This window comes from Streptomyces sp. 2131.1 (assembly GCF_900105515.1).
Classification (GTDB): domain Bacteria; phylum Actinomycetota; class Actinomycetes; order Streptomycetales; family Streptomycetaceae; genus Streptomyces; species Streptomyces drozdowiczii.
Window position 1 is genome coordinate 2,568,217 of the sequence record NZ_FNSY01000001.1, and the last position, 55,310, is coordinate 2,623,526.

Below are 55,310 nucleotides of genomic sequence, written 5' to 3' on the forward strand. Positions count from 1 at the left end.
AACACACAAGCCGGGTCGAAAGGCCCCCACCTGTCAGCCCATCACCAGGTACCCCGCGTCGCGCAGCGCGGCCCTCACGTCGTCGCAGTGCTCGGGTCCCTTGGTCTCCAGCTGGAGTTCGACCTCCGCCTCGGTGAGGCCGAGCCTGGGGTCGGTACGGGCGTGGCTGATGTCCAGCACGTTGGCGTCGGCCACCGACAGCACCCCGAGCATCGTGGCCAGCGCGCCGGGCCGGTCCGTGAGGCGGAGCTTGAGGCTGAGGTAGCGGCCGGCCGCCGCCATGCCGTGGGTGAGGATGCGCTGCATCAGCAGCGGGTCCACGTTGCCGCCGGAGAGCAGGGCGACCACGGGCCCGTGGAACGACTTGGGGTCGCTGAGCAGTGCGGCGACCGGGCTCGCCCCGGCGGGTTCGACGACCATCTTGGCGCGTTCCAGGCAGAGCAGCAGGGCGCTGGACAGCTCGTCCTCGGAGACCGTGCGCACCTCGTCGACCAGCTCCCTGACCAGGGCGAACGGCACATCGCCCGGGCGTCCGACCTTGATGCCGTCCGCCATGGTCTGGAGGGTGCCGATGGAGACGGGGCGGTCGGCCGCGAGGGACGGCGGGTAGCAGGCGGCGCCGGCCGCCTGGACGCCGATGATCCGCACGTCGGGGCGGACCGCCTTGACCGCGACGGCGATACCGGCCGCGAGTCCGCCGCCGCCGACCCCGACGACGATGGTGCGGACCTCGGGGCACTGCTCCAGGATCTCCAGGCCGACGGTGCCCTGTCCGGCGATGATGTCGGCGTGGTCGAAGGGGTGGATGAAGACCGCGCCGGTCTCGCGGGCGTACTCCTGCGCGGCGGCCAGGGTCTCGTCGACGACGGTGCCGTGCAGCCGGACCCGGGCCCCGTACTCGCGGGTGGCGGCGACCTTCGGCAGCGGCGCCCCGACCGGCATGAAGACCGTGGAGCGTACGCCGAGGAGCGCAGACGCGAGGGCGACACCCTGCGCATGGTTTCCGGCACTCGCGGCCACGACGCCCGAGGCGCGTTCGACCGGGGTGAGTCCCGAGATGCGTACGTAGGCGCCCCGCAGTTTGAACGAGCCGGTCCGCTGGAGGTTCTCGCACTTGAACAGGACGGGCGCGCCCACCAGGCCGGAGAGATGGCGGCTGCCTTCCAGCGGGGTGACCCTGGAGACGCCGGAGAGCATCTTCTGCGCTCCCCGCACGTCGTCGAGGATCACGGAGGGAAAGCTGCCGGGCGACGGGAAGTTCATACCGTAAGTCTTGCAGCTCGCAGGGGCTCCGGCCGCCGCTTGCCGGGCCGTCCTGCGCCGATGTCCGCAGGTTTGTGCAGCACTGGTACGCGTTGCCCCGGGGCCGCGTACTCTGTCCCCCACCCATCCGACACCGCACGAAGAGAGCCCCCGGACATGCCCCCTCAGGACATGACGACCGCCTCGTCTCCTTCCGGGGGCGCAGCCCCGGAAATCCCGGGTCCCGACCACGTTCTCGACAGCCTCCAGCACCAGGTGGCCGTCTTCGCCCGCCGGGCCGAGCAGACCCGCCTCGGCGGGGTGGGCCAGGTGCGCAACTCGATGGACCGGGCGGCGTACCTGCTGCTGAACCGGCTGGACCGGGAAGGGCCGATGGGCGTCAAGGCGCTGGCCGCCGGGATGGGGATCGACTCGTCCACGGTGACCCGGCAGGTCGCGCCGCTGGTGGACACCGGCCTGGTCAAGCGCACCTCGCACCCGGAGGACGGGCGCGCGGTCGTGCTCCAGCTCTCCCCGCGCGGCCAGGCCCGGCTGGACGAGGTCCGGGGCTCGCGGCGGGAGTTGATGTCGCAGGTGACGGACGGGTGGAGCGAGGAGGAGCGTGACACGTTCTGCGCGCTGCTCACCCGGTTCAACGCGGCGCTGGCGGCCCGGCAGGCGGCGCACCAGACGACCCCGGCGGGCTGAACACCCTTGCGCGCCGCCGGAGGGTCGGTGAACGCGAGGGCTGCGGCATCCCGGACTACCCTGGAAAGGAATGGTCAGGAGGCTGCCATGACCAGGAAGATCGCCGACTGCCGCAAGTATCCGAGTGAGTCGAACTGCTCGCTGACGATCGCCGGCGAGGAGGAGGAAGTGGTGCGGGCCGCGAGCGAGCACGCCGTCTCCGTCCACCAGCACACCGACGGCCCCGAGCTGCGTGAACAGGTCAGGGCGACGCTGGAGGACGAACCGGCCTCCACCTGAACGGCTGCCGTACGCGGGCGGGACCGGCGATTCCGGTCCCGCCCTTTCACTTGCTCAGCCCAGCGCCTGCGTCAGGTCCGCGAGCAGGTCGTCCGCGTTCTCGATGCCGACGGAGAGGCGGACCAGGTCGGCCGGGACCTCCAGCGGGGAGCCCGCCGCCGAGGCGTGCGTCATCCGGCCCGGGTGCTCAAGGAGCGATTCGACGCCGCCCAGGGACTCGCCCAGGGTGAACAGCTTCGCCCGGTTGCAGACCTCGACCGCCGCCTCCTCGCCGCCCTCGACGCGGAAGGACACCATGCCGCCGAAGGCCCGCATCTGCTTGGCGGCGACCTCGTGGCCCCGGTGTTCGGGCAGGCCGGGGTAGAGGACCTGGGTGACCTTGGGGTGCCGGGTCAGCAGGTCGGCGACCTTGGTGGCGTTCTCGCTGTGGCGGTCCATGCGCACGGCGAGCGTCTTGATGCCGCGCAGCACCAGCCAGGCGTCGAACGGGCCGGCCACGCCGCCCATCGCGTTCTGGTGGTAGACCAACTCGTCGGCCAGATCCGGGTCGTTGACGATCAGCGCGCCGCCGACGACGTCCGAGTGGCCGCCCATGTACTTGGTGGTGGAGTGCACCACCACGTCCGCGCCCAGCGCCAGCGGCTGCTGGAGGTAGGGGCTGGCGAAGGTGTTGTCGACCACGAGGCGCGCCCCGGCGGTGCGGGCGACCTGGGCGACGGCGGCGATGTCGGTGATGCCGAGCAGCGGGTTGGACGGGGTCTCCACCCAGACCGCCTTGGTGCGCGGGGTGATCGCGGCGCGGACCGCCGCCACGTCCGAGGTGTCGGCGACGGAGAACTCCACGCCCCAGCGCGAGGCGACCTTCGCGAACAGCCGGAACGTGCCGCCGTAGGCGTCGTTCGGGATGACCACGTGGTCGCCGGGGGTCAGCAGCGTACGGAGCAGGCAGTCCTCGGCGGCGAGGCCGGAGGCGAAGGCGAGGCCGCGCCGGCCGCCCTCCAGGGCCGCGAGGTTCTCCTCCAGGGCGGTACGCGTCGGGTTGGCGCTGCGGCTGTACTCGTAACCGCCGCGCAGCCCGCCCACGCCGTCCTGCTTGTACGTGGACACCTGGTAGATGGGCGGGACCACGGCGCCGGTGAGGGGGTCGGCGGTGTTCCCCGCGTGGATCGCGCGGGTTTCGAAGCTGTGCTGGTCGCTCATGGGGCCGAGCGTAGTTCGTCGCGAGGGGGCTCACGGCCCACCTGGCCGTCCGGTGACAATGGGGGCATGGAGATTCTGTGGTTCCTGCTCGCGCTGTGCCTGCTGACCGCCGCGATCGGCCCGTACGTGCTGCGGCGGCGCGGCGGCGGTATCCGGCTGGCCGCGCCCGGCTCCCCCGACGCCGCCGACCCGCAGGACTACGGCTTCGTACGCCAGGAGGAGCTGGACGTCCGGACGCCCGGGCCCGACCAGGACCTGCTGGACGTGCTGGAGGTCGTGCAGCACACGCAGGAGTGGCGGGCCGCCTCCCAGCTGCTGGCCGGGACGCCGAAGGACGGTGAGCTGCGCTGGCAGCGGGTACAGGCGTTCGCCGGGGCGGCCTCGCTGGAGCTGCTGCGACAGCCGGGCGTCGGCGGTTCGTGGCTGCGCAAGTGGCGCGCGGAGGCGCCGAAGGACGCGGGCGCCGCGGCGGTGCACGCGGAGTTCCTGGTGCAGCAGGCGTGGCGCTCGTCCACGGCGGGCACGGACGACTTCCGGATCGTCCTGGAGGAGGCCCGCAAGGTGATCGGCGAGGCCGCCCTGCTGGCCCCGGGCGATCCGGTCCCGTACATCGTGGAGCTGGCGGTCGCGCGCGGACTGGGTTACTCCGGCGAGGAGTTCGACCAGTTGTGGGCGAAGATCATCGACCGGGCGCCGGCGCACATGGGCGCGCACATCGCGGCGCTGCACTTCTGGAGCGAGCGGTGGCACGGTTCGCGCGAGGAGGCCGACCGCTTCGCGACGGCCGCCGCCGCGCGTGCCCCGCAGGGCTCGCTGCTGGCCGGGCTGCCGCTGTTCGCGGTGTACGAGCACCTGCCCGAGGTCAATCTGGTGAGCGGCTTCTACCGGAGCCAGGTCGTGACCAGGGCCGTGGAGGGCGCGATGTTCGCGGTGCACGCGGCGCGCGCCGACGACCCGATGCTGCCGCACGTGCGCCATCTGCTGGTGCTGTTCCTGGTCCGGATGGAGCGCTGGTCGGAGGCGGTGCACCAGCTGGTCCGCGTCGACGGATTCGTGGGCGCGCTGCCGTGGACGGCGAGCGAGGACCCGGCCGCCGAGTACGCGGTGTACCGGGCGCTGGCGGTCGCGGGCTACGAGGCGAACGGCGGCAGCCCGGCGTCCCTGCCGCACTAGGGCCGTCCGGCGGGCGGGCGCTGAGCCCGCCAGGAATCCGCGGGGGCCCCGGAGCGTTGTACGGACAGCACGCCGACCCAGGAGGAGCCCCCGCATGTTCCTGCACCGCCGCACCCCCCAGCTCCCCACCCGGGAGGAGGCCCTGCGCGGCCGTCCCGTCCCCGAGTTCACCGTCCCGCCCCGCCACACCGTCCTGGGCAACCCGCTGCTGGGCCCGTACCCGGAGGGCCTGGCGGTCGCGGACTTCGGTCTCGGCTGTTTCTGGGGCGCCGAGCGCAAGTTCTGGCAGACGGACGGCGTCTGGACGACGCTCGTCGGCTACCAGGGCGGCTACACGGAGAACCCCGCGTACGAGGAGGTCTGCTCGGGCCTCACCGGCCACACGGAGGCCGTCCGCGTCGTGTACGACCCGTCCGTGGTCACGTACCCGGAGCTGCTGAAGCTGTTCTGGGAGTCCCACGACCCGACCCAGGGCTTCCGCCAGGGCAACGACGTGGGTACGCAGTACCGGTCCGCGGTCTACACCCACACCCCGGACCAGGCGGCGGCCGCCGCGGCCTCCCGCGAGGCGTACCAGAAGGTCCTGACGGCATCCGGCCACGGTGAGATCACCACGGAGATCCTCCCGGCCGACGGCCGCCCCTTCTACCCCGCCGAAGCGGCCCACCAGCAGTACCTGGACAAGAACCCGGCCGGCTACTGCGGCATCGGCGGCACGGGCGTCTCCTGCCCGGTGGGCGTGGCCCCGGCGGAGAGCTGAGAGAGACGGAAGCGGCCGGGAGACGTGTCTCCCGGCCGCTTCCGCGCGTCGTGGGCCCCGGTCAGATCAGGCCCTGCGCGAGCATCGCGTCCGCGACCAGTTCGAAGCCGGCGATGTTGGCGCCGACCACGTAGTTGCCGGGGCTGCCGTAGCGCTCGGCGGTGGTGTAGCAGGAGTCGTGGATGTGACGCATGATCTCCGCGAGGCGCTGCTCCGTGTGGGCGAAGGTCCAGGAGTCGCGCGAGGCGTTCTGCTGCATCTCCAGGGCGCTGGTGGCCACGCCGCCCGCGTTGGCCGCCTTGCCGGGGGCGAAGGCAACACCGGCGTCCTGGAAGACGCGGACGGCCTCGGGGGTGGTGGGCATGTTGGCGCCCTCGGCGACCGCCTTGACGCCGTTGCGGACGAGGGCGAGCGCGTCGGCCTCGTGCAGCTCGTTCTGGGTGGCGCAGGGCAGGGCCACGTCGACGGGGACGCTCCAGACGCCGGTGCCCTCGACGTACCTCACGTGGGCGCCGCGCCGCTCGGCGTACTCGGAGATGCGGCCGCGGCCGCGCTCCTTGATCTCCTTGAGGAGGTCGAGGTCGATGCCCTTGTCGTCGACGACGTAGCCGCCGGAGTCGGAGGCGGTGACGACGGTCGCGCCGAGCTGCTGGGCCTTCTCGATGGCGTAGATCGCGACGTTGCCGGAGCCGGAGACGGCGATGCGCTGGCCGTCCAGGGACTCGCCGCGGCTGCGCAGCATCTCGGCGGTGAACATGACGCAGCCGTAGCCGGTCGCCTCGGTGCGGACGAGGGCGCCGCCCCAGCCGAGGCCCTTGCCGGTGAGGACGCCGGACTCGTGGCGGTTGGTGATCCGCTTGTACTGGCCGAAGAGGTAGCCGATCTCGCGGCCGCCGACCCCGATGTCACCGGCGGGCACGTCGGTGTACTCGCCGACGTGGCGGTGGAGCTCGGTCATGAAGGACTGGCAGAACCGCATGATCTCGGCGTCCGAGCGGCCCTTCGGGTCGAAGTCCGCGCCGCCCTTGCCGCCGCCGATGGGCATGCCGGTGAGGGCGTTCTTGAAGATCTGTTCGAAGCCGAGGAACTTCACGATGCCGAGGTTGACCGAGGGGTGGAAGCGCAGTCCGCCCTTGTACGGGCCGAGCAGGCTGGAGAACTCGACGCGGAAGCCGCGGTTGACGTGGATGTCGCCCGAGTCGTCCGACCACGGCACGCGGAAGATCAGCTGGCGCTCCGGCTCGCATATGCGCTCGATGACGCGGGCGTCCACGAACTCCGGCCGCTGGGCCAGCACGGGACCGAGAGTCTCCAGGACCTCCCGGACCGCCTGGTGGAACTCCTTCTCGCCCTGGTTGCGGCGGAGGACCTCGGCGTACAACGGCTCGATGATGCGGTTCTCGGCGGCGTGCGAGGTGGCGGAGTGAGAGGTGACCGGCATCTGATCAAGACCTTCCATGGGTCGGCTCATACGCGGGAGCGCCCCCGTCCCGAGGGGCGCCAGGTCCCCCTCCCCATTGAGGGCGTCGCCGGAACGTCGCGCGTACCGCGCTCGCGACTGCGGCGTACAGGACCGTCGTGGCGTACCGATTCTCCCAGTGGGCCCGCTCCCCGGCCCGTGGCATCCACATCGTGATCGGGCGTCCGTGCGCCACGGACCTGGCCAACGGCCTTGTGCGCGGCCGGTTCCGGGCGTGAATGGCCGAGTTGCGGCCGCGTCGGCCACACCGCCGAAGTGGTGAAACTCACAGTCGCTCGGGGTCGACGGTGAGCCTTCGGAAATCCAGCCGTTACGCCATCGGGGTGACGTGGCGGCCCCGCCGGCCCCGACAGGTAATACGAAACGCCCCGGGACCTGATGACGGTTCATCAGACATGATTCGGTCATGACATCCTTACGGGGGAGCCGAGATCTCAGTCCTCGTGGGCCCGCCGGGGCCGGACCGCCCGCCCTGTCCGGGTACAGCGGCCACGCCGGGCCCTCGCGGCCCGGACCGCGCACGCCCCCGCGCGCCGGCGAGATGCGCCGCTGCCTCGCCGTGGGCCTGGACTGCTATCTGTGCGTGCTCACGGCCGGGCTGCTGGCCAGGCCGTATGTGGACACCGCGTCCCTGCCCGAGGCCGCCGCCCTGCTGGCCGTCCCGGTGCTGGTGCTGTCGTTCGTCAACCAGGTCGTGCTCACCGCGTTCCTCGGTGCGGGCGCGGGCAAGCTGATCATGGGCATCCGGGTCGTGAGCCTGCCGGACGTCCGGCGCCCCGGCCCCGGCCCGCTGGTGCGGCGCTGGCTCTACGGACTGGCCTGGCTGCCGCTGCGCCCCTGGTACGGGCTGCGCACCAGCGGGCAGCGGGACGAGGCCGGCTGCCCGCTGGTGCGGACGTGCGAGGAGGGCGTCTCGTACGCGGACCCGCTCGGGCTGCGCCAGGTGCGCCGGGGCGACCTCGTGGCGTACCGCAGGGCCCTCACGGAAGGCCGGGCGGCGGCGGCCCGGGGCCTGTACTGAGCCCGGGCCGGGCACCGCCGCCGGGGGCGCGGGGCCCGCCGGCGGCGGTCGGGGACGGGTGCGGGGCGGGCACCGCCGCCGGGGGCGCGGGGCCCGCCGGCGGCGGTCGGGGACGGGTGCGGGGCGGGTCAGGCCGCGGCGTTCTCCGTGATGGTGACCTCGCCCTTGCGGATGGTGGCCAGACGCGGGGCGCGGCGGGCGATGGAGCTGTCGTGGGTGACCATGATGAAGGTGAGCCCGTGCTCCTTCCACAGGGCCTCCAGGACCTCCATGATCTCGTCGCGCATGGACTCGTCGAGGTTGCCGGTGGGCTCGTCGGCGAGGAGCACCTTGGGCTGCTTGACCAGGGCCCGGGCGATGGCGACGCGCTGCTGCTGGCCGCCGGACATCTCGCCGGGGACATGGCCGAGGCGCTCGCCGAGCCCGACGGAGTCCAGCGCCTCGGCGGCTCTTCTGCGCCGCTCGGCCGCCTTGACGCCGAGGGGGACGAGCGCGGTCTCCACGTTCTCCTGCGCGGTGAGCGTCGGGATGAGGTTGAAGCTCTGGAAGACGAAGCCGATGTTCTGGGCGCGCACCTTGGTGAGCTTGGCCTCGCTGAGCCTGGCCAGGTCCATCCCGTCGAGCTCGATGCTGCCCGCCGTGGGGCGGTCCAGGCCGCCGAGCATCTGGAGCAGGGTGGACTTGCCGCCGCCGGTGGGGCCCTGGATGACCAGGCGGCCGCCGTCCTCGATGGTGAGGTCGACGCCGGCGAGGGCGTGCACGGTGGACTTGCCGCGCCTGTACTGCTTGGTGACGCCTTGAAGCGTGTACATGGGGGTTCTCCTGACGGGGTGTGGGGTGCGGGCTACTCGACGCGGCGCAGCGCGTCCGCCGGGCGCAGCCGGGACGCGCGCCAGCCGCCGAAGGCGCCCGCGATCAGCCCGCCCGCCACGGCCAGGGCGACGGCGATCAGGATGATGGAGAGGGAGACGGGCGCGGTCAGCGCGATGTCGAGGGCCTTGGAGGCGCTCTGCCGGCCGAAGCCGGGCCCGCCGCCGCCCATCATGCCGCCGCGCATCCCGCCACCGCCGCCGGAGGAGCCGAGCTCCGCGGTGAGGGTGGGGCTGACGGCGGTGACCGCGTAGGCGCCGGCCAGGCCGATCCCGATGCCGAGGACACCGCCGATCAGGCCGTTGACCAAGGCCTCCCCGATGACCTGGCGGGTGACCCGGCCGCTCTTCCAGCCGAGGGCCTTGAGCGTGCCGAACTCGCGCACCCGGCGGCTGACGGCGGAGGAGGTGAGGAGCCCGGCGACGAGGAACGCGGCGACCAGGACGGCGATGGAGAGCCACTTGCCGACGCCGGCGGCCAGGTCGGACGCGGTGGACAGAGAGCCGGAGACGGTGTCCGCGAGATCGGCCGAGGTGGTGACCGTGGTGCCCGAGATGTTCTTCTGGATGGCCGACTTGACGCTGTCGATCTTCTGCGAGTCCGCGGCCTTCACGTAGACCGTGGTGACCTTGTTCTTCGAGTCGGAGAGGGTCTGCGCCTGCTGGAGCGGGATGTAGAGGTTGGCGGCCGCGTCGCCGCTGTCGGCCGTCGAGACGCCGACGATCGTGAACTCGGTGCCGTGGATGGTCACCGTCTTACCGGTGGAGAGGGTCTTCTCCTTGGCGTAGGCGGAGTCGACGACGGCCACCTTCGCGTTGGTCTCGGTCGTCTTGAACGTACGGCCGGAGGTGATCTTCGACGAGGTGAGCGGGCCGAGGTCCTGCTGGGTGACGTCGGTGCCGTACACCGTGTAGGAGTTGACGTCGAAGGAGGCGCCGCCGCCCCTGACCTCGCCCTGCGGCTGGCCGCTCCCGCCGCCGGGTCCGCGTCCGCCGCCCTGGCTCGTGCCGCCCTCCTGCTGGAACTCGCCGCGCTTGAACTGCCCGTCCACCTTCATGACGGACAGGCTCAGCCCGCCCACCGCACCGGCGACGCCGTCCTGCTTGCCGACCTTGCCGACGGTGGAGGAGGCCAGGGTCTGGAAGCCCTGGACCATGACCCGGTCGGTGCTCTGGGTCGCGTCGTCGTCGCTGTCCTTGGCGTCGAACTCGAACTTGGGGCGGCCGGTGGAACCGGACTTGGGCGCCGTGGCCGCCTTGGTGACGGTCATGTCCGTGCCGAGCCCGTACAGCGATTCCAGGACCTTGTCCTGGGCCTTGCTCATGCCCGAGGAGACCGAGCTGACGATGATGACCAGCGCAATACCGAGGGCGAGCCCGGAGGCGACGACGAGCGCCGCCTTTCTGCGGCGGCGCAGCTCGCGCCGGAGGTAGGTGAAGAACATGGCGCGAGGCTAGGAACGCCTCGTGATGGTGGGTTAAGGCCACCATGAGAGCGGGATGAGAACAGTGTGTACGCCGAAGGCGGCGGCACCGGGCCCGGTTGGGGTCGTGGTGCCGCCGCCTTCGGCGTACGGGGTGGGGATGCGGCCGGGGATGGGCCGGTCAGGCGTTGGAGCCCGCCGTCCACTCGGCCCAGCTCAGGTTCCAGCCGTTGAGGCCGTTGGAGGGCTGGATGGTCTTGTCGGGGGAGTTCTTCACGATGACGACGTCACCGATCATGGAGTTGTTGTAGAACCACGCGGCGGGCTGGTTGGCGTCACCGGCGCCCTTGACGTCCTGGAGGCCGACGCAGCCGTGGCTGGTGTTGACGCTGCCGAAGATGCCCTTGCCCCAGTAGTTGCCGTGGATGAAGGTGCCCGACGTGGACAGCCGCATGGCGTGCGGCACGTCCTTGATGTCGTACTCGCCCTTGCCGTCGTCGTCCGTGAAGCCGACGGTCGAACCGTCCATCCGGGTCTCCTTGTACTTCTCGGAGATCACCATCTGGCCGTTGTACGTCGGGTTGTCGGGCGAACCGGCGGAGATCGGGATGGTCTTGATCGTCTTGCCGTCCCGGGTGACGGTCATCGTGTGGGTCTTGGCGTCCACCGTGGAGACCTGGTTGCGGCCGACCTTGAAGGTGACCGTCTTCTGCTGCACGCCGTAGACACCGTCCGCGCCCTCGACGCCGTCGAGGGACAGCTTCAGGGTGACGGTCGAGCCGGCCTGCCAGTAGTTCTCGGGGCGCAGGTCGAGGCGCTGGTTGTTGAACCAGTGGCCGACGACTTCCTGGCCGCTGCTGGACGTCACCTTGATGCCGTCCTGGACGGCTTTGGTGTCGGTGATCGGCTTGTTGAAGTTGATCGAGACGGGCATGCCGACGCCGACGGTGGAGCCGTCCTCGGGGGTGAAGTTCCCGATGAAGCTCTTGTCGGGCGAGACGGTGGTGAAGGAGGAGTTCTCGTGGGCCTCGCGGCCCTTGGAGTCCTGCGCCGTCGCGCTGACCTTGTAGGTGGTCGAGCGCTCCAGCTGGGCGTCCGGCTTCCAGCTCGTGCCGTCGGCGGAGAGGGTGCCCTTGACGCTCTTGCCGTCCGCGCTGGTCATCGTGACGGCGGTCAGCTTGCCCTTGGTGACGGTGACCTTGGCGGCGTTGTTGATGCTCGCGTTGGCCGCGCCGTTCTTGGGCGAGATCGCTATCTGGGCCTCGGAAGTCTCCTGGGCCGCCGCCTTGTCGACGTCGGCCGCCTGGGACTTGGAGCTCTCGGGGCTGGGACCGCCCTTGTCGCCGCCGTCGTCACAGGCGGAAAGCACCAGTACGCCGCCGAGCAGTGCGGACGCGGCCATCAGGCCCTTGCGCCGCTTGCTGTCCGTCATCACACGCTTCTCCATCGTTGCCGAATCCCCAAAAACCCCGAGCAAGGCCGCCTACCGGCGAAACCCCGTCAATGTTCCAAGAACCCCTTGTACGGGATTCCCGTTCCACGTCCGTCGAATGTGTGGGGAACACCACTCATCGACGCCGTGCCGGGGGCGGTGGTTCCCGCTTCCGCGGCACGGACCGGCCCCGGTCCGCCACGAGCGGGCCGGGGCCGTGTTCCCACAGGTCAGACCCGCCGCTCGGTGCCGCCGTTGCCGTCGGCCTCACTTCCATTGTGCGGGACGCCCGGGGCGCCCCCGCCGATCACGTCCTGTCCGAAGCCCTCCTCGTACCCCTCGTCGCCGTCCTCGTCCCCGCCCTCGTCGAGGTCCCATCCGTCCGGGTCGTCGGGGTCGTAGTCGATGCTCTCGCTGCTCCAGGAGGCCTGGGCCAGCTCGACCCCGGGCACCTCCCCCACCAGGTCGAACGGGTCGATCAGCGAGGCGAGGGCCTCCGCTCCGTCTTCCCGTACCGCAGCCTCGGCATGCGTGCGTTCCTCGGCGTCCTCGCCGCCGGGTTCGCCGTACTCCGCCGCGAGGCTCTCCAGGGCCGTCCCGGCGAGGGCGTCGGGGTCGGTGATCTCCACCACCATGTCCACCCTCAGCCGGACGAAACGCGATGATCCAGATGTCTCGGAAGTGCTCATGGGGCGGAGCGTAAGTCCCGGCCGTCACGCCTTCCCCGCGACCCGCTGCGTTCACTAGCATCGGAACGAGCCGGACTCCCGGCCGTCGCAAAAGGGGACCGTTTTCCGTGGCCATCACCCGTCGCCCGCTTCTGACCGCCACCGCCGCCGGGACACTGCTGTGCGCCCTGTGGTTCGTCCCGTCGGCCAATGCCACGGACGATACGGGCAGCGCGCCCGGCAGCAGCACGACGAGGGCGGGCGGGGACGCGGACGCGGCGACGCTCGCCGAGACCGGCACGGGCACCACGCCGTATCTGCTCGGCGGGGTGGCCTTCCTGGGCATCGGCGCGGGCTTCGTGACGTACTCGTCCCGCCGCACGGGCCCGAGGCCCGCTCTCTGACACGCGGATACGGGGAGGCGGCCACCGGACCGGTCCGGTGGCCGCCTCCCCGTTTCGGGCCGTGCGAACCCTAGGCCAGCGGTCCTGTGACCGGCTCCACGGCCGAGACCACTCCGCCCGCCCGCACGAAGGCGTCGGCGGCGGCCAGGTCCGGCGACAGGAAGCGGTCCGGCCCCGGGCCCTCGACACCGGCCGCCCGCAGCGCCTCGATGACGGCGAGCGTGGCCGGGGCCGGGGTCAGGCCCTGCTGGGCGCGCAGCTCGACCGCACGGGTCGCCGCGTACAGCTCGACGGCGACGATCCGGGCGAGGTTGCCGACGGCGGTACGCAGCTTGCGCGCGGCCGACCAGCCCATGGAGACGTGGTCCTCCTGCATCGCGGAGGACGGGATGGAGTCGGCGGAGGCCGGGACGGCGAGCCGCTTCATCTCGCTGACCAGGGCGGCCTGGGTGTACTGGGCGATCATCAGCCCCGAGTCGACACCCGCGTCGTCCGCCAGGAACGGCGGCAGCCCGTGCGAGCGGTTCTTGTCGAGCAGCCGGTCGGTCCGGCGCTCGGTGATCGAGCCCAGGTCCGCGGCGGCGATGGCCAGGAAGTCCAGTACGTAGGCGACGGGCGCGCCGTGGAAGTTGCCGTTCGACTCCACCCTGCCATCGGGAAGGACCACCGGATTGTCCACGGCGGAGGCCAGCTCGCGGTCGGCGACGGTCGCGGCGTACGCGAGGGTGTCCCGGCCGGCCCCGTTGACCTGCGGCGCGCACCGCACCGAGTAGGCGTCCTGGACGCGCGGCGCGTCGTCCTGATGGTGACCTGTGAGGCCGGAGCCCGCGAGGACCCGCAGCATGTTGTCCGCGCTGGCGCCCTGGCCGGGGTGCGGGCGGATGGCGTGCAGCTCGGGGGCGAGGACCTTGTCCGTGCCGAGCAGGGCCTCCAGGGAGAGGGCCGCGGTGACGTCGGCCGAGGTGTAGAGCGTCCGCAGGTCGGCGAGGGCCATGACCAGCATGCCGAGCATGCCGTCGGTGCCGTTGAGGAGGGCCAGGCCCTCCTTCTCGCGCAGCTCGACCGGGGTGATGCCGTGCGCGGCGAGCAGCTCGCCGGCCGGGCGGACGGTGCCGTCGGGGCCCTCCGCGTCGCCCTCGCCCATCAGGGCCAGCGCGCAGTGCGACAGGGGCGCGAGGTCGCCGGAGCAGCCGAGCGAGCCGTACTCGTGGACGACGGGCGTGATCCCGGCGTTCAGCACGTCGGCCATGGTCTGCGCGACCTCGGGGCGTACGCCGGTGTGGCCGGAGGCGACCGTCTTCAGCCGGAGGAACATCAGCGCCCTGACGACCTCCCGCTCGACGCGCGGGCCCATGCCGGCGGCGTGCGAGCGCACGATGTTGCGCTGGAGCTGAGCGCGCAGCTCCGGGCTGATGTGCCGACTGGCCAGGGCGCCGAAGCCGGTCGAGACGCCGTAGACCGGCTCGGGCTTGGCTGCGAGCGCGTCCACGATCTCGCGCGCGGCGGCCAGCGCGGCCACCGCGTCGGCGGAGAGCTCGACACGGGCGTTGCCGCGGGCCACGGCGATGACGTCCTGAGCAGTGGTACCGGACGTCCCCACCACGACTGTATGCATATCCATATTCAGCAGCGTACGGATTGAAACCCTTCATGTCACCAGTGGAAGGCGGGTTGACCCCTTACGCCGGGCGCGGGCGTACGGGTCACGGCTCGGGGTGGTTCCCGCGCAGCCGGCGGCGGTCGTGCGGGGACTTCGGCGGGGAGTCGGCCAGCCGGATGACCTCGCCGTCCCGCCCCGCCACCACCGGGCGCGCGGAGCGGGCCGCCTTCGCCCGGTACTGGGCCGCGTCCGCCAGCCGGAACAGCCGCCGGGCCGAGACCTCGGGCCCGATGGGGTCGCCGGTGGACGCGATCCCGCAGGCGACCCCGTTGCCGAGTTCGAGCCCGGCCGCGCGCTCGCACAGTTCGGCGGCGACGGCGACCACCTCGTCCGCCTCGGGGCCCACCGCAAGCAGGCAGAACTCGTCACCGCCCAGCCGGGCCGCCAGCGCCCCGGGCAGTATGGCCGCGGACCGCGAGAGCACCGAGCCGAAACGTTCCAGCAGCCGGTCGCCGACCGCGTGGCCATGGGTGTCGTTCACCCACTTCAGCCCGTTCAGGTCGCAGACCACCAGGCTGATCACCGCCCCGTCCGCCCGGTGACGCTCCACCGCCTCGTCCAGCCGCATGTCGACGGCCCTGCGGTTGGCGAGGCCGGTCAGCGGGTCGGTGAAGGCGAGCTTGCGGACCTCCTCCAGGCGCTCGGTCTGGGCGAGCCCGGCGGCCACCACGGCGGCCAGCACGGTGGCGAAGTCGGCGTCCGCCCGCCCGAACACCGGCTCCCCCGTCGGCCGCGCCACGTACAGCTCGCCCCAGGCCCGCCCGTGCAGCACGATCGGCGCGACCACGCAGCAGCCCCGCCCGCGACGGCGCAGGGCCGCCACGCGCTGGTGGCAGTAGCCGGGCCCGTATCCGTGCGCCCCGGCCGCCCCGGGGCCGGGCTCGCCCTCCACCGGCCCCTCGGCGGTCTCCACCCAGGCGTCCGGCTCGCCGCCCCCGGCCCACCGCTCGTGCAGGAACTCGGTGATCTCCGGGAACCGGTGGACGGGGTAGACCTCCTCATCGGGGAACTCCTCCTCGCCCTCGGCCCGCGCCCCCGCGTTGACCAGGACGCGCAGCTGCCCGCGGTCGCGCTCCCAGACCGAGAGCGCGGCGAAGCTGCCGCCCAGCGCCTCGCAGGCCCCCAGGGCGGCCGCTCGCCAGCACCCCCGGGGGTCGTGCGCGGCAGCCATCGTCTGCGCCAGCGAAACCACAGCCCGCAGCCGTGCGTCGTCACCACCCATTGCGTCAGTTTAGGGGCGATATGGGCTGCGCGATCACTCGACGACTCCGGAGCGTGACCAGTCGACCCGGAAATGGATACCCAGGGTCACTCGCCGGGCCAGTTCGGCTTCCGCTTCTCGTTGAACGCGGCCACGCCCTCCGCCCGGTCCCCGGAGAAGGCCACCGACCGCCACGCGGAGTCCTCTACCTCCAGGCCCGCCCGCAGGTCCAGCCCGTGCCCGAGCCGCAGGGCCCGCTTGGCCGCGCGCAGCCCGACCGGCGAGTTCGCGGCGATCCGGCCGGCCAGGGCCAGCGCCTCGGCCCGGTCCTCACCCTCCGCCACCAGCTCATCGACCAGGCCCAGCTCGCGCGCCTCGGCGCCGGGCACCCGGCGGGCGCTGAAGATCAGTTCGGCGGCGCGCGCGGCCCCGACCCGGCGGGGCAGCAGCTGGGTGCCGCCGCCGCCCGGGATGACGCCGACGGAGACCTCGGGCAGGCCCACCACGGCGGTCGGGTCGGCGACGATCAGGTCGCAGGACAGCGCCAGCTCGAAGCCGCCGCCCAGCGCGAAGCCGTGCACCGCGGCGATCGTCGGCATGGGCAGCTCAAGCACCCCGGTGTAGGCGGCGCGCGCGGTGGGCCGCTGGCGGACCAGCTCGGCGTCGGTGAGGGAGTTCCGCTCCTTGAGGTCCGCGCCCACGCAGAAGGCCCGCTCGTGGCTGGAGGTGAGGACGGTGACCCGTACGTCCCGGTCGGCGGCGAGCGCGTCACAGGCAGCACCGATGGAGCGGGCCATGTCCGTGGACACCGCGTTCATGGCCTTCGGCCGGTCGAGGACCAGCTCGGCGACGTGCTCCAGGCCCTCGTGGACCCGTACGGCGACGAACTCCCCGAACCGCTGCTCGGACGTGACGGTCATAGCTGCACCCCTGTCGGTTAACGAGCGTTACCCGAGGGATCCTAGGGCTCCGCCCCGAAGGGGTGTGCGGAACAGGTCAGGACCTGCCGGTTCAGGACGCGCCGCGGCGGGCCAGCAGCCAGGGCTCGACCACGCCGAGGCCGCGGACCGGGCGCTGCCACATCGGCTGGAGCCCGTAGCGGTACTTGGGCACGGGGGCGATCTCGGCGTCCGGGCCCTCCTTCTCGGCCCGCTCGGCCGCCGCAGCGGCCTCCTCGGCCGCCCGCGCCTCCGAGACCGGGGCCTCGCCCGTACGCGTCAGCTCCTCGGCGAACGCGCCGTCGACGAGCACCGCGTCCTTCGGTGCTATCGAGGTGAGCCGGCTGGCGAGGTTCACGGTCGTGCCGAAGACATCGCCCATCCGGGTGGTGACCGTGCCGAAGGCGATGCCCACCCGGAGCGCCGGCATGGTCTCGTCCGCGGTCATCGCCTCGACGAGCCGCAGCGCGATCTCGGCGGCGGTGCCCGCGTCGTCGGCGGCGAACAGAACCTCGTCGCCGAGGGTCTTGATGAGCCGCCCGCCGTGCGCCGCGACCAGGTCGGCGCAGGTGGTCTCGAAGGACTCGACGAGCTCGCCGAGCTCCTCCTCCTCCAGGCGGCGGGTCAGCCGGGTGAAGCCGACGAGGTCCGCGAAGCCGACGGCCAGGCGCCGGTCGACCATCTCCTCGTCGTCGGCCGCCTGCACGACCCGGCCGGTGGCGGCGGCGAGCTGGCGCCGCCACACGTACACCAGGAACTCCTCCAGCTCGGGCAGGAGCAGTTCGACCAGCGGGTACGTGACCTCGGTGCGGGTCATGCCCGGTTCGGGGGGCTCGGTCAGGCCCTCCAGGAAGGAGTCGATCTGCCATTCGGCCAGCCGGGCGGTGGTCTGCCCGGTGGACCGGGCGACCTGGATCGCCATCGGCTCGCTGAGCAGCCCCGCCTCGACGAGACCGGAGAGCCGCCGCAGGGCCAGCACGTCCGCCTCGGTGAGCGCCTTGGCCTGGCCGATGTCCGCGAAGCCCATGGCCCGCCAGAAGCGGGAGGCCAGGTCCATCGAGACGCCGGCGGTGCGGGCCGCCTGGAACGGGGTGTACCGCCGGTCGGCGCCCAGGATCAGCTGTTCAAGCCGGATCGCGAGGGGATCGTCGGTCGGCTCGGCCGTGTGGTCGACTTCGTGGTGCGGCGTGGCGTGCACCGAGGGGTCCGGTGACTGCTGCGCGCCATCGCCGGAGGTCGTGTCGTCGACGGTCACCAGCCGCCTCCTGCCCGTTCCCTGCGCACTGCCCTGCCGATCTGTCCGTCGGTGGATCACCTCAACGATACGGCAGGTGTGCCCTACCTCACGTCCTCAGGGCACGCGGACGGGGCCCCGGCGGTTCAGGTCAGGCCGCCCTCCGCGCCGCGCAGGTGCACGATGTCGCCCGCCGAGACCGGCTCGCGGAGCCCGTTGCCGGTGGCCAGGACGATCCGGCCGTCGCCGTCGACGGCCACCGCCTCGCCGGTGAGCGTGCGGTCGCCGGGCAGCTGCGCCCGTACGGTGCGGCCGAGGGTCGCGCAGCCCGCCGCGTACGCCTCCTGGAGCCCGCTCGCCGCCGCGTCGCCGTCCGCGTCGCGCCAGAGCCCGTACCAGTGCTCCAGGGACCGCAGGACGCCCCGCAGCAGCGTCTCGCGGTCGGTGGATACCGCGCCGGCCAGGGCGAGCGATGCGGCGGTGGGGGCGGGCAGCTCGTCGGCGCGCAGCGAGACGTTGAGTCCGATGCCGATGACGACGCCGTCACCGGCCCGCTCCGCGAGGATGCCCCCGGTCTTGCGCTCCTGGCCGGATGGGGTCTCCCCCGGACGGAGCTTGTCGGAGTCCTTGGGGATGGTGACGAGGAGGTCGTTGGGCCACTTCAGGGCCATGTCGACGCCCGCCGCGCGCGCCAGCCCGGTGGCCGCGGCGACGCCGGTGAGCAGCGGCAGCCAGCCCCAGCGCTCGGCGGGGACGTTCCCCGGGGTCAGGTACACCGAGAAGAACAGGCCGGAGCGGGCCGGCGCCGTCCAGCTGCGCTCCAGGCGGCCGCGGCCCGCGGTCTGCTCCTCGGCGACCAGGACCGTGCCCTCGGTGAGGTCCGCCGCGCGCGCGGCGAGATCGGTGTTGGTGGAACCGGTGGACCCGACGACGTCGAGGGCGGTCCACAGCGCGCCCGGCCGCAGCAGTCCGCGGCGCAGCGCGGGAACGTTGAGGGGCGGCCGGTCCAGGTCCGACCAACGGCTCTGTGGCGCATCCGAAGGTGTCATGCAAGCCACCCTAGGTGTGTCAAAGGACGCACTGCCGAACGGTATCGGCGCCGATACGCTACGGATCAGTAGCTGTTCATCCGCTGATCAGCAGCCAAGTCGTCCCCGTGACCAGGCAGGGAGCCGCCACCCGATGTCCGAGCCGGAAGAGATCGACATCCACACGACCGCGGGCAAGCTCGCGGACCTGCAGCGCCGTATCGACGAGGCGACCCACGCGGGGTCGGCGCGCGCGGTGGAGAAGCAGCACGCGAAGGGCAAGCTGACGGCGCGCGAGCGCGTCGATCTCCTGCTCGACGAGGGTTCCTTCGTGGAGCTCGACGAGTTCGCCCGGCACCGGTCGACGAACTTCGGCATCGAGAAGAACCGCCCGTACGGGGACGGCGTCGTCACGGGCTACGGCACGGTCGACGGCCGCCCCGTCTGCGTGTACTCGCAGGACTTCACCATCTTCGGCGGCTCGCTGGGCGAGGTCTACGGTGAGAAGATCGTCAAGGTGATGGACTTCGCGCTGAAGACCGGCTGCCCGGTCATCGGCATCAACGACGGCGGCGGCGCCCGCATCCAGGAGGGCGTGGCGGCGCTGGGTCTCTTCGCGGAGATCTTCCGGCGCAACGTGCACGCCTCGGGTGTGATCCCGCAGATCTCGCTGATCGTCGGCCCGTGCGCGGGCGGCGCGGTGTACTCCCCCGCGATCACCGACTTCACGGTGATGGTCGACCAGACCTCGCACATGTTCATCACAGGGCCCGACGTCATCAAGACGGTCACCGGTGAGGACGTCGGCTTCGAGGAGCTGGGCGGCGCCCGTACGCACAACACCACGTCCGGCGTCGCGCACCACATGGCGGGCGACGAGAAGGACGCCATCGAGTACGTCAAGTCGCTGCTGTCGTACCTCCCGTCGAACAACCTCTCGGAGGCCCCGGCCTTCCCGGAGGAGGCGGACCTGACGGTCGGCGACGAGGACCGCGAGCTGGACACGCTCATCCCGGACTCGGCGAACCAGCCGTACGACATGCACACCGCGATCGAGCACGTGCTGGACGACGGCGAGTTCCTGGAGACCCAGGCCCTGTTCGCGCCGAACATCGTCACGGGCTTCGGCCGCGTCGAGGGCTACCCGGTCGGCATCGTCGCCAACCAGCCGATGCAGTTCGCCGGCTGTCTGGACATCAACGCCAGCGAGAAGGCGGCGCGTTTCGTCCGCACCTGCGACGCGTTCAACGTGCCGGTGCTGACCTTCGTGGACGTGCCGGGCTTCCTGCCGGGCGTCGACCAGGAGTACGGCGGCATCATCCGCCGCGGCGCCAAGCTGATCTACGCGTACGCGGAGGCGACCGTCCCGCTGATCACGGTGATCACCCGCAAGGCGTTCGGCGGCGCGTACGACGTGATGGGCTCCAAGCACCTGGGCGCCGACATCAACCTCGCCTGGCCGACCGCCCAGATCGCCGTCATGGGCGCCCAGGGCGCGGTCAACATCCTGCACCGCCGCACGATCGCCGCCGCCGAGGACCAGGACGCGACCCGCGCGGAGCTGATGGCGGACTACGAGGACGCGCTCCTCAACCCGTACGTGGCGGCCGAGCGCGGATACGTGGACGCGGTGATCATGCCGTCCGACACCCGGGCACACGTGGTCAAGGGCCTGCGCCAGCTCCGTACCAAGCGCGAGTCCCTGCCGCCCAAGAAGCACGGCAACATCCCCCTCTAGAAAGGGTCCTGGCCATGATCAAGGTCGTACGGGGCAACCCGACCCCGGAGGAGCTGGCCGCCGCGCTCGCGGTGGTCCAGGCCCGTGCGGCGGCGGTCTCCGCCGTGTCGTCCGGCACCCCGGAACCGCCTGCCGGCTGGTCCCACCCGAGCCGCCTGGCCCGACGAGGCCGCCACCTGCCGGGCCCGCGCGCCTGGGCCCGTACGTACTGGCCGGCATAGCCCTGGTGACGCGGTCGGGCGGCGGTTGAGTACGCGTACTCAGGCGCCGCCCGAGGCCCGCGCAGCAGGATCAAGTCATGCTCTGGTCCGACCCCGAGAACAAGCCCCCCAAGGAACTCCGCGACGCGCAGGACATGATGCGCCGCGCGGGCCTGATCCTGGCACTGGCCATGGTCGTAGCGATGCTCGTACTGGGCACGCGCTGATCACCCACCTGCCTCTCGCAGACGCAATCGCTCGCCCGGCGGGCGCTTCAAGCCCCTCCGGCGATTGAGGAGCCGGGGCCCGGGGGCAGCGCCCCCGCGACGAACCCGCACGGATCCCGCCTCCGTACCATGGCGGTCATGACCGCCCAGCGCCTCGTACTCGCCTCCGCCTCCCCGGCCCGCCTCGGCCTCCTCCGCCAGTCCGGCTTCCAACCGGAGGTCATCGTCAGCGGCGTCGACGAGGACGCCCTCACCGCCCCCACCCCCGCCGAACTCGCCCTCGTCCTCGCCCAGGCCAAGGCGGCCGTCGTCGCCGCGCTCCCCGAGGCCGCCGGCGCCCTGGTCATCGGCTGCGACTCCGTGCTGGAGCTCGACGGCGAGGCGCTCGGCAAGCCGGCCGACGCGGAGGAGGCCACCGCCCGCTGGAAGTCGATGCGCGGCCGGGCCGGCGTCCTGCAGACCGGGCACAGCCTGACGGACACCACGACCGGCCGCACGGTCTCGCGGACGGCGTCCACGACGGTCCGCTTCGGTGAGCCCTCGGACGCCGAGATCGCCGCCTACGTGGCCTCGGGCGAACCGCTGCACGTGGCGGGGGCCTTCACCCTCGACGGGCGGTCGGCGCCGTTCGTGGACTCCATCGAGGGCGACCCGGGCAACGTCATCGGCCTGTCGCTGCCGCTGCTGCGCCGCCTGCTGGGCGAGCTGGGGATCTCGGTCACCGACCTCTGGGCCTGAAGCCTTCAGGCGGGGGCGGGCGCGGCCGGCTGCTCGGGCTCCGCCTTCGGCTGGGGCTCCGGCTCCGGGCCGTACGCCACCAGGGCGAGCACGATGAGGCCGAGCACCACCATCATCCAGACGAACGCCGTCCAGCCGACGAGTCCGACCGTGAGCGCGCCGAGCACCCCGTGGACGACCGCGCAGCAGATGAGCACGATCCGCGCGACACGTCCCGGCGCCCGGTCGCGGGCACCGGCCAGCACGAGGATCACGGCGCACAGGAGCAGGAACAGCCCGGAGACGCCGCCGAGCACCCAGGTGCCCTTGGACATCATGTCCGGGTCCGTACCGGCCAGGGACATGTCCTGGTTCTTCACGACCGTGCCCATGACCACGTTGATGATCACAATGCCCACCGCTTCCACGGCCAGCACGAGCGCGGCTATGAAAGCCACCAGCCTGCGCACCACGGCGCTCACCCCCTGTTACCAGCAGTACGTGCGATAGCGCGGACCTTACTAACGGGTAATGGCCACGACAAGGGCCCGGGAGAACCCCGGCGCACCCCTAGTCGTCCGGGCTTTCGTGCGCCGGGCAAAGAATTGCCCACCCCTTAGTGGGAACCTCACAAAGAATCACGGTAAGTCGCTGCCCGTGCCGATAGAGACCTGGGCCACACCTGGTCGCTACTGTGCGGTTTCAGAACCCGGCGTACCGTGGTGGCACAAGGGATTTCGCGACTCGAGCACGCCTCGAATCACACTCCGTGTGGGCAAGCTCACCATTGGGGACGGGTCGTAGGACCGTGTCGGTTGTCCCTAAACTCAGCTTGTTTCAAGGAGGGAGCCATCGTGCGCAAGGTGCTCATCGCCAACCGTGGCGAAATTGCTGTCCGTGTTGCTCGGGCCTGCCGGGACGCGGGGATCGGGAGCGTGGCCGTCTACGCCGACCCGGACCGTGACGCTCTGCACGTCCGTGCGGCCGACGAGGCATTCGCTCTGGGCGGTGACACCCCGGCGGCCAGCTACCTGGACATCGCCAAGGTGCTTCAGGCGGCCAAGGACTCCGGGGCGGACGCGATCCACCCGGGTTACGGCTTCCTCTCGGAGAACGCCGAGTTCGCCCAGGCCGTACTGGACGCCGGTCTCACGTGGATCGGCCCGCCGCCGCACGCGATCCGGGACCTCGGTGACAAGGTCGCCGCCCGTCACATCGCGCAGCGCGCCGGTGCCCCGCTCGTCGCGGGCACCCCGGACCCGGTCTCCGGTTCCGAGGAGGTCGTCGCCTTCGCCTCGGAGCACGGCCTGCCGATCGCGATCAAGGCCGCCTTCGGCGGTGGCGGCCGCGGCCTGAAGGTCGCCCGCACGCTGGAGGAGATCCCGGAGCTGTACGACTCCGCGGTCCGCGAGGCCGTCGCCGCGTTCGGGCGCGGGGAGTGCTTCGTCGAGCGCTACCTCGACAAGCCGCGCCACGTGGAGACCCAGTGCCTGGCCGACACCCACGGCAACGTGGTCGTCGTCTCGACCCGTGACTGCTCGCTCCAGCGCCGCCACCAGAAGCTCGTGGAGGAGGCCCCGGCCCCCTTCCTGTCCGACGCGCAGAACGCCGAGCTGTACGCGGCCTCGAAGGCGATCCTGAAGGAGGCCGGCTACGTCGGCGCCGGCACGGTCGAGTTCCTGGTCGGTCTCGACGGCACGATCTCCTTCCTGGAGGTCAACACGCGCCTCCAGGTGGAGCACCCGGTGACCGAGGAGGTCTCCGGCATCGACCTCGTCCGCGAGATGTTCCGCATCGCCGACGGCGAGGAGCTGGGTTACGACGACCCCGCCTCGCGCGGTCACTCCTTCGAGTTCCGGATCAACGGCGAGGACCCGGGCCGCGGCTTCCTGCCGGCCCCCGGCACCGTCACCAGGTTCGACGCGCCGAGCGGTCCGGGCGTGCGCCTGGACGCGGGCGTGGAGTCCGGCTCGGTCATCGGCCCCGCCTGGGACTCGCTGCTGGCGAAGCTCATCGTGACCGGTGCGACGCGTGAGCAGGCGCTCCAGCGCGCGGCCCGCGCCCTGGCGGAGTTCAACGTCGAGGGCATGGCCACCGCCATCCCCTTCCACCGTGCGGTCGTGGTGGACCCGGCGTTCACCGCCGACCCGTTCCGCGTCCACACCCGCTGGATCGAGACGGAGTTCGTCAACGAGATCAAGCCGTTCGCCGCTCCCGCCGAGGCGGAGGCCGACGACGAGGCCGGCCGCGAGACGGTGGTCGTCGAGGTCGGCGGCAAGCGCCTGGAGGTCTCGCTGCCCTCCTCGCTCGGCATGAGCCTGGCCCGTACCGGCCTCGCGGCGGGCGCCAAGCCCAAGCGCCGCGCGGCCAAGAAGTCCGGCTCCGCCGTCTCCGGCGACACCCTCGCCTCCCCGATGCAGGGCACGATCGTGAAGATCGCCGTGGAGGAGGGCCAGGAGGTCAAGGAGGGCGACCTGATCGTCGTCCTGGAGGCCATGAAGATGGAGCAGCCGCTGAACGCGCACCGCTCCGGCACGGTCAAGGGTCTGGCCGCCGAGGTGGGCAGCTCGATCTCCTCGGGCGCCGTCATCTGCGAGATCAAGGACTGACGCTCTTCCCCGCCGGTGCCCCGGTCATGTCCTCGGACGTGACCGGGGCACCGGCGCATTCGGGGACGGGCGCCGCCCGCGCGATGGCATCCTGGAGACCGGGGAGACAGGAGGGACCGCACCATGGCGACGAGCACGACGGGGACGCCGGCCCGGCCCATGCGTGCCGACGCGCGCCGCAATCACGGCCGGTTGCTCGCGGCGGCCCGTACCGCCTTCGCGGAACACGGCACCGACGCGTCCCTGGAGGACGTGGCACGGCGCGCGGGGGTGGGCATCGGCACGCTGTACCGCCACTTCCCTACCCGGCACGCCCTGATGAGCGCGGTCTTCCAGGAGGCGGTGACCTCCCTGATCACCCGCTCCCGCGAACTGGCCGAGGCGGAGCGCCCGTGCGCCGCCCTGGTGGAGTGGCTGGGCGCGATCGTCACTCATGCGGGTGAGTACCGCGGCCTGGCGCAGGCCCTCATGTCGACGTGCCGCGACGAGAGTTCGGCGCTGGCCCGGTGCAACACACCGCTGCGCGAGGCGGGTTCGCTCCTCCTGACGCGCGCCCAGTCGACCGGTTCGGTCCGCCCGGACGTCTCGATCGACGACCTGATGCAACTGACCAACGCGATCGCACTGGCGGCGGAACAGTCCCCGGACGACCCCCAACTGGCGGACCGCCTGCTGACGCTGACGCTGCGGGGCTTGGCCACGAGCCCAAAATCCAGCCCCTCCGACGATTGAGGAGCGGGGGCCCGGGGGCAGCGCCCCCGCGCTACCGCCGCCGCAGATCCGCCACCCGCGCCCGGTCCCGGTCCCGCTCCACCGTCGACTCCCCCAGCGCCCGCAACGGCTGCCCCTGCGTACGCCGCTGCCCGGGCAACGGCATCTCGCGCCTGGCGGGCCGCCCGCCCGCACCCGATTCGGCGGCGGCCGACGAGGCCGCCCCCGCTCCCCCGCCCGCGACAGCGATCCGTACGCCCTGGTCCGCCAGCGCCTGGAGCTCCGCCGCCGCGCGGTCGTCGTGCGCGGCGGGCTCGTCGGTCACCAGATGGGTGATGAGGTCCGTCGGCACCGTCTGGAACATCGTGTCGGAGCCGAGCTTCGTGTGGTCCGCGAGGACCACCACCTCCGCCGCGGCCTGCACCAGCGCCCGGTCCACACTCGCGGAGAGCATGTTGGACGTGGAGAGCCCGCGCTCGGCGGTGAGCCCGTTCCCGGAGAGGAAGGCGCGCGAGACCCGCAGACCCTGGAGGGACTGCTCGGCCCCGCTGCCCACGAGGGCGTAGTTGGAACCGCGCAGGGTGCCGCCGGTCATCACCACTTCGACCCGGTTGGCATGGGCCAGCGCCTGGGCGACGAGCAGCGAGTTGGTGACGACGGTCAGGCCGGGGACGCGCGCGAGCCGGCGGGCCAGCTCCTGCGTGGTCGTACCGGCACCGACGACGATGGCCTCGCCCTCTTCGACGAGGCCGGCGGCCATGTCGGCGATGGCCGTCTTCTCCGCGGTCGCTAGATGGGATTTCTGCGGAAAGCCGGACTCCCGCGTAAAACCGCCCGGCAAGACCGCACCGCCGTGCCGGCGGTCGAGGAGTCCTTCTGCCTCCAGCGCCCGCACGTCCCGCCGTACGGTCACTTCGGAGGTCTGGACGACGCGGGCGAGCTCACGGAGCGATACCGCCCCGTTGGCGCGCACCATTTCGAGGATCAACTGACGACGTTCTGCAGCGAACACGAAACTGACAGTAACGTGACCGCGCGAGAGTTTTCAGCAGTTTGCGCCGAATAGCAGAAGTTGTGCACACAGGTGGCCACCAAGTGGTATAGGCGGCCGTCTTGTTGTCGTCTCCTGATCGGACTGCGTTCACACAAGGGCCCGACTTGGCGGGAGTTGCCGGGGAATGCCGGGCCCGCAACCGCTCCGGGACCGGCCTCCCGGGCCGGTTACGCCTCGCCCGTGCGCTTACGGCTGTGCAACTGGCGGGCCACTTCCGCGATCGATCCCGACAGGGACGGGTACACAGTGAAGGCGTTTGCGATCTGCTCGACCGTCAGATTGTTGTCGACCGCGATCGAGATGGGGTGGATCAGCTCGCTCGCCCGGGGGGCGACGACGCAGCCGCCGACCACGATGCCGGTGCCGGGGCGGCAGAAGATCTTGACGAAGCCGTCCCGGATGCCCTGCATCTTGGCGCGCGGGTTGCGCAGCAGCGGCAGCTTGACGACCAGGGCCTCGATCTTGCCCGCGTCCACGTCCGCCTGGCTGTAGCCGACGGTGGCGATCTCCGGGTCGGTGAAGACGTTCGAGGAGACCGTCTTCAGGTTCAGCGGGGCCACCGCGTCGCCGAGGAAGTGGTACATCGCGATCCGGCCCTGCATGGCGGCGACCGAGGCGAGCGCGAAGATGCCGGTGACGTCACCGGCCGCGTAGACGCCGGGGGCGCTGGTACGGGAGACCTTGTCGGTCCGGATGTGCCCGGAGTCCTTGAGCTGGACGCCGGCCTCCTCCAGGCCCATCCCGGCGGTGTTGGGGATGGCGCCGACGGCCATCAGGCAGTGCGTGCCGGAGATGACCCGGCCGTCGGCGAGGGTCACCTCGACCCGGTCGCCGACGCGCTTGGCGGACTGCGCGCGGGAGCGGGCCATGACGTTCATGCCGCGCCGCCGGAAGACGTCCTCGAGCACGGCGGCGGCGTCCGGGTCCTCACCGGGCAGCACGCGGTCGCGGGACGAGACGAGGGTGACGTGCGAGCCGAGGGCCTGGTAGGCGCCGGCGAACTCGGCACCGGTGACACCGGAACCGACGACGATGAGCTCCTTGGGCAGCTCGTCGAGGTCGTAGACCTGGGTCCAGTTCAGGATGCGCTCGCCGTCGGGCTGCGCGTCGGGGATCTCCCGGGGGTGGCCGCCGGTCGCGATGAGCACGGCGTCCGCGGTGAGCGTCTCCTCCGTACCGTCGGCGGCCGTGACGACGACCTGGCGGGAGCCGTCGGCGGCCTGGAGGCCCTCCAGACGGCCGCGGCCGCGCATCACACGGGCGCCCGCGCGGGTGACGGAGGCGGTGATGTCGTGGGACTGGGCGAGCGCCAGGCGCTTCACACGGCGGTTGACCTTCCCCAGGTCCACGCCGACCACACGCGCCGCCTGCTCCATGTGCGGGGTGTCGTCCGCGACGATGATGCCCAGCTCCTCGTACGAGGAGTCGAAGGTGGTCATCACCTCGGCCGTCGCGATCAGGGTCTTCGAGGGCACGCAGTCGGTGAGGACGGACGCGCCGCCGAGGCCGTCACAGTCGACGACGGTCACGTCCGCGCCGAGCTGGGCGCCCACCAGGGCCGCCTCGTACCCGCCGGGTCCGCCGCCGATGATCACGATCCGGGTCACGAAAAGTCCGCCTCGCGTTTCTCGTCCCACGGCCGTCTGCTGTCCCGGCCGGGGTCCGGGGGATCGCCCCGGGGGAATGCAGTACGTACTTCATTGTCCCGCACGCTTCAAGGTGCTTCGCCCCGGGGCCCTCCATCCGTGCGCCGGGGCGCGCGGCGCACGGTCGCGGCAGGCGGATCCCCCCCCTGCGCCCCACCCCCTGAACCCCCCTCTCGCGGGGGCCTTCCGCCCAGGAACCCGGCCTCCCGCCGCCACCTCCCGTACCCTCGATCACATGTCGCTCTACGCCGCGTACGCCGGCAACCTCGACGCGCGGCTGATGACGCGCCGCGCCCCGCACTCACCGCTGCGCGGCACCGGCTGGCTGAACGGCTGGCGGCTGACCTTCGGCGGGGAGCAGATGGGCTGGGAGGGAGCGCTGGCCACGGTGGTGGAGGCGCCCCGCTCGCAGGTGTTCGTGGCCCTGTACGACCTGGCCCCCATGGACGAGGACTCCATGGACCGCTGGGAGGGCGTCGGCCTCGACATCTACCGCCGCATGCGGATCCGGGTGCACACCCTGGACGGCGAGGAACCGGCCTGGATCTATGTGCTGAACGGTTACGAGGGCGGCCTGCCGTCCGCCCGGTACCTCGGCGAGATCGCGGACGCGGCGGACTCGGCGGGCGCGCCGCACGATTATGTGATGGAACTCCGCAAGCGCCCCTGCTGACCGGAGCGGCCCCCGGGCCGCCGCGGAAACGGCGACGACCTGCCCCTTTGACGTCCGGCCCGGGCTCCGATTGTCGGAACACACGAACGAATGCCGCAAGACTCTGTACAGGGGCATCTACGCGCGTAGGGATTCAGCGGTTACCCTCATCCGCGTGAACGCATCTGTTATTCCGGACCACATCCAGGGCGACCCGTACGCCGCCGCCGCCGACGCCGCCGCCCGCCTGCGCGAGCTGACCGGTGCCGAGACTCACGACGTCGCCCTCGTGATGGGCTCCGGCTGGGCGCCCGCCGCGGCGGCGCTCGGCGTTCCGGCCGCCGAGTTCCCGGTGACCGCCCTGCCCGGATTCCCGGCACCCGCCGTCGAGGGCCACGGCGGCACGGTCCGCTCGCACGTGATCGGCGACAAGCGGGTCCTGGTCTTCCTGGGCCGCACCCACTTCTACGAGGGCCGCGGCGTCGCCGCCGTCGCGCACGGGGTGCGTACCGCGGTGGCCGCGGGCGTCCGGACCGTCGTCCTGACGAACGGCTGCGGCGGCCTGCGCGAGGGCATGCGCCCCGGGCAGCCGGTCCTGATCAGCGACCACATCAACCTCACGGCGGCGTCCCCGATCGTCGGCGCCAACTTCGTCGACCTGACGGACCTGTACTCGCCGCGGCTGCGCGCCCTGTGCAAGGAGATCGACGAGACGCTCGAAGAGGGCGTGTACGTGCAGTTCCCCGGCCCGCACTACGAGACGCCGGCCGAGATCGGCATGGTCCGCGTGATGGGCGGCGACCTGGTCGGCATGTCCACGGTCCTCGAAGCGATCGCCGCCCGGGAGGCGGGGGCGGAGGTCCTGGGTCTGTCGCTGGTGACGAACCTGGCGGCGGGGCTGAGCGGGGAGCCGCTGAACCATGAGGAGGTTCTGCAGGCGGGCCGCGATTCCGCTACGCGGATGGGGTCCCTGCTGGCGCGGGTGCTGGACCGGATCTGAGGCTGTCCTGGGGGCGCTGCCCCCAGACCCCCGCTCCTCGATCGCCGGAGAGGCTCAAAGGTAGCCCCGTCGGCGTTCGAGGCGCGGGGCCCGGGGCAGCGCCCCGGTTTCGTACGCGCACCGCACACGAAAGGCACCCCGTGACGACACCCCCGGACCTCCTCGCCCGCGCCAGCGCCTGGCTCGCCGAGGACCCCGACCCCGACACCCGTGACGAGCTCGCCGCGCTCATCGACGCCGGGGACACCGACGAGCTCGCCGCCCGCTTCACGGGAACGCTCCAGTTCGGCACCGCCGGGCTCAGGGGCGAGCTGGGCGCCGGCCCCATGCGCATGAACCGCGCAGTGGTCATCCGGGCTGCCGCCGGCCTCGCCGCGTACCTCAAGGACCAGGGGCAGGCGGGCGGTCTCGTCGTCATCGGCTACGACGCCCGTTACAAGTCCGCCGACTTCGCGCGGGACACCGCCGCCGTGATGACCGGCGCCGGCCTGCGGGCCGCGGTGCTCCCCCGCCCGCTGCCCACCCCCGTGCTCGCGTACGCCATAAGGCACCTGGGCGCCGTCGCCGGCGTCGAGGTGACCGCCAGCCACAACCCGCCCCGCGACAACGGCTACAAGGTCTACCTCGGCGACGGCTCGCAGATCGTGCCGCCGGCCGACGGCGAGATCGCCGCCGCCATCGCCGCGGTCGGCCCGCTGGACACCGTCCCGCGCCCCGAAAGCGGCTGGGAGACCCTGGGCGACGAGGTCCTGGAGGCGTACCTGGCGCGTACGGACGCCGTGCTCGACGCGCGGTCGCCGCGTACCGCCCGCGTCGTGTACACGGCGATGCACGGCGTCGGCGCCTCCGTGCTCACCGCCGCGTTCGACCGGGCCGGCTTCCCCGCCCCGGTGCTCGTCGCGGAGCAGGCCGAGCCGGACCCCGCGTTCCCCACCGTGGCCTTCCCGAACCCCGAGGAGCCCGGTGCGATGGACCTCGCGTTCACCACCGCGCGCCGCGTGAACCCCGACATCGTCATCGCCAACGACCCGGACGCGGACCGCTGTGCCGTCGCCGTGCCGGACCCGGCGGCCGAGGGCGGCTGGCGGATGCTGCGGGGCGACGAGGTCGGCGCGCTCCTCGCGGCCCACCTGGTGCACCGGGGCGCCACCGGCGTGTTCGCGGAGTCGATCGTCTCGTCCTCGCTGCTGGGCCGCATCGCCGAGAAGGCGGGCCTGGGGTACGAGGAGACCCTGACGGGCTTCAAGTGGATCGCCCGCGTGGAGGGGCTGCGTTACGGGTACGAGGAGGCGCTCGGCTACTGCGTGGACCCGGAGGGCGTCCGGGACAAGGACGGAATCACGGCCGCGCTGCTCGTCGCCGAGCTCGCCTCCGTGCTCAAGGAGCGGGGACGTACGCTCCTGGACCTGCTGGACGACCTCGCCGTGGACCACGGGCTGCACGCGACGGACCAGCTGTCGGTGCGGGTGGAGGACCTGACGCTCATCGCGGACGCCATGCGCCGGCTGCGCGAACAGCCCCCGGTGGCCCTCGCCGGGCTCAAGGTCGCCACGGCCGAGGACCTGTCGCGGGGCACGGAGCTGCTGCCGCCCACGGACGGGCTGCGCTACCACCTCGACGGCGCCCGGGTGATCGTCCGCCCGAGCGGCACCGAGCCGAAGCTGAAGTGCTACCTGGAGGTCGTGGTGCCGGTCGGCTCGGCCGCCGGGCTCCCGGCGGCACGCGAACGGGCCACGGAGCTGCTCGACGGCATCAAGCGCGACCTGGCGGCCGCAGCCGGCATCTGAGCCGGCCGGTATCGGAGAGAGACACGGGGGCGGGCCTGCGGGCCCGCCCTCAGCCGATCGCGCCGAGGACCACGAGCAGCACCAGGCCGACGACGGCCGGCGCGATGACCTCGTACGCCCAGCGCACCGATGCCTTGGGCGCCTCGGCCACGGCCGTGTCGCCCGCCCGCTCGGACAGCTCGCGCAGGTCCGCCACGGCCTGGTCGGCGACCGCCGTGCGGGCCTCGGTGTCGCGTACGTCGGCGCTCGTGGACGTACGGCTGTAGGGGTCGTCCATCGCCCGCCGGTGCTGCCGGCGGGCGGCCTTCTTGCGCTGCCGCAGCGACACGGGCACGGACCAGAGCTGGAACTTCTTGCCGTCGTGGGTGAACAGCTCGCTCGAATACCGGGCGCGCACATCGGCGACGTCGCTCCACGGCAGCGTGATCGTGCGGAACGGGTTGCGGATGCGGATGCGCAGGTCGTTGGCGGCCACCACCGGGCGCACGGTGAAGGCGACGATCAGCGGCACGGCGAACAGCATCCCGGCGAGCGCCATCCACGGCGTCCGCCCGCTGCCCCGGGCGATGGCGTCGGCTCCGATCAGGCAGACGAGCAGAAGCAGCAGGGCGCCACCGGCCAGCCCGGCGGGCGACCGGAACGTCCGGTCGGCGTAGGTGGGCTCTTCGGGAGGCGTGGGGCTCGTCATGAGCCCGATTGTGCCTGACGCGCCCGCACGGCGCGGTGGCGGCCGCACCGGAGACGGTGGAGGGGCGCGGGAACCCCCGGTGACCTGGCCCCCTGTACAGGTCGCTACGCGCGTAGATATGCTCATGTGGTGACCATGCCCACCACCCTCCCCGCATTCGCCGACGCGACCGCGTCCGACAGTGCGCTGCGCCGCTTCCTGCACGGGCTGCCCGGCGTCGACGCGGTCGGCCTCGAAGCGCGTGCCGCCGCCCTCGGAACCAGGTCGATCAAGACGACGGCCAAGGCGTACGCCATCGACCTCGCGATCTCGATGATCGACCTGACGACGCTGGAAGGCGCGGACACCCCCGGCAAGGTCCGGGCGCTCGCCGCCAAGGCCGTCAACCCCGACCCCACCGACCGCACGACCCCGCGCACCGCGGCGGTCTGCGTCTACCCCGACATGGCGGCCACCGCGGCCGCCGCCCTGGCCGGCTCCGGTGTGAAGGTGGCGTCCGTCGCGACGGCCTTCCCCGCCGGCCGCGCCGCGCTCGACGTGAAGCTCGCGGACGTCCGGGACGCCGTGGCGGCCGGGGCCGACGAGATCGACATGGTGATCGACCGGGGCGCGTTCCTGGCCGGCCGGTATCTGAAGGTGTACGAGGAGATCCTCGCCGTGAAGGCGGAGTGCGGCTCCGCCCGGCTCAAGGTGATCTTCGAGACCGGCGAGCTGTCCACGTACGACAACATCCGGCGGGCCTCCTGGCTCGGGATGCTGGCCGGCGCGGACTTCATCAAGACCTCGACCGGCAAGGTGGCCACGAACGCCACGCCCGCGAACACCCTGCTGATGCTGGAGGCGGTGCGCGACTTCCGCGCGCAGACCGGCGTCCAGATCGGCGTGAAGCCCGCCGGCGGCATCCGCACCTCGAAGGACGCGATCAAGTTCCTCGTGCTGGTCAACGAGACGGCGGGCGAGGACTGGCTGGACAACCACTGGTTCCGCTTCGGCGCCTCCAGCCTGCTGAACGACCTGCTGATGCAGCGCCAGAAGCTCAGCACCGGCCGTTACTCCGGCCCCGATTACGTGACGGTGGACTGATACCCATGGCATCCGCATTCGAGTACGCACCGGCGCCGGAGTCCCGTTCCGTCGTCGACATCACCCCTTCGTACGGCCTGTTCATCGACGGTGAGTTCACCGACGCGGCCGACGGCAAGGTCTTCAAGACGGTCTCGCCGAGCAGCGAGGAGGTGCTGTCCGAGGTCGCGCGGGCCGGCGCCGAGGACGTGGACCGGGCCGTGAAGGCGGCCCGCCGCGCGTTCGAGAAGTGGTCGGCGCTGCCCGGCTCCGAGCGCGCCAAGTACCTGTTCCGGATCGCCCGGATCATCCAGGAGCGCAGCCGCGAGCTGGCCGTCCTGGAGACCCTGGACAACGGCAAGCCGATCAAGGAGACCCGCGACGCGGACCTCCCGCTGGTCGCCGCGCACTTCTTCTACTACGCGGGCTGGGCCGACAAGCTGGACCACGCGGGCTACGGCCCGAACCCGCGCCCGCTGGGCGTGGCCGGACAGGTCATCCCGTGGAACTTCCCGCTCCTGATGCTCGCGTGGAAGATCGCCCCGGCGCTCGCCACGGGCAACACGGTGGTCCTGAAGCCCGCCGAGACGACGCCGCTGTCCGCGCTGTTCTTCGCGGACATCTGCCGCCAGGCGGGCCTGCCCAAGGGTGTCGTCAACATCCTGACGGGGTACGGCGACGCGGGCCAGGCGCTCGTGGAGCACGGGGACGTCAACAAGGTCGCCTTCACCGGTTCGACCGCCGTCGGCAAGGCCATCGCCCGCAGCGTCGCCGGGACCGACAAGAAGGTCACGCTGGAGCTGGGCGGCAAGGGCGCCAACATCGTCTTCGACGACGCCCCCATCGACCAGGCCGTCGAGGGCATCGTCACCGGCATCTTCTTCAACCAGGGCCAGGTCTGCTGCGCCGGCTCCCGCCTCCTGGTCCAGGAGTCCGTCCAGGACGAGCTGCTGGACGCGCTGAAGCGCCGGCTGTCCACGCTGCGCCTCGGCGACCCGCTGGACAAGAACACCGACATCGGCGCCATCAACTCCTCGGAGCAGCTGGCCCGGATCACCGCGCTCGTGGAGACCGGTGAGGCGGAGGGCGCGGAGCGCTGGAGCGCCCCGTGCGAGCTGCCCTCGGCCGGTTACTGGTTCGCCCCGACGCTCTTCACGAACGTCACCCAGGCGCACACGATCGCCCGCGACGAGATCTTCGGCCCGGTGCTCTCCGTGCTGTCGTTCCGTACGCCGGACGAGGCGGTCGCCAAGGCCAACAACAGCCAGTACGGCCTGTCGGCCGGCATCTGGACGGAGAAGGGCTCGCGCATCCTCGCGGTCGCGAACAAGCTCCGGGCGGGCGTCGTCTGGGCCAACACGTTCAACAAGTTCGACCCGACCTCGCCGTTCGGCGGTTACAAGGAGTCGGGCTTCGGCCGCGAAGGCGGCCGTCACGGCCTGGAGGCGTACCTCGATGTCCGATAACCGTCTGAGCGTCTTCAAGACCTACAAGCTGTACGTCGGGGGCAAGTTCCCCCGCTCCGAGAGCGGCCGGGTGTACGAGGTGACGGACTCGAAGGGCAAGTGGCTGGCGAACGCGCCCCAGTCCTCCCGCAAGGACGCGCGCGACGCGGTCACTGCCGCCCGCAAGGCGTTCGGCGGCTGGTCGGGCGCGACCGCGTACAACCGCGGCCAGATCCTCTACCGCATCGCGGAGATGCTGGAGGGCCGCCGAGAGCAGTTCGTCCGCGAGGTGGCCGAGGCCGAGGGCCTGTCGAAGTCCAAGGCGGCGGCCGTCGTGGACGCGGCGGTGGACCGCTGGGTCTGGTACGCGGGCTGGACGGACAAGGTCGCCCAGGTCGTGGGCGGGGCGAACCCGGTGGCGGGCCCGTTCTTCAACCTGTCGACGCCCGAGCCGACCGGTGTGGTCACGGTCCTCGCCCCGCAGGAGTCGTCGTTCCTGGGCCTGGTCTCGGTGGTGGCCCCGGTGATCGCGGCCGGCAACACGGCGGTCGTCGTGGCCTCCGCCGAGTCCCCGCTGCCCGCGCTGTCGCTGGGCGAGGTGCTGGCCACCTCGGACCTGCCTGGCGGTGTGGTCAACATCCTGTCGGGGAAGACCGCGGAGATCGCGGCGCCGCTCGCCGCCCACCAGGACGTGAACGGCATCGACCTCACGGGCGCGGACGCGGAGCTGGCGAAGGAGCTGGAGATCGCGGCGGCCGACAACCTGAAGCGCGTGGCGCGTCCACAGGCTGTGGACGGCGAGGGCGACTGGACGGCCGACCCGGGCACGCACCGCCTCACGGCGTTCCTGGAGACGAAGACCGTCTGGCACCCGACGGGCGCGCTCGGCGCCTCGGGCTCCTCGTACTGACGGCGTAAGCGACGGGCACGGCCCGTTTCCCGGAGGCGTCTCCGGGGAACGGGCCGTCGCGCCGTCAGCCGTGCAGGCCATCCACGAACCCCTCGACGACCGGGCCCGCCAGGGGCAGGTCCTTCAGGGCGCCGCCACTGGTCAGCGGGTCGGTGACCAGCGCCGTGGAGAGCGGCTTGAAGTCGGCGACCTGGGTGCCCACCGCGTTGTTCAGCGGGTCCGTGCCGGTACCGGCCAGCGGGTCGAGCCGCAGCTGGGTCACGGGCGCGATGCCGTTCCCCAGGGCTTGGCCGAGCGCCCCGGTGACCGCGCTGCCGGTCGCCCCGGTGGCCTCCCCGAGGACGGCGTCGGTGCCGGTCTCCTGGACGACGGGCAGCGGGGCCGCCTGGGCCGCCGCACCCCCCGCGCCGAGCGCGGCGCCCACCGCGGTGACGGTCAGGCCTGCGCGCAGCAGGGTGCGGCGCCGGGACTTGGAAAGTGCGTGACGTGCCATGGATTTCCCACCTGATCGGGACGATCGGACCATCGGTCGTGTAATCGACCGAATGCAAAGAGTAGTTGAGGTGTGATGCGCGATACCAACAGGACCTCCGGGGGGTCCCTTGTTCGGGTCAATGCCTCACACTCGTGTCCTGTGAGTTCCCAAGCGCTTTCGACACGCGTCGTCCTCCTGACGGGCCCCTCCGGCTCCGGCAAGTCGTCCCTCGCCGCCCGCACCGGCCTTCCGGTCCTGCGGCTCGACGACTTCTACAAGGAGGCCGGCGACCCCACCCTGCCGCTCGTCGGCGGCAGTACGGACATCGACTGGGACTCCCCGGACTCCTGGGACGCGGACGCCGCGGTCGCCGCGATCGCGGAACTCTGCCGGACCGGCCGCACCGACATCCCGGTGTACGACATCGCCACCAGCTCCCGGACCGGCCACGAGGACCTGCACATCGGGCGCACCCCGCTCTTCGTGGCCGAGGGCATCTTCGCGGCGGACATCATCGACCGCTGCCAGTCGCTGGGCCTGCTGGCCGACGCCCTCTGCCTGCGCGGCCGCCCCTCGACGACCTTCCGCCGCCGCCTCCTGCGCGACCTGCGCGAGGGCCGCAAGTCGGTCCCGTTCCTGCTGCGGAGGGGCTGGCGCCTGATGCGTACGGAACGCCGCATCGTGGCCCGCCATGTCGCGCTGGGCGCGCACGCCTGCGCCAAGCCGGAGGCGCTGGGCCGCCTGGCCGCCGCGGCGGCGGGGCGGTGTCGTTTGCCTGCGGCCACCGTGGCGAATGCAAGCCCCTCCGGCGATTGAGGAGCGGGGGGGGGCCGGGGCAGGGCCCCCGAAACGCGCCGCGGGGCCGGACAGGACCCCCCGGCCCGTCCGACCCCGCAGCTTCCCCGTATCCCCGTTGTCCCCCGGGATACCCCCGTATCCCCGGTCCCCCGTTGCCTCCCCCGTAACAACACCACCGCGTCCCCCGACGCGGCAGCGCCCCCGTTCCCCCCAGCCTTCAGGCCACCAGCTCGCCGAAGGACTCCTCCTCGTCACGGCCGAAGCTGAGGACCTCGTCCTCGCGCAGCCGGCGGAGCGACCGCCAGATGCTCGACTTCACCGTGCCGACGCTGATGTCGAGGATGGACGCGATCTCGGGGTCCGTACGGCCCTCGTAGTAGCGCAGGACGAGCATCGTGCGCTGCGTCTCCGGGAGGCGCGCCAGCGCCTGCCAGAGCACGGCGCGCAGCTCCGTACCGCGCATCGCGTCCGTGTCGCCCGCCGTCTCCGGCAGCTCCTCGGTCGGGTATTCGTTCAGCTTGCGCCTGCGCCAGGCGCTGATGTGCAGGTTGGTCATCGTGCGGCGCAGGTAACCGCCGACGGCGGCCTTGTCGCTGATGCGGTCCCAGGCCCGGTACGTCGAGAAGAGGGCGCTCTGCAGCAGGTCCTCGGCCTCGAACCGGTCCCCGGTCAGGTGGTAGGCGGTGGCGTACAGGGAGGCGCGGCGCTCCCGGACGTAGGCCGTGAACGCCGCTTCGGCGTCCTCGGACCTCTCCGGTGCCTTCCGCTCCCCCGAGTCCTCCCCGTACGCGCTTCCCCCGCTACCCGCGTCAACCACCGTCATGAATGACGTGTGCTGACGCCCGGCGCCTCGAACGCACCCCCGTCCGTTCACTGCGGCGCCGGACTTCTCGGTGCTCCGCCCGACGTCGTGGAGACGCGTGACAACTGCGCTTGCGTTGATGCTGTGAGTTGCGTTCATCTCGCGCCCCCCATCGGTGGAGTCCGTCCGTTCCTTGTGCCAACGAGCTTGCCGGGGCAGTTTCATGGCGCTGTCCGCCGACTGTCACAGGCCTGTCACAGGGCCCGGCGGTGGCACGAACCCGCGCTTCCTGATGCATGAGGGACGTATGGGGCACGTATCAGGGGGGTCCGACTGTCGAACTGGGGCGCCCCATGGGTCAGAATGACCAAGTGCCTTTCCTGTTGCTGATCGAGGACGACGACGCCATCCGCACGGCCCTCGAACTCTCGCTGTCACGCCAGGGCCACCGTGTGGCCACCGCGGCGACGGGAGAGGACGGCCTCAACCTGCTGCGCGAGCAGCGCCCCGACCTGGTCGTGCTGGATGTGATGCTGCCCGGGATCGACGGTTTCGAGGTGTGCCGCCGCATCCGCCGCACCGACCAGCTGCCGATCATCCTGCTGACCGCCCGCAGCGACGACATCGACGTCGTGGTGGGACTCGAGTCCGGCGCCGACGACTACGTGGTCAAGCCCGTGCAGGGGCGGGTGCTCGACGCCCGTATCCGCGCGGTGCTGCGCCGCGGCGAGCGGGAGTCGACCGACTCCGCGACGTTCGGCAACGTGGTGATCGACCGGTCCGCCATGACCGTCACCAAGAACGGCGAGGACCTCCAGCTCACGCCGACCGAGCTGCGACTCCTGCTCGAACTGAGCCGCCGGCCCGGTCAGGCCCTGTCCCGGCAGCAACTGCTGCGCCTGGTCTGGGAGCACGACTACCTCGGTGACTCCCGGCTGGTGGACGCCTGCGTCCAGCGGCTGCGCGCCAAGGTCGAGGACGTACCGTCGTCGCCGACCCTGATCCGTACCGTACGGGGCGTGGGATACCGGCTGGACTCGCCGCAGTGAGCACGGCTGTACGGCGGGGCCTGCTCACCGGGCTCCGCTGGACCAGCCTGCGGCTGCGGCTCGTCGTCGTGTTCGGCCTGGTCGCGCTGACCGCCGCGGTGTCCGCCTCCGGGATCGCGTACTGGCTGAACCGCGAGGCGGTGCTGACGCGCACGCAGGACGCGGCGCTCGGGGACTTCCGGCAGGAGATGCAGACCCGGGCGGCCTCGCTGCCGCTGCGCCCCTCCAAGGAGGACCTGCAGACGGCCGCCGTGCAGATGGCGAGCAGCAGCCCCGGCTACAGCGTGCTCCTGATCGACGAGCGCGACGCCGGCAAGCCCATCGTCGGCAACTCCGACCTGGACACCTTCACCCGCGACAACGTGCCGCGGTCGCTGCAGGAGCAGGTGGACCGCAAGCAGCCGGTCAAGGCGGGCAACAAGTACGAGTACCACCTGTTCTGGCAGCGCACCTCGATCCGCGGCACGCCGTACCTCGTCGCCGGTACGAAGATCATCGGCGGCGGGCCGACGGGTTACATGCTGAAGTCGCTCGACCAGGAGCGCCAGGACCTCAGCTCGCTGGCCTGGTCGCTCGGGATCGCCACGGCGCTCGCGCTGGTCGGCTCCGCGCTGCTCGCGCAGGCGGCGGCGACGACCGTGCTTCGGCCGGTGCAGCGGCTCGGGGACGCCGCCCGCAAGCTCGGCGAGGGCAAGCTCGACACCCGGCTCGTGGTGTCCGGCACCGATGAACTGGCCGATCTCTCGCGGACGTTCAACCGGACGGCCGGCTCGCTGGAGAAGAAGGTCGCGGACATGAGCGCCCGCGAGGAGGCGAGCCGCCGCTTCGTCGCCGACATGTCGCACGAGCTGCGCACTCCGCTGACGGCGCTCACCGCGGTCACGGAGGTGCTGGAGGACGAGGCGGACAGCCTCGACCCGATGATCGCGCCCGCCGTGAACCTGGTGGTCAGCGAGACCCGGCGGCTCAACAACCTGGTGGAGAACCTGATGGAGGTGACCCGCTTCGACGCGGGTACGGCCCGTCTGGTCCTCGACGACGTGGACGTGGCCGACCAGGTGACCGCGTGCATCGACGCCCGGGCGTGGCTGGACGCCGTGGAGCTGGACGCCGAGCGCGGCATGACGGTCCGCCTCGATCCGCGCAGGCTCGACGTGATCCTGGCCAACCTGATCGGCAACGCGCTCAAGCACGGCGGTTCGCCGGTACGGGTTTCGGTGCGCATCGAGGGCGAGGAGCTGGTCATCGAGGTCCGCGACCACGGTCCCGGCATCCCCGAGGACGTCCTGCCGCACGTCTTCGACCGGTTCTACAAGGCGAGCGCCTCCCGGCCGCGTTCGGACGGCAGCGGGCTCGGGCTCTCCATCGCCATGGAGAACGCGCACATCCACAACGGCGACATCACCGCACGCAACTCGCCCGACGGCGACGGCGCGGTCTTCGTGCTGCGCCTGCCGCGGGACGCCGAGGCCCTGAGCCGTACCGGCGGGGACGACGACGCACCGATACCGGACCACCAGGAGGACGACGCGACGTGAGGCGCAGCGAACGCCGGGGACACCGAACCGCCGCCGCCCTGGCAGGTGCCGCACTCTGTGCCGTACTGGCGGGCTGCGGCATCCGTACGACCTCGGTGCCGGTGGACGCCGGTGCCGCCCCGTCCCGGGTGCCGTGCGCGATGCCCGCCGAGGACGCCGCGTCGCAGGCCGCGCGGGGCATTCCCGTACAGGTCTACCTGGTCTGCGCCTCGCAGCTGGTGACGGTGGACCGGGCGGTGCAGGTGCAGGAGGCGAAGGCGGACCGGCTGCGGGTCGCCACGGAGCTGCTGAACGAGCTGCGCAGGCAGCCCACAGCCGAAGAGCGGCAGGCGGGCTTCTCCACGGACGTCCCCGGGTCGCTGCGGGTCTCCGGTCCCCGCGCGGGCGACGCGGAGAGCGCGCTGCGGCTCAGCCGGCAGCCGGAGGACCTGTCGGCCCAGGCCCTGGCCCAGATCGTCTGCACGTTCGCGGACAGTGACTCGCTGGCCTCCGGCGAGACGGTGACCCTGGGCGGCCCGGGCGACTACCCGGCTCGCGGCTACCTCTGCACGGCGGAGACGAAGGCCAGCCCCAAGGCGGTACCGAGTTCGATCGGGGTGCCGTAGGAGGTCTCCGGGGCGCGACCGGGGTGTGCGGAGGTGTACGGGCCGGCGCGGGCGGGAACGGAGCCGTGCCCGTCACCGTGAGCCAGGTCTCCCAGGTCCCTGCGGAACCGATCCTGCCGCTGCCCGCGTCTAGGGCTTCGTGCGTCAAGGTACGGACGGCCAGGCCGTCATCCGCTTCCGCGCGGCAGGGGTGTCGCTGCTCCTCGCGCATCTGCTGCTCGTCGGGTGGCTCACTCTGCGCCCGCTGGACGTGCCGTGGGTGACCGCCGCCAACCTCTCCCCGTTCGCCGGCATCAAGGCCGACCTGTCCCTCGGCCCCGCCGCCGCGTTCCGGCAGATCGGCGGCGGTCTCCTGCTGCTGGCGCCGCTGGGCGTACTGCTCCCGGTGGCCGGCGGGCGGCTGTACGTGTCCCCGTGGCTGTCGCTGGCCCGCACGGTCGCGGCCGGTTCGCTGATCTCGCTGGCCATCGAGCTGGGGCAGACCGGGGTGCCGGGCCAGGTGGTCGATGTCGACTCGCTGTTCCTGAACACGGCGGGCGTGGCGCTCGCCCACGTCCTGGTGGTCCCGGCGTGCCGGGCGCGCCTGCGGCGGCGCGGCGGACCGGAGCCGCGGGTGGTGTCGCGGCGGGGCCGTGAAGCGGCTCAGGGTTCGACCCCGACGATTTCCAGGGTCGGAATGGCCCCGTAGAGCGACGCTTTGCCCCCGTTCGTCGCGCGACCATGGTGGTACCGGGAGCACAACGGATTGCTCCCCACGACGGTTCGCGAAGGAGCCCACCATGGCCGCACTTGCCCGCCCCCGTGACGGACGCATGATCGGCGGAGTGTGCGCGGCGCTGGCACGGCGCTTCGACACCTCGGCGACGACGATGCGTGTCGTCTTCGTCGTCTCGTGCCTGCTGCCGGGCCCGCAGTTCCTGCTCTACCTGGCGCTGTGGCTGCTGCTGCCCCAGGAACGCCCGTCGTCCTCGACGGCCGCCTGGTAGACCTCCCGCACGTGGCTGTGGGCGGACACCCGGTCGGGGTGTCCGCCCACAGGCGCGTTCCGGCGACGGCTCAGTGGCCGAGCGGCAGACCGTTGGCGGTGAGGCCGTTGGCGGAGACGCCGCCGGCCGGCATGCCGCCGAGGAGGCCCTTGACGGGTGCGGTGGCGTCGCCCAGGACCTGCGTCTGGCTGGTGCCGAGGAGCTTGTCGGCGGTGTCCTGGACCGGCAGCGTCGAGGTGGCGTCGGCCACGGCGCCGGCGACGGGCAGGACGCTCGTCGCGGTCTCCAGCGGCAGCGCGGAGGCCGAGGCGGTGCCGGCGGCGGCAGCGGCGAAAGCGGCACCGAGGGCGGCGACGCCGAGAGTCCTGGCAGCAGACTGCTTCATATGACATTCATCCTTGGGGAAGGGGATGTGAGCGGCTTAGCAACGTAGTCAGCCGCCGCCCCGCTCCGCAAACATCCACCACCACGGAAAACGGCCGGGAAAACCTTTCCCCGGCCGTTTTCCATACGCTTCCGTCAGTCGGCCACCGAGGAAGACACGCTGGTCGCAGCGGTCTGCTCGAAAAGCCATTCGGACTTCAGCTCGGCGTATCCGGGCTTGATGACGTCATTGATCATCGCCAGACGTTCATCGAAAGGAATGAATGCTGATTTCATCGCATTGACGGTGAACCACTGCATGTCGTCGAGCGTGTATCCGAAGGTCTCGGTCAGCTTCTCGAATTCCCGGCTCATGCTCGTGCCGCTCATCAGCCGGTTGTCCGTGTTCACGGTCGCCCGGAAGTGCAGCTTGCGCAGCAGCCCGATGGGGTGGTCGGCGTACGAGGAAGCGGCGCCGGTCTGGAGGTTGGACGTCGGGCACATCTCCAGCGGGATGCGCTTGTCCCGTACGTAGGAGGCGAGGCGGCCCAGCTTCACGGAGCCGTCCTCCGCGACCTCGATGTCGTCGATGATGCGGACGCCGTGGCCGAGCCGGTCGGCGCCGCACCACTGGATCGCCTGCCAGATCGACGGCAGGCCGAACGCCTCGCCCGCGTGGATCGTGAAGTGGTTGTTCTCGCGCTTGAGGTACTCGAACGCGTCCAGATGCCGGGTGGGAGGGAACCCCGCCTCGGCGCCCGCGATGTCGAAGCCGGCGACGCCCTGGTCGCGGTAGCGGTTGGCCAGCTCCGCGATCTCCAGCGACCGCGCGGCGTGCCGCATCGCGGTGAGCAGGGCGCCGACGCGGATGCGGTTCCCGTCCCGGCGGGCCCGCCGCTCGCCCTCGCGGAAGCCCTCGTTGACGGCCTCGACGACCTCTTCGAGGGTCAGCCCGCCCTCCAGGTGCTGCTCGGGGGCGTACCGCACCTCGGCGTACACGACGCCGTCGGCGGCCAAGTCCTCGGCGCACTCGGCCGCGACCCGGACGAGCGCGTCACGGGTCTGCATGACCGCACACGTGTGGGCGAACGTCTCCAGATACCGCTCCAGCGAACCGGAGTCGGCGGCCTCCCGGAACCAGATACCGAGTTTGTCCGGCTCGGTCTCGGGAAGGGCGTCGTAACCGCTCGCCGCGGCGAGTTCCACGATCGTGCCGGGCCGCAGCCCGCCGTCGAGGTGGTCGTGCAGAAGGACCTTGGGAGCACGCCGGATCTGGTCCGGGCCGGGCACATTGAGGGTGGGGCTCATCATCCACGCACTCTAACGCCTACGCGCGTAGAGCGCGCTTGTCGATACATAACGGAACGGCCCTTTCTTCTCGTGTCCCCTCGCGCGGCGCGACTGGTGGCGGCACTTGGGAGACACCGGGTCCCGGGCGAGGCGAGCGGCGGCTGCTGGTGCCGCTGCTACTGCTGCTGCGGTCTGCACGTAACAGACACCGCGAACAGGGGTGGCGTACACGCACGCGTCTGACACTGTTACCGCATGGCACAGCGCGCACTCCCCCAGCCCGCGGCAAGGCTGGGACGGGCCGTCGGAGCGGCGGCCGGAACGACAGCGGTCGGCGGCGTGGTCCTGCTGCTCCCGGACGGCGAGCCGCACTCGCACCGCCGCCCCTCCTCCCTCACCCACGCCCGCCTGCTCCCGCTGGCCCGCGCCCTGACCCACGCGGCCCGCACCGACGGACTCACCGCCCATGTGGTCCGCTACCGCTGCCGCGGCTGGAACGAGGACGACGCCCACCCCGCGGCGGACGCGGAGTGGGCGGTGGACGAGGCGGTACGCCGCTACGGCGACGTCCCCCTCTGCCTGGCCGGCCACGGCATGGGCGCCCGCGCGGCCCTGCGCGCGGGCGGCCACCCCTCGGTAACCGCTGTCCTCGCCCTGGCCCCCTGGCTCCCGGCCGACCCGTCGGCTGCCCCCGAACCGGTCAAGCACCTGGTGGGCCGCCCGGTCCTGCTGGCCCACGGCACCAACGACACGCGCTGCGACCCGGCGTTGTCCCTCCGCCTCGCCGAACGCGCCAAGAAGGCCAACCGCGACACCTGCCGCTTCGAGGTCCACTCGGACGGGCATGGGCTACGCCAACACCGCGCCGAAGTCGCGGCACTGGCCGCCGACTTCGTACGCGGTGCCCTGTTCGGCCACGCATACGCCCGCCCCCTCACGGACGCCCTGGCGGCTCCGCCGCCCCTGGGTCTGCGGATGCCGTTGGCGGTGGGGTTCGGGGAGTCGTTGGGGGTGGGGTGAGGGGGCGGACGGGGCCCGCCTCAGAGCGCATGCCGGGTGGGCCCCGCACGCGCGGGGAGCAGTCGGGCGGAACGAAGCCGCCGCCCGTGGTCCCGGGGCCATCCCCGCACGCGCGGGGAGCAGCTGTCTGCGGCACCGGCTCCGCGTCGATCCCGGGGGCCATCCCCGCACGCGCGGGGAGCAGGAGTCGAACACCATGCGCGCCTGATTCCGGTCGGGGCCATCCCCGCACGCGCGGGGAGCAGGAATTCGGTTACGTCAGCGTCCGTCTGGGCGAGGGGCCATCCCCGCACGCGCGGGGAGCAGTCGCGACCTGCATGTTTACCGGTCCGCAGAGCCGTTCCGCACTACTTTTACCGAAACCGATATAGCGCCCCAAAAGCCACCAAATAGGTCGAACCGCTCACCCTCTCCCAAACCGCCGTCTCTTCGCCGCTCTGCTCCAGCCCGGCTTCGGGTCCTCCGAGGGTTTTGGAGTCGTCAGGGCTCGGTCGTTCGGCCGGCGGATCAGGGTCAGGCCCTCGTGGTCGATCGGGTGCCACTTGTGGTCGTGGGTGCGGAAGGTGAAGCCTTGTTCGTTGTCAGTGGTGTGGGCCAACAGGGCGCGGCCCTGGTCCGCGTACTCCTTGACCTCCGCCCAGAGCACGTCGCGGATCCTCGCCGAGGGGTTGCCGATGAAGACGCCCGCCGAGATCTCCAGGAGCCAGCGCGTGAGGAAGCCCCGGAGGCCGGCCGGGCAGTTGGTGAGCACGATCACCGTCACCAGAGAAGCTCCTCGCCCTCGTAGGCGTCCGAACCGTCGTAGTTCCGGCCGGCGGCGACCAGCTCCCCGGAGTCGCTCTGGAGGGTGACCACGTCGCGGTCGGCGGGGGCCGTGGCCGCGCCGAGCAGGCCCTTGATGTCGTCCACGCACCGGTCCAGCAGCGAGGTCTCGTTGATGCGGTCGCGCAGGGCCCTGCGGGTCCGGGACGCCACGTCCTCCTCGCTCTCCGCGGCCACGTCGAAGGCGAGCGGGATGCCGATCTCCGTCTTGTACAGGTCGGCTATGTCAAGGACGAAGGAGAGTTCGTGGCCGGAGTGGACGAAGCCCAGAGCCGGGCTGCACCCGAGGGACGACACGACCGCGTGGGCCACTCCGTACATGCATTGGGCAGCAGCGGTGATCGCCTGGTTGACCGCGTCGCCGGCCGAGAAGTCGCCGGGGACGTACTTCCGGCCCCGCCAGCGGATGCCCGTCCGAGCCGCCTCGGCCCGGTAGCAGTCCTTCACTCGACGGCCCTCGCGGCCCAGAAGCCCCTTGCGGGTGAGCCCTTCGGGGTCCTCGTCGGGGAAGCGCAGCCGGTACATCGCACGGGCCACGGACAGGCGGCTGCGAGGGTTGGCCCACTGGACCGCCTGCGCCTCGGCGAGCGCGGACGAGCGGGTCAGCGCACGCCCGCCCGCGTAATACCGCACGCCCTGCTCACCGACCCAGGCCACGGCGGCACCGGTCTCGCCCAGGACGCTCATCGCCTGGTGGGTGATCCGGGTGCCGGGCCCCAGGAGCAGGGTGCCGATCGTCGCGGAGGGGATGTGCGTCGTGCCCTCCGCGTCCTCGGCCGTAATGGCGTTGGCGTCCCGGTGCACCACGCAGCGCTCCAGGTAGATGAAGGACAGCCGTTCGCCGGTACGGGTCAGGTGCCGGGGCGTGAGGGCGCCGCGCTGGGAGACCGTGGCCATCGGCTCAGTCCGTTCCGTGGAGCGGCGCCAGCGTCAGCAGGCCGCAGCCGTACGCCTTAGCCTTACCGATTCCCTGGGTGAGTGCCCGCCGGAACACGGCCGGGTCCCTCACCTCCAGATGGCCGTCGAACGTCACGGTCACGATGCTGACGCGGCCGGGCCGCTTGCCGTCGCCTCGCCCCTTGTCGAAGGCGAGTCCACGACGGTCGCCGACCGTCAGCCGGTACCGGTCACCCTGGTGCTCATGGCCTCGGTGCGTGGTCCCGGCCGGGAGCAGGCGTTCGTTCTGCGGCTTCTCGACCACCTGAAAGCCACAGCGCTCTTGACGGTCGATGAGCCATCGCATCTGGTGAACAGGGGTGAGGTGGGCCGTCCGCTTACGGGGCTCGTCCGGCTTACGCCGTATGTCGTGGACCGGATTGGCGGTCAACCGGAACGCCCACTTCTGTCCCTCGGCCAGGCGGTCGAGGAACGGAGCGTACGGCCGGGTCTGCCAGCCCGGGGACTGTGCGTCGGCGACCGCGGGCCAGCCGGCCTGCTCCACCAGGTGGGTCAGATCGGGCCTGTCGGGGCTGACCACGTACAGCAGTACCTCGGCCCGCGCGTTCTGGTCGAGGCGCCACAGCACCCGTGGGCCGTCGGCGGCCGCAGCGGGCTCTGTCGGCAGGAGTCCGGGGAACGACGCCATGACGGCGGCGTGCAGCACCTGCGGGGAGGACAGCAGTCGGCGTGCGCCCGTGCGCGCGGTGTTCATGCGGAAGCGGGTCAGGAACATCAGACGCTCTCCTCCAGGGCGTCGAACGGCTCGTGCCGGGGCCGTACGGCTTGTCGGGGCGCGGCGTCCGGGTTGGGAACGGTCACCGTCCGGCTGACCACCGTGCGCAGGGCGTGCCGGCGTTGCTCGGCGGAGAAGCTGAGCGGCTGGTCGCGCTGGTAGTCCGCGTCGGCCTCCTTCTCGTCGGCCTCGCGGAGCACCGTCAGGGACACCGTCGCCTCGCCCCTGTGCCGACGGCGGTACCAGGCAGCCGCCTGCCACGGCTCGTCCGCCAGCGCCTGCTGGAGCGAGTCCCCGTCACGTACTCCCAGCTCCACCGGCTGTGCGGGCGGACAGGAGCGACGGCCGAGGAACGGCGGATACACCGGTGCCAGCAAGGAGGCGTGCAGGCGGGTGAGGAGGCCGCTCTCGCCCGCGACTGCCGCCACGAACACCGCGTCGGCCAGGTAGAAGCGTTCGGACAGCGGCATGGAGGAGCCGGTGACCCCGTGGTGCGCGGTCTGGAAGTCCCTTACCCGGCTGCCCGATTGATCGATCCGCACGCCGAAGCGCAGACCGGTCAGGGCGGCCAGTGCCTCGTCGTCGCCCCTTTCGATGCCTGCCGCCGCTGCGAGCAGACCGATCACTCCGCTCTTCGTCGGGGCCGATTCCGTGGTGCGCCGAGTGAAGCGGGCGGACGCACCCCACGACTGCAAGGGGCCCGCCAGCCTCATGGTCAGCACGCTCATTCCGGCTTCTCCAGGCGTTCGGCGACGGCCTGGCCCACCGAGGCGACGAGTTCGCCGATGTTCCGGGACTCCGTGCCGATGCCCGCGAGCTTCCGGGTGTTCGGACCGACGCGGAGCACCCACGTGAGGGTGGACCCTTCGTCGCCGTACGCCCGCTCGACGTCCGGGATGTACTCCGCGAGGCGCGCACACGCCTCGGACATGTGCCCGCCGAGGTCTCCGCGCACGGGCTCCTCGAAGGCCGCGACGAAGCTGATGGGACGGGTGGTGCGAAGCTTCACGACGACGGCGTCGGGCAGCGTGTGATGGCCGAAAGTGTTGATCTTTCCGGTGGGCAACGACTCGACGAAGCCCTGGACGAACGCCTCGGCGGCCCGGCGCACCGGGGTCACCCCGGACTCCTCCTCGCGCAGACCCTCCCCCAGGTTGGCCGCCAACTGGTGCACGCCGAGGGCCGCGTATCGGTAGAGCGTCGCCGAGTTGAAGTCGACCGTGCCGATCATTCCGGCGCCCGGCTCGGAGTCCTTGTTGCGGTCGTCGACCGCCGTGTAGTAGTCGGACTCGTTGTCCACGCGGTGGACGCTGATGGCGTGGGCGACCTGCACCGCGGCGTCCACGTTGAAGTCGGTGACATCCGCGACCATGCGTCCGAACAGCGCGATGTCGACGGAGTGCCGGGTGTCCGCGATCTGCTTCACCCGGGCCTTGTTTTCCTTGTCCTTCAGGAACCCCGTGATGTCGGCCGCGCCTTCGACGGCGAACCGGGCCAGTCCGTCGAGCTGGCGTGCGCTGAGGAAGACCAGGTACTTGGCCTGGGGCAGCGCCTCCTGGGTCTCTTCGTCCCCCTCTCCCTCTGCGGCCTTCTTCGCAGAGCTCTTGCGCTTGGGGACCTCGATCTTGAGCCCCGTGGCCGCGATGACCTCGGCCGCCAGCTCAAGGGCGTCTGCCTCGTCGATGGTCTCGTCGTGCTCGTGGATCCGGTCGGCCAGCACTTCGACGACCTTCTTGGTCCGCACGCCCAGTTCGCTCGGGTCGAGGAGGCTCTCGGACTTGAAGTAGTCCCGGGTGGCCTTCTTCCACGCCTGGCTGGAGACCCGGGCGCGGGGTACTCCCCCGTACACCGACGACTTGGGGGAACCGGTGTCGTCACGGTTCAGATTGCTCGGTGGGACGGTCTGCAGGGCATGAACATCGAGGTAAAAACGGTTCACGAGGCGTCCTTGTCGTACTGGCTGATGTGTGGGTGCTGCCGAGTTCGGCGGAACACCGGTGGTCCGGAGGGGGGTTGAAGGCAGTCGGGTGTCATTCGCCCGCCGGCCCGTCGTCGCCCGGCTGCAGGCCATCGCTCGGCTTCTCCCCCTGCCGGGCGTGGAAGGACCGCCCCCATTCCCTGCGCACCCGGTCAGGGCCGTCAGGCCACTGCCAGGTGTAGAGCTGCCCGGCGAGCAGTGCGTAGTCGAGGGGGAACTGCTCGCGGCGCAGCAGCAGGACGATGTCCCGCAAGCGCTGGGCGAGCGTGGACAGGTCCGGCGCCGTACCGGCACGGACCAGCCGCTTACGCAGCGAGTCGTCGATCTCGTCCGGCTTCATCATGCGGCGCACGGCGGCGCCGACCCCGCGTGGTCTCCCGCGACTGCCCCGTTCATGCATGCCCGTGTCGCGTCGGGACTGCTGATGCAGCGCCCACAGCGTGAGAGCCGTGTGGAGGGCGTTCTCCGCGCGTTCGAGTTCGGGTTCGCTCAGCTCGCGGGCGTTGTCGGCGGGGACGTGCAGAGGCGAGGTGTCGACCAGAGCCCACAGGTCGGGCAGGCGCTCCGGCTTCTGTCCGGCACCTCTGCGCAGCCGGGCAAGGGCCGCGACGGCGTTCGACTCGTCGGCCAGATAGCCGCGTTGGAACACGCTGATGCGCGCATCGGCGAGTTCTTCAACCCGCTGGCGAGGAGTCGGCAGAGCGGTGGTGGTGATCGTCGTCATACGTGTTCCTTGGTGGCAAGCGCGGCGGCGGGCGTGGCGGCCTCTTGTCCACTGCCCGTGTCCGTCGGTTGTTCGGAATCCGCGGGATGGCCCAGACAGCTGTCGATGCGGTGACGGAACCAGTTGCCGGCGAGACCGGCGTTCAGCCATTCCGTACGCGACTTGACCGTAATGAGCACGCCCTGCCAGGCGGCATCGCCGGCCCGGTCGATGAGGCCGTTGCCCAGCCGGGACACGACCTCGTGCACCTGCCTCTGCCAGTCGGCGCGTGCGGCGTACGGATCCGCGCCGGCGTCCAGGGCTGCGAGCCAGGTCCGGTAGTGGGAGCCCAGCACGTGGAATCCCGCGTCGCGTGCCGAGGCCCGGGGCCCGTCGCTTTCGGTGCCTGCGGCGCGGGCGAGATTCGTCGCGAGGTCCCCGAGTGCCATGACGGCGTTGTCGGCGTCGGCCACGGCGCTGATCGCCTGCTCCGCGTACTCCCTCTTGCGTTCGTGGAGCAGGACGACCGCCATGGACACGTGGTCGTCGACGACCTCGTCGATCACCGACTGCTGCGTCCCGTACTGGGCGCCGACGATCCGCGCCCTGAGCAGGTAGCCCTCGTCCAGCTCGCCGTCCGTCACCAGCTGCGCGATCCACTCGAAGAGCCTGGGTGGGAGGTAGTCGGCGGCTTCCGCCCCCTGTGCGGGTGCGCCCCTGTTGGCGATCAGGGAGGCGAGCCCCCGCCATGCCGAGCGGGCTGGGTCGTGCTCGCGGGGCATGTAGGCGGTCGCCTCGCCGTGCTTCTTCTCCTGCGCCTTGCTGCGCCGCCAGGCGGTCATCGGCTCGCAGCCGTGTTTGTTGCGCGCGGTGAGCGGGTCTCCGTAGCCGAGGACCACGCCGTGGACGCCGTCGACGTCCGCGTGCAGCTGGATTCGCCGGGTCTGCCAGGTGTAGAGGTCGCGGACACCGGTGGGACGACGTACGGGTTCCGCCCCCGGCCCGCAGGCCTTCCGTCGCCAGGCGGGAAGGTCGTCGCCGGCATCCCAGTCGCTGAGGCCGACCGTGTCCGCGGGCGACACCATGTTGAGCAGAAGGGTGTCCCGCAGCGTGCTCCCCTCGACGAAGACACCGCCCAGGTTGCCCGCCCAGCCGACCCCGAGCGGGTAGACCTTGCCCTTCTTGGCCCGGTCGTCGCCGACGACACCGCTTTTGATGCCGGAGGTGTCGTACGCGTGCGCGTGCACGATCCAGCGGGCGGCCTCCGCGTACGTAAGCCGGTCGACGCCAGGCATGCGCGAGCTGAAGAAGGGGTCCCCGTTGGGCACGTCGGCCACGATGCGGTTGAGCGACGCCACCTCGCCCTTCTCCGTACGCAACCCGGCCACCTGGAAGAACGGCGTACGGGCGTGCAAGAGGTCGAAGCGGTCGCGATGCTCGTCGAGGTAGTCCCCGAGCGGCGCGAAGCAGTCGTCGTCGTCCCACAACGCCGCCCAGTGCTCGGTGCCCCGGGGCCCGTCGAGGGCGTCGTGGGCGACGGCGAACAGGAGCCGTAACAGAGCGAACTCCTGGGTGGGCAGATCGCCGACGATCCGTCGCAGCCCACGGGCCTCGTCGAACACCTGCCGCAGCGACATCTCGCCGTGTTCGCCGTTCAGACGCAGAACCGGAATCCATGGCTCCGATGTGAGGTCGAACGACAGCGCGCGGGCCGCGTCTTCATCTGTCTCAGTCACGGGTCACCTCAAGGCCGTCGCTCTCGCCGTAGCTCAGGGAAAAGCCTGCCAGCCGGGTCTGACAATTCTCGTCGAGCGCGAGAATCAGCTGGCCGGAGAGCCAATGGCTGTCTTTCATCTGCCAGGCGGGCACGTACAGTTCCTCCAGTTCGGTGATGGCCCGCTCCATGACATCGGCGTACGAGAACTGCATCGGCAGCCTCAGCCCGCAACTGGCCGCCGCCTTCGCCGCCCGCCGGGTCGGCACCTGATCCCGGGGCAGCTCCAGCCCGCCGAGCGCCTTGCCGTGCCGGTCGGGAGCGAGCCACGGGAGGGTCGTCAGCGTCCCGTCGCCCTTCCGCTGCACCACGACGACCTCCAGGTTCTCCCGGCTGTCGCGGACCTGCGCACGCCCGGCAGGGGTGTCGTCCGTGTCCCCCACTCCCGCGGCGACCCACCCGAAGAGCGGCTTGCCTGGCGCGCCCACCTTCCCCAGCCGGAACACGGACGCCCGGTCGGACTGATCGGCGCGGTGGTCTTCGTAGCGTTCGCGCGCGTCGGTCAACGCGTCCGCCCAGCCGGCGGGCTCGTCCGTCTCGTCCGCGTACGCGGCCTGAACCAGGGGGCTGATGTCGTCGGGCAGCCGTACGGGGCGCGCCTCCCCCTGCACGAGGTGCGGCAGAAGGGCTGCGGCGGATCGCAGGAGCGCATACGCCCCGTACACGGCGACCGACCCTCGTACGGGCACAGGCACCTCGGGATCCCAGTCGGCGCCCGTGACCAGACAGCGGGCACGACGAAGCCGCTCGGGACGGCCCTGCTGGTCCACGCCGCGTTGGTGGCGGTGCAGACGGCCCATGCGCTGGAGCAGGAGGTCGACCGGGCAGAGATCGCTGACGAGCAGGTCGAAGTCGACATCGAGGGACTGCTCCGCCACCTGACTGGCCACGACGATGTGCGGGCCCGGGGGACGGTCCCGTGCCGTGCCGGGAGGCCCGAAGCGCCTGAGGAGACCCGCGTCCTTGGCGGCCCGGTCGACGTCGACGAAGCACGAGTGCGCGACCGTCACGTTCTCGTCGCCGAACCTGGCTCTGAGCGCCTTCGCCGTCTCCAGGACTCGCTTGACGGTGTTGCGTACGACCAGCGCGCAGCCTCCGCCCTCCAGTTCGTGGGCGAGACGCTCGACGAGGGCGTCCATGCCGTCGTCGAACGGTTCGAGAACGACGTCGGTGCCGCGCCCGGAGGCGCCGGGGGTGCGCATGACCGGCGAACCGCCGTGCCTCACGGCGGTCAGCAACGGGTAGGCGGTGGCCCCGGCCACGGCCTCGAACACCTCCTCCGGCACGTCGGCCGTTCCCGCGTAGGCTTCGACGAGTTCGCGCCGCCTTCGGCTGGGAAGGGTCGCGGACAGGACCACTACGGGCACCCCGTAGGCACCGAGCCACGCCAGCACGCAATCCAGATAGACGCTCATGTACGTGTCGTACGCGTGCGCCTCGTCGATGACGACGACCTTCCCTGCCACGGCGAGGTGACGCATCGCCAGGTGTCGACTCTTGAGGCCGGCGAAGAGGAGCTGGTCGATGGTCCCGGCGACGAAGGACGCGAGCATTGCTTTCTTGCGTCCCCGCAGCCAGGCATGCGCGACGAGTTCGGCGGATGCGGCGTGCAGCGTCTTCGGGGCGTCGAGGTCGACGGCGACGATCTGCTGGGCGCTGTCGCGCATGAGGTCGCCGAAGTGCTCGTTCAGCGCGGCCTTGGAGTGGGCGAGGAGTACGGAGTGCTGAGCACCACGGGTGGAGGGGAGCCGGTCGATCCAGTCCAGCAGACGGGGGAACATCGCGTTGCCGGTGGCCATGGTGGGAAGGGCGAAGAAGACGCCGCCGGCGCCGGAGAGAGCGGCGAAGATCTCGGCGACGGCGAGCGCGGCCTCGGTCTTGCCCTCGCCCATGGGTGCCTCGATCACCATCATTCCCGGTCCGCCCATGGAACGGGCCAGCTCGACGGCGGCCTCCTGGACCGGTCGGGCCTTCGCCCCCTCGGGCAGACCGAACCGAGAACCGATGAGCTGCTGGGCGTCCTCCGTGGGTGCGAGCGGGGACCAGGGGGCGGGCAGATCGAGCCCGCGCCAGGCGGCAGCGACACGTTCCTCACCGCTACGGGCGGCGTCCTGCGGGAAGTAGGGGAACAGGTCGGCGTTGCTGGCGATCCAGTCGGCGACGATCACGAGCGAGGTGAGCAGTACTTGCGTGGTCTGCGGAAGCCGCACGTCCCGCCAGGCGTCCAGCCGGTCCTGTACGCGGTACTCCTCCGCACATGCGTCGAGCAGTTCGCCCTGCACCCGCTGCCAGGCGTCGCGGCTGGGGCCGGGGCTGCGTAAGAGGTGCCCGTGCCTCTGCAGGGCGGTGATCTGCCCGGGCTCCGGGGGCACGCCGTGATGCCCACCGACGACGACGGTCAGCTGCCCGACCTGCTTCCCGGCCCAGCCGTGCCGCTCCCGCAGCCACCCTCCGAGCAGCGCTTGGCCGGCTAGCCCGTGCGGGGCGATCCGGCGGTCCGGGCCGAGGGCCTTGGCGGAGCGCATCTCCAACCCGGCGTCCCGCATGCAGTCGGCGAGCTGATCGACCTGGCAGGCGAAGGCGGGCGTCGCCTTGCCGATGTCGTGAACCCCTGCGAGCCAGACGGCGAGCCGCCGCCCGTCACGCTCACCTTCGGGGAGTTCCGAGCTGACGAGCGCCCGGACGTTGCGGGGCAACCAGGTGTCCCAAAGCAGCCCGGCGACCGCCGCGCTGTCCTCCATGTGCCGCCACAACGGCAACCACCCGTCGGTGCCCCTGTCGTGCTTGGCCCACACGGTGCGGGCGGGGGCGGTGAGCCTGGCACGGAGGCCGGGGTGGCTTGCGGTGGTCATGAATCATGAGTACACGAGGAGCGCGAGACAAGATGTTCATACGATGCAAGTTGCATAGGTTCAGGGGTGGTTGACGTGAAGTTTCCATCACGTGGATTACTTTCGGCTAAAATGCCCTCTCGACTTGCGCGACTTGGTGAGCCAATGGGCAGCTTGGGGCCGTTATGCCGGATTCCGTGAAAGTGGTCAAAAACCCGACCCTCGCCGAGTAAGGCCGCAGGTCGCACAGTCTGCTCCCCGCACGCGCGGGGATGGTCCCCGGTTCGTGTTCGGTGGCCATGTGCCGGCGGACTGCTCCCCGCACGCGCGGGGATGGTCCCCGAACCGGACATGGGCCGGGCCTTCCTCTGTGCTGCTCCCCGCACGCGCGGGGATGGTCCCGCGCGGACCCCTCGGAGTACGGTCTCGTCTTTCTGCTCCCCGCACGCGCGGGGATGGTCCCCCGTTGGGCAACCCGTCAGGCAACCCGGAAAGCTGCTCCCCGCACGCGCGGGGATGGTCCCCGGGCGTCGGGCACCTCCAGCAGCTCGTCCGGCCTGCTCCCCGCACGCGCGGGGATGGTCCCGCCAGGGCCGCGCACCGCCGCTGCAACAGCGCCTGCTCCCCGCACGCGCGGGGATGGTCCCGTCCCCACGGCGGCCACCGTGACCGGACTGGCCTGCTCCCCGCACGCGCGGGGATGGTCCCAAGGCGATCGGCCGCGAGATCGGCCGCAACGACTGCTCCCCGCACGCGCGGGGATGGTCCGGTCCGGATCGGCCGATCGGGCAGGCGCTCGGTCTGCTCCCCGCACGCGCGGGGATGGTCCCGGGGCGGTGGCACATGGGGAAAAAGCGACATGCTGCTCCCCGCACGCGCGGGGATGGTCCCCGCCACAGGTCGCCGTCGTTGTCGATGTAGTCCTGCTCCCCGCACGCGCGGGGATGGTCCCACCGCCGCTGCCGGACCGGAGCGGGTCCGCCTCTGCTCCCCGCACGCGCGGGGATGGTCCCCCGCCCCCGGCGCCCCTTCCAACCCCTTCACACTGCTCCCCGCACGCGCGGGGATGGTCCCGGGTTCATGCGGCGGCCTGGCCTTCCTGCTCGCTGCTCCCCGCACGCGCGGGGATGGTCCCCGAGCGCTTCTACGCTGGCGCGGCTGGCCTGACTGCTCCCCGCACGCGCGGGGATGGTCCCAGGCGTCGCGACAGCGGTCATGGTCCTCTCCGCTGCTCCCCGCACGCGCGGGGATGGTCCCGGCCAGCTCCACCCGAAGGTCAAGTCCCTGTGCTGCTCCCCGCACGCGCGGGGATGGTCCCTACACGGCTATCGCGCAGATGGAAAAGACCCTCTGCTCCCCGCACGCGCGGGGATGGTCCCAGCCCATTGGCCTCGCCCAGGAGCTGGAGGCCCTGCTCCCCGCACGCGCGGGGATGGT

At 71.7% G+C, this 55,310-nt stretch carries 53 protein-coding genes and 2 CRISPR repeat arrays (1 of these 55 running past the window's edge); of the genes, 25 read left to right on the forward strand and 28 right to left on the reverse strand.

Annotated elements, in window-relative coordinates:
• Positions 1 to 33 precede the first annotated feature (33 nt).
• Positions 34 to 1,263, reverse strand: coding sequence for a threonine ammonia-lyase (gene ilvA, locus BLW14_RS11345; RefSeq protein WP_093706800.1), 1,230 nt, complete (start codon positions 1,261 to 1,263; stop codon positions 34 to 36).
• A gap of 156 nt (positions 1,264 to 1,419) precedes the next feature.
• Between ilvA and BLW14_RS11350 the strand changes: the two genes are divergently transcribed.
• The gene (locus BLW14_RS11350; RefSeq protein ID WP_093706802.1) at positions 1,420 to 1,950 is read left to right on the forward strand and encodes a MarR family winged helix-turn-helix transcriptional regulator; all 531 of its coding nucleotides are present in this window, start codon (positions 1,420 to 1,422) and stop codon (positions 1,948 to 1,950) included.
• A gap of 87 nt (positions 1,951 to 2,037) precedes the next feature.
• Positions 2,038 to 2,229: a DUF1059 domain-containing protein gene (locus BLW14_RS11355; RefSeq protein WP_093706804.1), complete on the forward strand. Its 192-nt coding sequence runs from the start codon at positions 2,038 to 2,040 to the stop codon at positions 2,227 to 2,229.
• 54 nt (positions 2,230 to 2,283) lie between these two features.
• Here BLW14_RS11355 and BLW14_RS11360 read toward each other — a convergent pair whose 3' ends face one another.
• Positions 2,284 to 3,429, reverse strand: a complete 1,146-nt coding sequence (locus BLW14_RS11360; RefSeq protein ID WP_093706806.1) for a cystathionine gamma-synthase — start codon at positions 3,427 to 3,429, stop codon at positions 2,284 to 2,286.
• A gap of 66 nt (positions 3,430 to 3,495) precedes the next feature.
• Here BLW14_RS11360 and BLW14_RS11365 point away from each other — a divergent pair, with 66 nt between their 5' ends.
• Together BLW14_RS11365 and msrA are read left to right on the forward strand one after the other, a co-directional pair.
• Positions 3,496 to 4,602 carry a hypothetical protein gene (locus tag BLW14_RS11365; RefSeq protein WP_093706807.1) on the forward strand — a complete coding sequence of 369 codons (1,107 nt, stop codon included), beginning with the start codon at positions 3,496 to 3,498 and terminating at the stop codon, positions 4,600 to 4,602.
• A gap of 94 nt (positions 4,603 to 4,696) precedes the next feature.
• On the forward strand, positions 4,697 to 5,362 hold the full coding sequence (gene msrA / locus BLW14_RS11370; RefSeq protein ID WP_093706809.1) for a peptide-methionine (S)-S-oxide reductase MsrA: 666 nt from the start codon (positions 4,697 to 4,699) through the stop codon (positions 5,360 to 5,362).
• Positions 5,363 to 5,423: 61 nt separating this feature from the next.
• On the opposite strand, the gene gdhA is transcribed toward msrA, so the two are convergent.
• A complete protein-coding gene (gene gdhA, locus BLW14_RS11375; protein WP_093706811.1) occupies positions 5,424 to 6,803 on the reverse strand; it encodes an NADP-specific glutamate dehydrogenase in 1,380 nt (459 codons plus the stop codon).
• Positions 6,804 to 7,248: 445 nt separating this feature from the next.
• Between gdhA and BLW14_RS11380 the strand changes: the two genes are divergently transcribed.
• Positions 7,249 to 7,863 (forward strand): RDD family protein, encoded by a 615-nt coding sequence (locus BLW14_RS11380; RefSeq protein ID WP_371128067.1) that lies wholly within the window; start codon positions 7,249 to 7,251, stop codon positions 7,861 to 7,863.
• Between the two features lie 128 nt (positions 7,864 to 7,991).
• On the opposite strand, the gene BLW14_RS11385 is transcribed toward BLW14_RS11380, so the two are convergent.
• The 4 genes from BLW14_RS11385 to BLW14_RS11400 all read right to left on the reverse strand — a co-directional run bounded on the left by BLW14_RS11385 (position 7,992) and on the right by BLW14_RS11400 (position 12,223).
• Entirely contained in the window at positions 7,992 to 8,675 is a 684-nt protein-coding gene (locus BLW14_RS11385) for an ABC transporter ATP-binding protein (RefSeq protein WP_093706814.1), read from the reverse strand.
• Between the two features lie 32 nt (positions 8,676 to 8,707).
• Entirely contained in the window at positions 8,708 to 10,177 is a 1,470-nt protein-coding gene (locus tag BLW14_RS11390) for an ABC transporter permease (protein WP_093706816.1), read from the reverse strand.
• 160 nt (positions 10,178 to 10,337) lie between these two features.
• Positions 10,338 to 11,588: a L,D-transpeptidase gene (locus tag BLW14_RS11395; RefSeq protein WP_177153953.1), complete on the reverse strand. Its 1,251-nt coding sequence runs from the start codon at positions 11,586 to 11,588 to the stop codon at positions 10,338 to 10,340.
• A 230-nt stretch (positions 11,589 to 11,818) separates the two neighbouring features.
• On the reverse strand, positions 11,819 to 12,223 hold the full coding sequence (locus tag BLW14_RS11400; RefSeq protein WP_177154211.1) for a hypothetical protein: 405 nt from the start codon (positions 12,221 to 12,223) through the stop codon (positions 11,819 to 11,821).
• A gap of 161 nt (positions 12,224 to 12,384) precedes the next feature.
• Between BLW14_RS11400 and BLW14_RS11405 the strand changes: the two genes are divergently transcribed.
• On the forward strand, positions 12,385 to 12,660 hold the full coding sequence (locus BLW14_RS11405) for an LPXTG cell wall anchor domain-containing protein (protein WP_093706822.1): 276 nt from the start codon (positions 12,385 to 12,387) through the stop codon (positions 12,658 to 12,660).
• A gap of 70 nt (positions 12,661 to 12,730) precedes the next feature.
• On the opposite strand, the gene hutH is transcribed toward BLW14_RS11405, so the two are convergent.
• The 5 genes from hutH to BLW14_RS11430 all read right to left on the reverse strand — a co-directional run bounded on the left by hutH (position 12,731) and on the right by BLW14_RS11430 (position 18,742).
• Positions 12,731 to 14,275: a histidine ammonia-lyase gene (gene hutH / locus BLW14_RS11410; RefSeq protein WP_093706824.1), complete on the reverse strand. Its 1,545-nt coding sequence runs from the start codon at positions 14,273 to 14,275 to the stop codon at positions 12,731 to 12,733.
• Positions 14,276 to 14,363: 88 nt separating this feature from the next.
• Positions 14,364 to 15,542, reverse strand: a complete 1,179-nt coding sequence (locus BLW14_RS11415) for a GGDEF domain-containing protein (protein ID WP_093706826.1) — start codon at positions 15,540 to 15,542, stop codon at positions 14,364 to 14,366.
• Positions 15,543 to 15,628: 86 nt separating this feature from the next.
• Positions 15,629 to 16,441: an enoyl-CoA hydratase/isomerase family protein gene (locus BLW14_RS11420; protein WP_093706828.1), complete on the reverse strand. Its 813-nt coding sequence runs from the start codon at positions 16,439 to 16,441 to the stop codon at positions 15,629 to 15,631.
• Positions 16,442 to 16,532: 91 nt separating this feature from the next.
• Positions 16,533 to 17,714, reverse strand: a complete 1,182-nt coding sequence (locus BLW14_RS11425; RefSeq protein ID WP_093706830.1) for an adenylate/guanylate cyclase domain-containing protein — start codon at positions 17,712 to 17,714, stop codon at positions 16,533 to 16,535.
• A 125-nt stretch (positions 17,715 to 17,839) separates the two neighbouring features.
• Positions 17,840 to 18,742, reverse strand: a complete 903-nt coding sequence (locus BLW14_RS11430) for a biotin--[acetyl-CoA-carboxylase] ligase (protein WP_093706832.1) — start codon at positions 18,740 to 18,742, stop codon at positions 17,840 to 17,842.
• 133 nt (positions 18,743 to 18,875) lie between these two features.
• On the opposite strand from BLW14_RS11430, the gene BLW14_RS11435 reads away from it, so the two are divergent.
• The 4 genes from BLW14_RS11435 to BLW14_RS11450 all read left to right on the forward strand — a co-directional run bounded on the left by BLW14_RS11435 (position 18,876) and on the right by BLW14_RS11450 (position 21,624).
• The gene (locus tag BLW14_RS11435) at positions 18,876 to 20,459 is read left to right on the forward strand and encodes an acyl-CoA carboxylase subunit beta (RefSeq protein ID WP_093706834.1); all 1,584 of its coding nucleotides are present in this window, start codon (positions 18,876 to 18,878) and stop codon (positions 20,457 to 20,459) included.
• Between the two features lie 14 nt (positions 20,460 to 20,473).
• Entirely contained in the window at positions 20,474 to 20,680 is a 207-nt protein-coding gene (locus tag BLW14_RS11440; RefSeq protein ID WP_018519110.1) for an acyl-CoA carboxylase epsilon subunit, read from the forward strand.
• A 77-nt stretch (positions 20,681 to 20,757) separates the two neighbouring features.
• Positions 20,758 to 20,886, forward strand: a complete 129-nt coding sequence (gene mmpB / locus BLW14_RS35105) for a morphogenic membrane protein MmpB (RefSeq protein WP_093706836.1) — start codon at positions 20,758 to 20,760, stop codon at positions 20,884 to 20,886.
• 129 nt (positions 20,887 to 21,015) lie between these two features.
• Positions 21,016 to 21,624, forward strand: a complete 609-nt coding sequence (locus tag BLW14_RS11450) for a Maf family protein (RefSeq protein ID WP_093706838.1) — start codon at positions 21,016 to 21,018, stop codon at positions 21,622 to 21,624.
• Positions 21,625 to 21,629: 5 nt separating this feature from the next.
• Here the strand turns inward: BLW14_RS11450 and BLW14_RS11455 are convergent, their stop codons facing one another.
• Entirely contained in the window at positions 21,630 to 22,085 is a 456-nt protein-coding gene (locus BLW14_RS11455) for a hypothetical protein (RefSeq protein WP_093706840.1), read from the reverse strand.
• 372 nt (positions 22,086 to 22,457) lie between these two features.
• Between BLW14_RS11455 and BLW14_RS11460 the strand changes: the two genes are divergently transcribed.
• Positions 22,458 to 24,212, forward strand: a complete 1,755-nt coding sequence (locus tag BLW14_RS11460; RefSeq protein WP_093706842.1) for an acetyl/propionyl/methylcrotonyl-CoA carboxylase subunit alpha — start codon at positions 22,458 to 22,460, stop codon at positions 24,210 to 24,212.
• A 123-nt stretch (positions 24,213 to 24,335) separates the two neighbouring features.
• Entirely contained in the window at positions 24,336 to 24,944 is a 609-nt protein-coding gene (locus tag BLW14_RS11465; RefSeq protein ID WP_093706844.1) for a TetR/AcrR family transcriptional regulator, read from the forward strand.
• 31 nt (positions 24,945 to 24,975) lie between these two features.
• Here the strand turns inward: BLW14_RS11465 and BLW14_RS11470 are convergent, their stop codons facing one another.
• The gene (locus tag BLW14_RS11470) at positions 24,976 to 25,899 is read right to left on the reverse strand and encodes a DeoR/GlpR family DNA-binding transcription regulator (protein WP_371128120.1); all 924 of its coding nucleotides are present in this window, start codon (positions 25,897 to 25,899) and stop codon (positions 24,976 to 24,978) included.
• A 245-nt stretch (positions 25,900 to 26,144) separates the two neighbouring features.
• Positions 26,145 to 27,584 carry an NAD(P)H-quinone dehydrogenase gene (locus tag BLW14_RS11475; protein ID WP_093706848.1) on the reverse strand — a complete coding sequence of 480 codons (1,440 nt, stop codon included), beginning with the start codon at positions 27,582 to 27,584 and terminating at the stop codon, positions 26,145 to 26,147.
• A 274-nt stretch (positions 27,585 to 27,858) separates the two neighbouring features.
• Between BLW14_RS11475 and BLW14_RS11480 the strand changes: the two genes are divergently transcribed.
• From BLW14_RS11480 to BLW14_RS11490, 3 genes are all read left to right on the forward strand, one after another.
• Complete coding sequence (locus BLW14_RS11480) at positions 27,859 to 28,296, forward strand: gamma-glutamylcyclotransferase family protein (protein ID WP_018519118.1); 438 nt, start codon at positions 27,859 to 27,861, stop codon at positions 28,294 to 28,296.
• A gap of 154 nt (positions 28,297 to 28,450) precedes the next feature.
• A complete protein-coding gene (locus BLW14_RS11485) occupies positions 28,451 to 29,275 on the forward strand; it encodes a purine-nucleoside phosphorylase (RefSeq protein WP_093706849.1) in 825 nt (274 codons plus the stop codon).
• Positions 29,276 to 29,415: 140 nt separating this feature from the next.
• Positions 29,416 to 31,062 carry a phospho-sugar mutase gene (locus tag BLW14_RS11490; protein ID WP_093706851.1) on the forward strand — a complete coding sequence of 549 codons (1,647 nt, stop codon included), beginning with the start codon at positions 29,416 to 29,418 and terminating at the stop codon, positions 31,060 to 31,062.
• Positions 31,063 to 31,111: 49 nt separating this feature from the next.
• Here the strand turns inward: BLW14_RS11490 and BLW14_RS11495 are convergent, their stop codons facing one another.
• On the reverse strand, positions 31,112 to 31,750 hold the full coding sequence (locus tag BLW14_RS11495; protein WP_093706853.1) for a PH domain-containing protein: 639 nt from the start codon (positions 31,748 to 31,750) through the stop codon (positions 31,112 to 31,114).
• Positions 31,751 to 31,885: 135 nt separating this feature from the next.
• On the opposite strand from BLW14_RS11495, the gene deoC reads away from it, so the two are divergent.
• Genes deoC through BLW14_RS11510 form a run of 3 tightly spaced genes read left to right on the forward strand, consistent with a single transcriptional unit; the run spans position 31,886 to position 35,167 of the window.
• Positions 31,886 to 32,833 (forward strand): deoxyribose-phosphate aldolase, encoded by a 948-nt coding sequence (gene deoC / locus BLW14_RS11500; RefSeq protein ID WP_018519122.1) that lies wholly within the window; start codon positions 31,886 to 31,888, stop codon positions 32,831 to 32,833.
• Positions 32,834 to 32,838: 5 nt separating this feature from the next.
• Positions 32,839 to 34,278 (forward strand): aldehyde dehydrogenase family protein, encoded by a 1,440-nt coding sequence (locus BLW14_RS11505; protein ID WP_093706855.1) that lies wholly within the window; start codon positions 32,839 to 32,841, stop codon positions 34,276 to 34,278.
• Entirely contained in the window at positions 34,268 to 35,167 is a 900-nt protein-coding gene (locus tag BLW14_RS11510) for an aldehyde dehydrogenase family protein (RefSeq protein ID WP_093706857.1), read from the forward strand. Before BLW14_RS11505 ends, BLW14_RS11510 begins: the two co-directional genes overlap by 11 nt.
• Before the next feature lie 64 nt (positions 35,168 to 35,231).
• Here BLW14_RS11510 and BLW14_RS11515 read toward each other — a convergent pair whose 3' ends face one another.
• On the reverse strand, positions 35,232 to 35,660 hold the full coding sequence (locus tag BLW14_RS11515) for a hypothetical protein (RefSeq protein WP_093706859.1): 429 nt from the start codon (positions 35,658 to 35,660) through the stop codon (positions 35,232 to 35,234).
• A 177-nt stretch (positions 35,661 to 35,837) separates the two neighbouring features.
• Here BLW14_RS11515 and BLW14_RS11520 point away from each other — a divergent pair, with 177 nt between their 5' ends.
• Positions 35,838 to 36,458, forward strand: coding sequence for an ATP-binding protein (locus tag BLW14_RS11520; RefSeq protein ID WP_093710698.1), 621 nt, complete (start codon positions 35,838 to 35,840; stop codon positions 36,456 to 36,458).
• A 199-nt stretch (positions 36,459 to 36,657) separates the two neighbouring features.
• Here BLW14_RS11520 and BLW14_RS11525 read toward each other — a convergent pair whose 3' ends face one another.
• Complete coding sequence (locus tag BLW14_RS11525) at positions 36,658 to 37,401, reverse strand: SigE family RNA polymerase sigma factor (protein ID WP_093706861.1); 744 nt, start codon at positions 37,399 to 37,401, stop codon at positions 36,658 to 36,660.
• A 212-nt stretch (positions 37,402 to 37,613) separates the two neighbouring features.
• Between BLW14_RS11525 and afsQ1 the strand changes: the two genes are divergently transcribed.
• From afsQ1 to BLW14_RS11550, 5 genes are all read left to right on the forward strand, one after another.
• Positions 37,614 to 38,291: a two-component system response regulator AfsQ1 gene (gene afsQ1 / locus BLW14_RS11530; protein ID WP_026171255.1), complete on the forward strand. Its 678-nt coding sequence runs from the start codon at positions 37,614 to 37,616 to the stop codon at positions 38,289 to 38,291.
• Complete coding sequence (locus BLW14_RS11535) at positions 38,288 to 39,829, forward strand: sensor histidine kinase (protein ID WP_093706863.1); 1,542 nt, start codon at positions 38,288 to 38,290, stop codon at positions 39,827 to 39,829. The genes afsQ1 and BLW14_RS11535 overlap by 4 nt, the downstream gene beginning before the upstream one ends.
• Entirely contained in the window at positions 39,826 to 40,434 is a 609-nt protein-coding gene (locus BLW14_RS11540; protein WP_093706865.1) for a hypothetical protein, read from the forward strand. The genes BLW14_RS11535 and BLW14_RS11540 overlap by 4 nt, the downstream gene beginning before the upstream one ends.
• Before the next feature lie 139 nt (positions 40,435 to 40,573).
• Complete coding sequence (locus tag BLW14_RS11545) at positions 40,574 to 41,122, forward strand: VanZ family protein (RefSeq protein WP_093706867.1); 549 nt, start codon at positions 40,574 to 40,576, stop codon at positions 41,120 to 41,122.
• A 91-nt stretch (positions 41,123 to 41,213) separates the two neighbouring features.
• Positions 41,214 to 41,420: a PspC domain-containing protein gene (locus tag BLW14_RS11550; protein ID WP_093706869.1), complete on the forward strand. Its 207-nt coding sequence runs from the start codon at positions 41,214 to 41,216 to the stop codon at positions 41,418 to 41,420.
• A 70-nt stretch (positions 41,421 to 41,490) separates the two neighbouring features.
• Here BLW14_RS11550 and BLW14_RS11555 read toward each other — a convergent pair whose 3' ends face one another.
• Both BLW14_RS11555 and BLW14_RS11560 read right to left on the reverse strand, forming a co-directional pair.
• Positions 41,491 to 41,805, reverse strand: coding sequence for a hypothetical protein (locus tag BLW14_RS11555; protein ID WP_018519132.1), 315 nt, complete (start codon positions 41,803 to 41,805; stop codon positions 41,491 to 41,493).
• A gap of 134 nt (positions 41,806 to 41,939) precedes the next feature.
• Positions 41,940 to 43,094 carry an adenosine deaminase gene (locus BLW14_RS11560; protein WP_093706871.1) on the reverse strand — a complete coding sequence of 385 codons (1,155 nt, stop codon included), beginning with the start codon at positions 43,092 to 43,094 and terminating at the stop codon, positions 41,940 to 41,942.
• A 318-nt stretch (positions 43,095 to 43,412) separates the two neighbouring features.
• Here BLW14_RS11560 and BLW14_RS11565 point away from each other — a divergent pair, with 318 nt between their 5' ends.
• On the forward strand, positions 43,413 to 44,093 hold the full coding sequence (locus BLW14_RS11565; RefSeq protein ID WP_093706873.1) for a prolyl oligopeptidase family serine peptidase: 681 nt from the start codon (positions 43,413 to 43,415) through the stop codon (positions 44,091 to 44,093).
• 33 nt (positions 44,094 to 44,126) lie between these two features.
• Positions 44,127 to 44,399: direct repeats of the CRISPR family, unit length 29 nt; unit sequence GGGGCCATCCCCGCACGCGCGGGGAGCAG.
• 97 nt (positions 44,400 to 44,496) lie between these two features.
• On the opposite strand, the gene cas2e is transcribed toward BLW14_RS11565, so the two are convergent.
• The 8 genes from cas2e to BLW14_RS11605 all read right to left on the reverse strand — a co-directional run bounded on the left by cas2e (position 44,497) and on the right by BLW14_RS11605 (position 53,894).
• Complete coding sequence (cas2e, locus tag BLW14_RS11570) at positions 44,497 to 44,856, reverse strand: type I-E CRISPR-associated endoribonuclease Cas2e (RefSeq protein WP_093706875.1); 360 nt, start codon at positions 44,854 to 44,856, stop codon at positions 44,497 to 44,499.
• Positions 44,853 to 45,812, reverse strand: a complete 960-nt coding sequence (cas1e, locus tag BLW14_RS11575; protein WP_093706877.1) for a type I-E CRISPR-associated endonuclease Cas1e — start codon at positions 45,810 to 45,812, stop codon at positions 44,853 to 44,855. Before cas1e ends, cas2e begins: the two co-directional genes overlap by 4 nt.
• A gap of 4 nt (positions 45,813 to 45,816) precedes the next feature.
• The gene (cas6e, locus tag BLW14_RS11580) at positions 45,817 to 46,587 is read right to left on the reverse strand and encodes a type I-E CRISPR-associated protein Cas6/Cse3/CasE (RefSeq protein ID WP_093706879.1); all 771 of its coding nucleotides are present in this window, start codon (positions 46,585 to 46,587) and stop codon (positions 45,817 to 45,819) included.
• A complete protein-coding gene (gene cas5e, locus BLW14_RS11585) occupies positions 46,587 to 47,315 on the reverse strand; it encodes a type I-E CRISPR-associated protein Cas5/CasD (RefSeq protein WP_093706881.1) in 729 nt (242 codons plus the stop codon). The genes cas6e and cas5e overlap by 1 nt, the downstream gene beginning before the upstream one ends.
• Entirely contained in the window at positions 47,312 to 48,526 is a 1,215-nt protein-coding gene (cas7e, locus tag BLW14_RS11590) for a type I-E CRISPR-associated protein Cas7/Cse4/CasC (RefSeq protein WP_093706883.1), read from the reverse strand. The genes cas5e and cas7e overlap by 4 nt, the downstream gene beginning before the upstream one ends.
• A gap of 91 nt (positions 48,527 to 48,617) precedes the next feature.
• A complete protein-coding gene (gene casB, locus BLW14_RS11595; protein ID WP_093706885.1) occupies positions 48,618 to 49,289 on the reverse strand; it encodes a type I-E CRISPR-associated protein Cse2/CasB in 672 nt (223 codons plus the stop codon).
• On the reverse strand, positions 49,286 to 51,004 hold the full coding sequence (casA, locus tag BLW14_RS11600) for a type I-E CRISPR-associated protein Cse1/CasA (protein ID WP_093706887.1): 1,719 nt from the start codon (positions 51,002 to 51,004) through the stop codon (positions 49,286 to 49,288). Before casA ends, casB begins: the two co-directional genes overlap by 4 nt.
• Positions 50,997 to 53,894 (reverse strand): CRISPR-associated helicase/endonuclease Cas3, encoded by a 2,898-nt coding sequence (locus BLW14_RS11605; protein WP_093706889.1) that lies wholly within the window; start codon positions 53,892 to 53,894, stop codon positions 50,997 to 50,999. The genes casA and BLW14_RS11605 overlap by 8 nt, the downstream gene beginning before the upstream one ends.
• Positions 53,895 to 54,124: 230 nt before the next feature.
• Positions 54,125 to 55,310: direct repeats of the CRISPR family, unit length 29 nt; unit sequence CTGCTCCCCGCACGCGCGGGGATGGTCCC (it continues 311 nt past the right edge of the window).

What these genes read in the sequence shown, in the direction of transcription:
- ilvA (WP_093706800.1), bottom strand. Translation starts at nt 1,263, where the DNA reads ATGAACTTCCCGTCGCCCGGCAGCTTTCCCTCCGTGATCCTCGACGAC.
- BLW14_RS11350 (WP_093706802.1), top strand. Translation starts at nt 1,420, where the DNA reads ATGCCCCCTCAGGACATGACGACCGCCTCGTCTCCTTCCGGGGGCGCA.
- BLW14_RS11355 (WP_093706804.1), top strand. Translation starts at nt 2,038, where the DNA reads ATGACCAGGAAGATCGCCGACTGCCGCAAGTATCCGAGTGAGTCGAAC.
- BLW14_RS11360 (WP_093706806.1), bottom strand. Translation starts at nt 3,429, where the DNA reads ATGAGCGACCAGCACAGCTTCGAAACCCGCGCGATCCACGCGGGGAAC.
- BLW14_RS11365 (WP_093706807.1), top strand. Translation starts at nt 3,496, where the DNA reads ATGGAGATTCTGTGGTTCCTGCTCGCGCTGTGCCTGCTGACCGCCGCG.
- msrA (WP_093706809.1), top strand. Translation starts at nt 4,697, where the DNA reads ATGTTCCTGCACCGCCGCACCCCCCAGCTCCCCACCCGGGAGGAGGCC.
- gdhA (WP_093706811.1), bottom strand. Translation starts at nt 6,803, where the DNA reads ATGCCGGTCACCTCTCACTCCGCCACCTCGCACGCCGCCGAGAACCGC.
- BLW14_RS11380 (WP_371128067.1), top strand. Translation starts at nt 7,249, where the DNA reads ATGACATCCTTACGGGGGAGCCGAGATCTCAGTCCTCGTGGGCCCGCC.
- BLW14_RS11385 (WP_093706814.1), bottom strand. Translation starts at nt 8,675, where the DNA reads ATGTACACGCTTCAAGGCGTCACCAAGCAGTACAGGCGCGGCAAGTCC.
- BLW14_RS11390 (WP_093706816.1), bottom strand. Translation starts at nt 10,177, where the DNA reads ATGTTCTTCACCTACCTCCGGCGCGAGCTGCGCCGCCGCAGAAAGGCG.
- BLW14_RS11395 (WP_177153953.1), bottom strand. Translation starts at nt 11,588, where the DNA reads ATGACGGACAGCAAGCGGCGCAAGGGCCTGATGGCCGCGTCCGCACTG.
- BLW14_RS11400 (WP_177154211.1), bottom strand. Translation starts at nt 12,223, where the DNA reads ATGGTGGTGGAGATCACCGACCCCGACGCCCTCGCCGGGACGGCCCTG.
- hutH (WP_093706824.1), bottom strand. Translation starts at nt 14,275, where the DNA reads ATGCATACAGTCGTGGTGGGGACGTCCGGTACCACTGCTCAGGACGTC.
- BLW14_RS11415 (WP_093706826.1), bottom strand. Translation starts at nt 15,542, where the DNA reads ATGGGTGGTGACGACGCACGGCTGCGGGCTGTGGTTTCGCTGGCGCAG.
- BLW14_RS11420 (WP_093706828.1), bottom strand. Translation starts at nt 16,441, where the DNA reads ATGACCGTCACGTCCGAGCAGCGGTTCGGGGAGTTCGTCGCCGTACGG.
- BLW14_RS11430 (WP_093706832.1), bottom strand. Translation starts at nt 18,742, where the DNA reads ATGACACCTTCGGATGCGCCACAGAGCCGTTGGTCGGACCTGGACCGG.
- BLW14_RS11435 (WP_093706834.1), top strand. Translation starts at nt 18,876, where the DNA reads ATGTCCGAGCCGGAAGAGATCGACATCCACACGACCGCGGGCAAGCTC.
- BLW14_RS11440 (WP_018519110.1), top strand. Translation starts at nt 20,474, where the DNA reads ATGATCAAGGTCGTACGGGGCAACCCGACCCCGGAGGAGCTGGCCGCC.
- mmpB (WP_093706836.1), top strand. Translation starts at nt 20,758, where the DNA reads ATGCTCTGGTCCGACCCCGAGAACAAGCCCCCCAAGGAACTCCGCGAC.
- BLW14_RS11450 (WP_093706838.1), top strand. Translation starts at nt 21,016, where the DNA reads ATGGCGGTCATGACCGCCCAGCGCCTCGTACTCGCCTCCGCCTCCCCG.
- BLW14_RS11465 (WP_093706844.1), top strand. Translation starts at nt 24,336, where the DNA reads ATGGCGACGAGCACGACGGGGACGCCGGCCCGGCCCATGCGTGCCGAC.
- BLW14_RS11470 (WP_371128120.1), bottom strand. Translation starts at nt 25,899, where the DNA reads ATGGTGCGCGCCAACGGGGCGGTATCGCTCCGTGAGCTCGCCCGCGTC.
- BLW14_RS11480 (WP_018519118.1), top strand. Translation starts at nt 27,859, where the DNA reads ATGTCGCTCTACGCCGCGTACGCCGGCAACCTCGACGCGCGGCTGATG.
- BLW14_RS11495 (WP_093706853.1), bottom strand. Translation starts at nt 31,750, where the DNA reads ATGACGAGCCCCACGCCTCCCGAAGAGCCCACCTACGCCGACCGGACG.
- deoC (WP_018519122.1), top strand. Translation starts at nt 31,886, where the DNA reads ATGCCCACCACCCTCCCCGCATTCGCCGACGCGACCGCGTCCGACAGT.
- BLW14_RS11505 (WP_093706855.1), top strand. Translation starts at nt 32,839, where the DNA reads ATGGCATCCGCATTCGAGTACGCACCGGCGCCGGAGTCCCGTTCCGTC.
- BLW14_RS11510 (WP_093706857.1), top strand. Translation starts at nt 34,268, where the DNA reads ATGTCCGATAACCGTCTGAGCGTCTTCAAGACCTACAAGCTGTACGTC.
- BLW14_RS11515 (WP_093706859.1), bottom strand. Translation starts at nt 35,660, where the DNA reads ATGGCACGTCACGCACTTTCCAAGTCCCGGCGCCGCACCCTGCTGCGC.
- BLW14_RS11525 (WP_093706861.1), bottom strand. Translation starts at nt 37,401, where the DNA reads ATGAACGCAACTCACAGCATCAACGCAAGCGCAGTTGTCACGCGTCTC.
- BLW14_RS11550 (WP_093706869.1), top strand. Translation starts at nt 41,214, where the DNA reads ATGGCCGCACTTGCCCGCCCCCGTGACGGACGCATGATCGGCGGAGTG.
- BLW14_RS11555 (WP_018519132.1), bottom strand. Translation starts at nt 41,805, where the DNA reads ATGAAGCAGTCTGCTGCCAGGACTCTCGGCGTCGCCGCCCTCGGTGCC.
- BLW14_RS11560 (WP_093706871.1), bottom strand. Translation starts at nt 43,094, where the DNA reads ATGATGAGCCCCACCCTCAATGTGCCCGGCCCGGACCAGATCCGGCGT.
- cas1e (WP_093706877.1), bottom strand. Translation starts at nt 45,812, where the DNA reads ATGGCCACGGTCTCCCAGCGCGGCGCCCTCACGCCCCGGCACCTGACC.
- cas6e (WP_093706879.1), bottom strand. Translation starts at nt 46,587, where the DNA reads ATGTTCCTGACCCGCTTCCGCATGAACACCGCGCGCACGGGCGCACGC.
- cas5e (WP_093706881.1), bottom strand. Translation starts at nt 47,315, where the DNA reads ATGAGCGTGCTGACCATGAGGCTGGCGGGCCCCTTGCAGTCGTGGGGT.
- casB (WP_093706885.1), bottom strand. Translation starts at nt 49,289, where the DNA reads ATGACGACGATCACCACCACCGCTCTGCCGACTCCTCGCCAGCGGGTT.
- BLW14_RS11605 (WP_093706889.1), bottom strand. Translation starts at nt 53,894, where the DNA reads ATGACCACCGCAAGCCACCCCGGCCTCCGTGCCAGGCTCACCGCCCCC.